The organism is Lysinibacillus sp. FN11 (genome assembly GCF_024628845.1).
Taxonomy (GTDB): domain Bacteria; phylum Bacillota; class Bacilli; order Bacillales_A; family Planococcaceae; genus Lysinibacillus; species Lysinibacillus capsici.
This window is the reverse complement of sequence record NZ_CP102383.1, coordinates 4,791,372-4,849,042: the sequence shown is the minus strand read 5'-3', so window position 1 is coordinate 4,849,042 and position 57,671 is coordinate 4,791,372. Positions and strand designations below refer to the sequence as shown.

The 57,671-nt window shown below is 37.0% G+C and carries 60 protein-coding genes, 2 riboswitches and 1 other annotated feature (2 of these 63 cut by a window edge); of the genes, 24 read left to right on the top strand and 36 right to left on the bottom strand.

Annotation, left to right across the window (positions count from 1 at the left end; translation table 11 throughout):
• On the bottom strand, positions 1–86 hold the start of the coding sequence (locus tag NP781_RS25215) for a uracil-DNA glycosylase (protein WP_004227613.1). Its footprint begins 592 nt before the window's first position; 86 of the gene's 678 nt are visible here — the first part of the coding sequence; it begins with the start codon at positions 84–86; its stop codon lies beyond the left edge, outside the window.
• A 175-nt stretch (positions 87–261) separates the two neighbouring features.
• On the opposite strand from NP781_RS25215, the gene thiD reads away from it, so the two are divergent.
• Positions 262–1,092, top strand: a complete 831-nt coding sequence (gene thiD, locus NP781_RS25210) for a bifunctional hydroxymethylpyrimidine kinase/phosphomethylpyrimidine kinase (RefSeq protein WP_202342030.1) — start codon at positions 262–264, stop codon at positions 1,090–1,092.
• Positions 1,093–1,137: 45 nt separating this feature from the next.
• Here the strand turns inward: thiD and NP781_RS25205 are convergent, their stop codons facing one another.
• Positions 1,138–1,686, bottom strand: a complete 549-nt coding sequence (locus NP781_RS25205) for an acyl-CoA thioesterase (protein ID WP_004227610.1) — start codon at positions 1,684–1,686, stop codon at positions 1,138–1,140.
• A 196-nt stretch (positions 1,687–1,882) separates the two neighbouring features.
• Between NP781_RS25205 and NP781_RS25200 the strand changes: the two genes are divergently transcribed.
• The 3 genes from NP781_RS25200 (at position 1,883) to bshB2 (ending at position 3,779) form a co-directional block, all read left to right on the top strand.
• Positions 1,883–2,164, top strand: a complete 282-nt coding sequence (locus NP781_RS25200) for a hypothetical protein (protein WP_221679317.1) — start codon at positions 1,883–1,885, stop codon at positions 2,162–2,164.
• A gap of 561 nt (positions 2,165–2,725) precedes the next feature.
• Positions 2,726–3,076, top strand: a complete 351-nt coding sequence (locus NP781_RS25195; RefSeq protein ID WP_004225428.1) for a YojF family protein — start codon at positions 2,726–2,728, stop codon at positions 3,074–3,076.
• 13 nt (positions 3,077–3,089) lie between these two features.
• Positions 3,090–3,779 carry a bacillithiol biosynthesis deacetylase BshB2 gene (gene bshB2, locus NP781_RS25190; RefSeq protein WP_221679315.1) on the top strand — a complete coding sequence of 230 codons (690 nt, stop codon included), beginning with the start codon at positions 3,090–3,092 and terminating at the stop codon, positions 3,777–3,779.
• A gap of 42 nt (positions 3,780–3,821) precedes the next feature.
• Here bshB2 and NP781_RS25185 read toward each other — a convergent pair whose 3' ends face one another.
• A complete protein-coding gene (locus NP781_RS25185) occupies positions 3,822–4,565 on the bottom strand; it encodes a TerC family protein (protein WP_004225430.1) in 744 nt (247 codons plus the stop codon).
• A 289-nt stretch (positions 4,566–4,854) separates the two neighbouring features.
• Here NP781_RS25185 and ilvA point away from each other — a divergent pair, with 289 nt between their 5' ends.
• Positions 4,855–6,117, top strand: coding sequence for a threonine ammonia-lyase IlvA (gene ilvA / locus NP781_RS25180; protein WP_257521101.1), 1,263 nt, complete (start codon positions 4,855–4,857; stop codon positions 6,115–6,117).
• A gap of 478 nt (positions 6,118–6,595) precedes the next feature.
• Here ilvA and NP781_RS25175 read toward each other — a convergent pair whose 3' ends face one another.
• From NP781_RS25175 to NP781_RS25165, 3 genes are all read right to left on the bottom strand, one after another.
• Positions 6,596–7,390: an ABC transporter ATP-binding protein gene (locus NP781_RS25175; RefSeq protein WP_004225432.1), complete on the bottom strand. Its 795-nt coding sequence runs from the start codon at positions 7,388–7,390 to the stop codon at positions 6,596–6,598.
• Positions 7,383–8,411 (bottom strand): ABC transporter permease, encoded by a 1,029-nt coding sequence (locus tag NP781_RS25170; protein ID WP_009371612.1) that lies wholly within the window; start codon positions 8,409–8,411, stop codon positions 7,383–7,385. Before NP781_RS25170 ends, NP781_RS25175 begins: the two co-directional genes overlap by 8 nt.
• 84 nt (positions 8,412–8,495) lie before the next feature.
• Positions 8,496–9,518, bottom strand: coding sequence for an ABC transporter substrate-binding protein (locus NP781_RS25165; protein ID WP_257521100.1), 1,023 nt, complete (start codon positions 9,516–9,518; stop codon positions 8,496–8,498).
• Between the two features lie 321 nt (positions 9,519–9,839).
• Positions 9,840–9,884: riboswitch (PreQ1 riboswitch) on the top strand.
• A gap of 6 nt (positions 9,885–9,890) precedes the next feature.
• Between NP781_RS25165 and NP781_RS25160 the strand changes: the two genes are divergently transcribed.
• Both NP781_RS25160 and trpB read left to right on the top strand, forming a co-directional pair.
• On the top strand, positions 9,891–10,373 hold the full coding sequence (locus NP781_RS25160; RefSeq protein ID WP_048393417.1) for a QueT transporter family protein: 483 nt from the start codon (positions 9,891–9,893) through the stop codon (positions 10,371–10,373).
• 68 nt (positions 10,374–10,441) lie between these two features.
• Positions 10,442–10,641: a binding site (T-box leader), on the top strand.
• A 58-nt stretch (positions 10,642–10,699) separates the two neighbouring features.
• Positions 10,700–11,863 (top strand): tryptophan synthase subunit beta, encoded by a 1,164-nt coding sequence (gene trpB / locus NP781_RS25155; protein WP_221679245.1) that lies wholly within the window; start codon positions 10,700–10,702, stop codon positions 11,861–11,863.
• Positions 11,864–11,906: 43 nt separating this feature from the next.
• Here the strand turns inward: trpB and NP781_RS25150 are convergent, their stop codons facing one another.
• The 3 genes from NP781_RS25150 to NP781_RS25140 form a co-directional block, all read right to left on the bottom strand.
• Positions 11,907–13,526: a long-chain fatty acid--CoA ligase gene (locus tag NP781_RS25150; RefSeq protein ID WP_221679244.1), complete on the bottom strand. Its 1,620-nt coding sequence runs from the start codon at positions 13,524–13,526 to the stop codon at positions 11,907–11,909.
• Between the two features lie 190 nt (positions 13,527–13,716).
• Entirely contained in the window at positions 13,717–14,670 is a 954-nt protein-coding gene (locus NP781_RS25145) for an L-threonine 3-dehydrogenase (protein ID WP_004225462.1), read from the bottom strand.
• A 351-nt stretch (positions 14,671–15,021) separates the two neighbouring features.
• Entirely contained in the window at positions 15,022–16,692 is a 1,671-nt protein-coding gene (locus NP781_RS25140) for a methyl-accepting chemotaxis protein (protein ID WP_257521099.1), read from the bottom strand.
• A 243-nt stretch (positions 16,693–16,935) separates the two neighbouring features.
• Between NP781_RS25140 and NP781_RS25135 the strand changes: the two genes are divergently transcribed.
• Positions 16,936–18,102, top strand: a complete 1,167-nt coding sequence (locus NP781_RS25135) for an FtsW/RodA/SpoVE family cell cycle protein (RefSeq protein ID WP_257521098.1) — start codon at positions 16,936–16,938, stop codon at positions 18,100–18,102.
• Between the two features lie 58 nt (positions 18,103–18,160).
• Here NP781_RS25135 and NP781_RS25130 read toward each other — a convergent pair whose 3' ends face one another.
• The 14 genes from NP781_RS25130 to NP781_RS25065 form a co-directional block, all read right to left on the bottom strand.
• Positions 18,161–19,141, bottom strand: a complete 981-nt coding sequence (locus NP781_RS25130; RefSeq protein WP_221679238.1) for an N-acetylglucosamine kinase — start codon at positions 19,139–19,141, stop codon at positions 18,161–18,163.
• A gap of 12 nt (positions 19,142–19,153) precedes the next feature.
• Complete coding sequence (locus NP781_RS25125; RefSeq protein WP_221679236.1) at positions 19,154–20,155, bottom strand: asparaginase; 1,002 nt, start codon at positions 20,153–20,155, stop codon at positions 19,154–19,156.
• Positions 20,156–20,173: 18 nt separating this feature from the next.
• Complete coding sequence (locus tag NP781_RS25120; protein WP_221679234.1) at positions 20,174–21,325, bottom strand: ROK family transcriptional regulator; 1,152 nt, start codon at positions 21,323–21,325, stop codon at positions 20,174–20,176.
• Between the two features lie 14 nt (positions 21,326–21,339).
• Positions 21,340–22,221 carry a sugar phosphate isomerase/epimerase family protein gene (locus NP781_RS25115; protein ID WP_221679232.1) on the bottom strand — a complete coding sequence of 294 codons (882 nt, stop codon included), beginning with the start codon at positions 22,219–22,221 and terminating at the stop codon, positions 21,340–21,342.
• A gap of 1 nt (position 22,222) precedes the next feature.
• Complete coding sequence (locus NP781_RS25110; RefSeq protein WP_004225482.1) at positions 22,223–23,281, bottom strand: Gfo/Idh/MocA family protein; 1,059 nt, start codon at positions 23,279–23,281, stop codon at positions 22,223–22,225.
• A 13-nt stretch (positions 23,282–23,294) separates the two neighbouring features.
• Positions 23,295–24,173, bottom strand: coding sequence for a sugar phosphate isomerase/epimerase family protein (locus NP781_RS25105; RefSeq protein WP_257521097.1), 879 nt, complete (start codon positions 24,171–24,173; stop codon positions 23,295–23,297).
• An 18-nt stretch (positions 24,174–24,191) separates the two neighbouring features.
• Positions 24,192–25,157, bottom strand: a complete 966-nt coding sequence (locus tag NP781_RS25100) for an ABC transporter ATP-binding protein (protein ID WP_221679228.1) — start codon at positions 25,155–25,157, stop codon at positions 24,192–24,194.
• Complete coding sequence (locus NP781_RS25095; protein WP_221679226.1) at positions 25,150–26,142, bottom strand: ABC transporter ATP-binding protein; 993 nt, start codon at positions 26,140–26,142, stop codon at positions 25,150–25,152. The genes NP781_RS25100 and NP781_RS25095 overlap by 8 nt, the downstream gene beginning before the upstream one ends.
• A gap of 11 nt (positions 26,143–26,153) precedes the next feature.
• Entirely contained in the window at positions 26,154–27,050 is an 897-nt protein-coding gene (locus NP781_RS25090) for an ABC transporter permease (RefSeq protein ID WP_221679224.1), read from the bottom strand.
• A 13-nt stretch (positions 27,051–27,063) separates the two neighbouring features.
• Positions 27,064–27,987, bottom strand: coding sequence for a nickel ABC transporter permease (nikB, locus tag NP781_RS25085; protein ID WP_221679222.1), 924 nt, complete (start codon positions 27,985–27,987; stop codon positions 27,064–27,066).
• A 66-nt stretch (positions 27,988–28,053) separates the two neighbouring features.
• Entirely contained in the window at positions 28,054–29,637 is a 1,584-nt protein-coding gene (locus NP781_RS25080; RefSeq protein ID WP_221679220.1) for a glutathione ABC transporter substrate-binding protein, read from the bottom strand.
• A gap of 482 nt (positions 29,638–30,119) precedes the next feature.
• The gene (locus NP781_RS25075; protein WP_257521096.1) at positions 30,120–31,472 is read right to left on the bottom strand and encodes an aspartate aminotransferase family protein; all 1,353 of its coding nucleotides are present in this window, start codon (positions 31,470–31,472) and stop codon (positions 30,120–30,122) included.
• Between the two features lie 24 nt (positions 31,473–31,496).
• On the bottom strand, positions 31,497–33,026 hold the full coding sequence (locus NP781_RS25070) for a CoA-acylating methylmalonate-semialdehyde dehydrogenase (RefSeq protein WP_257521095.1): 1,530 nt from the start codon (positions 33,024–33,026) through the stop codon (positions 31,497–31,499).
• 22 nt (positions 33,027–33,048) lie between these two features.
• On the bottom strand, positions 33,049–34,461 hold the full coding sequence (locus tag NP781_RS25065; protein WP_221679214.1) for an amino acid permease: 1,413 nt from the start codon (positions 34,459–34,461) through the stop codon (positions 33,049–33,051).
• A 233-nt stretch (positions 34,462–34,694) separates the two neighbouring features.
• On the opposite strand from NP781_RS25065, the gene NP781_RS25060 reads away from it, so the two are divergent.
• Complete coding sequence (locus tag NP781_RS25060) at positions 34,695–36,263, top strand: PucR family transcriptional regulator (protein WP_257521094.1); 1,569 nt, start codon at positions 34,695–34,697, stop codon at positions 36,261–36,263.
• Positions 36,264–36,316: 53 nt separating this feature from the next.
• Here NP781_RS25060 and NP781_RS25055 read toward each other — a convergent pair whose 3' ends face one another.
• Positions 36,317–37,111 (bottom strand): carbon-nitrogen family hydrolase, encoded by a 795-nt coding sequence (locus tag NP781_RS25055; RefSeq protein ID WP_257521093.1) that lies wholly within the window; start codon positions 37,109–37,111, stop codon positions 36,317–36,319.
• A 508-nt stretch (positions 37,112–37,619) separates the two neighbouring features.
• Between NP781_RS25055 and NP781_RS25050 the strand changes: the two genes are divergently transcribed.
• The gene (locus tag NP781_RS25050) at positions 37,620–38,354 is read left to right on the top strand and encodes a zeta toxin family protein (protein ID WP_257521092.1); all 735 of its coding nucleotides are present in this window, start codon (positions 37,620–37,622) and stop codon (positions 38,352–38,354) included.
• A 126-nt stretch (positions 38,355–38,480) separates the two neighbouring features.
• Positions 38,481–38,660, top strand: a complete 180-nt coding sequence (locus NP781_RS25045; RefSeq protein WP_257521091.1) for a hypothetical protein — start codon at positions 38,481–38,483, stop codon at positions 38,658–38,660.
• A 312-nt stretch (positions 38,661–38,972) separates the two neighbouring features.
• On the opposite strand, the gene NP781_RS25040 is transcribed toward NP781_RS25045, so the two are convergent.
• Complete coding sequence (locus NP781_RS25040) at positions 38,973–39,860, bottom strand: helix-turn-helix domain-containing protein (protein ID WP_257521090.1); 888 nt, start codon at positions 39,858–39,860, stop codon at positions 38,973–38,975.
• A 92-nt stretch (positions 39,861–39,952) separates the two neighbouring features.
• Positions 39,953–40,252: a hypothetical protein gene (locus NP781_RS25035; RefSeq protein WP_257521089.1), complete on the bottom strand. Its 300-nt coding sequence runs from the start codon at positions 40,250–40,252 to the stop codon at positions 39,953–39,955.
• 168 nt (positions 40,253–40,420) lie between these two features.
• On the opposite strand from NP781_RS25035, the gene NP781_RS25030 reads away from it, so the two are divergent.
• Both NP781_RS25030 and NP781_RS25025 read left to right on the top strand, forming a co-directional pair.
• The gene (locus NP781_RS25030; RefSeq protein ID WP_257521088.1) at positions 40,421–40,663 is read left to right on the top strand and encodes a helix-turn-helix domain-containing protein; all 243 of its coding nucleotides are present in this window, start codon (positions 40,421–40,423) and stop codon (positions 40,661–40,663) included.
• A 73-nt stretch (positions 40,664–40,736) separates the two neighbouring features.
• A complete protein-coding gene (locus NP781_RS25025; RefSeq protein WP_257521087.1) occupies positions 40,737–41,315 on the top strand; it encodes a hypothetical protein in 579 nt (192 codons plus the stop codon).
• Positions 41,316–41,414: 99 nt separating this feature from the next.
• Here the strand turns inward: NP781_RS25025 and NP781_RS25020 are convergent, their stop codons facing one another.
• A complete protein-coding gene (locus tag NP781_RS25020) occupies positions 41,415–41,612 on the bottom strand; it encodes a DUF7167 family protein (protein ID WP_257521086.1) in 198 nt (65 codons plus the stop codon).
• Between the two features lie 150 nt (positions 41,613–41,762).
• Between NP781_RS25020 and NP781_RS25015 the strand changes: the two genes are divergently transcribed.
• From NP781_RS25015 to NP781_RS25005, 3 genes are all read left to right on the top strand, one after another.
• Positions 41,763–41,909: an SHOCT domain-containing protein gene (locus NP781_RS25015; protein ID WP_257521085.1), complete on the top strand. Its 147-nt coding sequence runs from the start codon at positions 41,763–41,765 to the stop codon at positions 41,907–41,909.
• Between the two features lies 1 nt (position 41,910).
• The gene (locus NP781_RS25010) at positions 41,911–42,096 is read left to right on the top strand and encodes a hypothetical protein (RefSeq protein ID WP_257521084.1); all 186 of its coding nucleotides are present in this window, start codon (positions 41,911–41,913) and stop codon (positions 42,094–42,096) included.
• Between the two features lie 351 nt (positions 42,097–42,447).
• Complete coding sequence (locus NP781_RS25005; RefSeq protein WP_257521083.1) at positions 42,448–42,909, top strand: hypothetical protein; 462 nt, start codon at positions 42,448–42,450, stop codon at positions 42,907–42,909.
• Positions 42,910–42,947: 38 nt separating this feature from the next.
• On the opposite strand, the gene NP781_RS25000 is transcribed toward NP781_RS25005, so the two are convergent.
• From NP781_RS25000 to NP781_RS24970, 7 genes are all read right to left on the bottom strand, one after another.
• Positions 42,948–43,415 carry a hypothetical protein gene (locus tag NP781_RS25000; RefSeq protein WP_257521082.1) on the bottom strand — a complete coding sequence of 156 codons (468 nt, stop codon included), beginning with the start codon at positions 43,413–43,415 and terminating at the stop codon, positions 42,948–42,950.
• A gap of 379 nt (positions 43,416–43,794) precedes the next feature.
• The gene (locus NP781_RS24995) at positions 43,795–44,511 is read right to left on the bottom strand and encodes a peptidoglycan recognition protein family protein (protein WP_257521081.1); all 717 of its coding nucleotides are present in this window, start codon (positions 44,509–44,511) and stop codon (positions 43,795–43,797) included.
• Entirely contained in the window at positions 44,508–44,912 is a 405-nt protein-coding gene (locus NP781_RS24990) for a phage holin family protein (RefSeq protein WP_197224486.1), read from the bottom strand. Before NP781_RS24990 ends, NP781_RS24995 begins: the two co-directional genes overlap by 4 nt.
• A 55-nt stretch (positions 44,913–44,967) precedes the next feature.
• The gene (locus NP781_RS24985) at positions 44,968–45,210 is read right to left on the bottom strand and encodes a hypothetical protein (RefSeq protein WP_257521080.1); all 243 of its coding nucleotides are present in this window, start codon (positions 45,208–45,210) and stop codon (positions 44,968–44,970) included.
• A 114-nt stretch (positions 45,211–45,324) separates the two neighbouring features.
• Positions 45,325–45,474 (bottom strand): XkdX family protein, encoded by a 150-nt coding sequence (locus tag NP781_RS24980; protein WP_257521079.1) that lies wholly within the window; start codon positions 45,472–45,474, stop codon positions 45,325–45,327.
• On the bottom strand, positions 45,474–45,695 hold the full coding sequence (locus NP781_RS24975) for an XkdW family protein (RefSeq protein ID WP_257521078.1): 222 nt from the start codon (positions 45,693–45,695) through the stop codon (positions 45,474–45,476). Before NP781_RS24975 ends, NP781_RS24980 begins: the two co-directional genes overlap by 1 nt.
• Positions 45,695–47,950, bottom strand: coding sequence for a hypothetical protein (locus tag NP781_RS24970; RefSeq protein ID WP_257521077.1), 2,256 nt, complete (start codon positions 47,948–47,950; stop codon positions 45,695–45,697). The genes NP781_RS24975 and NP781_RS24970 overlap by 1 nt, the downstream gene beginning before the upstream one ends.
• A 55-nt stretch (positions 47,951–48,005) precedes the next feature.
• Here NP781_RS24970 and NP781_RS24965 point away from each other — a divergent pair, with 55 nt between their 5' ends.
• On the top strand, positions 48,006–49,133 hold the full coding sequence (locus tag NP781_RS24965) for a tyrosine-type recombinase/integrase (RefSeq protein ID WP_257521076.1): 1,128 nt from the start codon (positions 48,006–48,008) through the stop codon (positions 49,131–49,133).
• A gap of 146 nt (positions 49,134–49,279) precedes the next feature.
• Entirely contained in the window at positions 49,280–50,449 is a 1,170-nt protein-coding gene (locus tag NP781_RS24960; protein ID WP_221679125.1) for a pyridoxal phosphate-dependent aminotransferase, read from the top strand.
• A 42-nt stretch (positions 50,450–50,491) separates the two neighbouring features.
• On the opposite strand, the gene NP781_RS24955 is transcribed toward NP781_RS24960, so the two are convergent.
• A complete protein-coding gene (locus NP781_RS24955) occupies positions 50,492–50,998 on the bottom strand; it encodes a PPC domain-containing DNA-binding protein (RefSeq protein WP_257521075.1) in 507 nt (168 codons plus the stop codon).
• Between the two features lie 122 nt (positions 50,999–51,120).
• Positions 51,121–51,226, top strand: a riboswitch (SAM riboswitch).
• 88 nt (positions 51,227–51,314) lie between these two features.
• Here NP781_RS24955 and NP781_RS24950 point away from each other — a divergent pair.
• The 6 genes from NP781_RS24950 (at position 51,315) to NP781_RS24925 (ending at position 57,103) form a co-directional block, all read left to right on the top strand.
• Complete coding sequence (locus tag NP781_RS24950; protein ID WP_221679123.1) at positions 51,315–52,145, top strand: MetQ/NlpA family ABC transporter substrate-binding protein; 831 nt, start codon at positions 51,315–51,317, stop codon at positions 52,143–52,145.
• A gap of 107 nt (positions 52,146–52,252) precedes the next feature.
• A complete protein-coding gene (locus tag NP781_RS24945) occupies positions 52,253–53,278 on the top strand; it encodes a methionine ABC transporter ATP-binding protein (protein ID WP_221679122.1) in 1,026 nt (341 codons plus the stop codon).
• Positions 53,271–53,942, top strand: coding sequence for a methionine ABC transporter permease (locus NP781_RS24940; RefSeq protein ID WP_004225517.1), 672 nt, complete (start codon positions 53,271–53,273; stop codon positions 53,940–53,942). Before NP781_RS24945 ends, NP781_RS24940 begins: the two co-directional genes overlap by 8 nt.
• Positions 53,943–53,955: 13 nt before the next feature.
• The gene (locus NP781_RS24935) at positions 53,956–54,735 is read left to right on the top strand and encodes an enoyl-CoA hydratase/isomerase family protein (RefSeq protein ID WP_257521074.1); all 780 of its coding nucleotides are present in this window, start codon (positions 53,956–53,958) and stop codon (positions 54,733–54,735) included.
• 14 nt (positions 54,736–54,749) lie between these two features.
• Positions 54,750–55,910: an alpha-hydroxy acid oxidase gene (locus NP781_RS24930; RefSeq protein WP_221679119.1), complete on the top strand. Its 1,161-nt coding sequence runs from the start codon at positions 54,750–54,752 to the stop codon at positions 55,908–55,910.
• Positions 55,907–57,103, top strand: a complete 1,197-nt coding sequence (locus NP781_RS24925; RefSeq protein WP_257521073.1) for a CaiB/BaiF CoA transferase family protein — start codon at positions 55,907–55,909, stop codon at positions 57,101–57,103. Before NP781_RS24930 ends, NP781_RS24925 begins: the two co-directional genes overlap by 4 nt.
• 136 nt (positions 57,104–57,239) lie before the next feature.
• On the opposite strand, the gene NP781_RS24920 is transcribed toward NP781_RS24925, so the two are convergent.
• Positions 57,240–57,671, bottom strand: partial view of a glycine C-acetyltransferase gene (locus tag NP781_RS24920; RefSeq protein WP_257521072.1) — the end only. It continues 768 nt past the right edge of the window; the window shows 432 of its 1,200 coding nt (coding positions 769–1,200); its start codon lies off the right edge, out of view; it ends in the stop codon at positions 57,240–57,242.

Sequence of the window (57,671 nt, the reverse complement as noted above, 5' to 3'; positions counted from 1 at the left end):
ACAAATTGACGTAGGTGTTGATAATATGGTTTTTCTAATTCTTCTTTGAGTACTGCTTGCCAATCATTCGGGAATACTTGTTTCATCGTTCTTTAAGCCCCTTTCTCTTCTTACAACGGTACAAAAAATTAAAGATGAATTCAAGCTTCAGTTGAAACTGACCATATAAAAATATAGTATTCTGGCTATTTTTATAGAATCAGAATCGGACTATACTAGATGTTAATTTTATAACTCTTAACGATAAAGGAGATCCTTTACATGACTCTAAAAAAAACATTAACAATTGCTGGTTCAGATACATCAGGCGGTGCAGGAATGCAAGCTGACCTTAAAACATTCCAAGAGCACGGTACATATGGTATGGTGGCATTAACAGTTGTCGTAACAATGGACCCTAATGGCTGGACACATAACGTCACGCCTTTGCCAACTGATTTACTACAAAAACAAATTGACACAGCACTTTCCACAGGAATTGATGCCATTAAGACAGGAATGCTCTCAACAGAAGAAATTATTCGTATTGCTGGAAAGGCTATAGCAAATTCAGGGACTTCAAATGTTGTCATCGACCCTGTTATGGTATGTAAAGGGGACGATGAAGTACTGAATCCCGGTAACACAGATGCCATGATTCAGCATCTTTTACCACTAGCAGCGGTAACAACACCAAACCTTTTTGAAGCTGGACAATTAGCTGGCACAGGTACACCAAAAAACATTGACGACATGAAGATTGCCGCTCGTAAAATCCATGAACTAGGAGCTAAAGCTGTTGTCATTAAAGGTGGAAAAGCACTGGCTACTGAAAAAGCAACAGACTTATTCTTTGATGGTGAAACATTCTACTTATTAGAATCTGAAAAAGTCGCATCTACAAATAACCACGGTGCAGGCTGTACATTTGCTGCTTCTGTGACAGCCAATCTTGCAAATGGTCTTACTATTAAAGATTCTGTCATTGAAGCAAAAGAGTTTGTATCCGCAGCTATTGCACATGGCTGGGCGTTAAATGAATATGTAGGTCCTGTCATGCATGGAGCGAAATCTCGCTTTGGTGCTCCACACGTAACAGTAACAGAGATATAAGGATGAAAGGGATGTCTCAAAGTCATTTGAGACATCCCTCTTTTTTTACATATAATTCTCCATCATTTCTAGCCGATAATCCCATGGATCATTCATAGATATAAATTGTGCTAATGCTTTACTTTCCTTTTTACGTTCAGCACGCGCCTTCGCTCGTTCTGAAGCTGTTTCATGCAATTTTGTCTCTTCTACTGTTTCAGGAATTACTCGTGGGACCAGTGCTGGTTTGTTATTTTCATCCAATGCCACGAAAGTTAATAATGCAGTCGCTGCCACCTTCCTCTCCCCAGTTTTCAAGTTTTCAGAAATAACTTTGACAAAAACCTCCATAGAGGATCTTCCCGTCCAAGTTACATAGGATTCGAAATAAACCGAATCTGTTGGGCGAATGGGATGTAGGAAATCGACTGAATCAGTTGAGGCTGTAACACAATCTCTTCTGCTATGCTTTGCAGCTGAAATGGAAGCAACTTGATCAATATCGCTCATCAACCGTCCGCCAAATAATGTATTATGATTATTCACATCGTTTGGAAATACACGACTTGTACGCATCACTCTTGATTCCTTACAATATTTAAAGTCCTTATTCACACCTATTCCCCCTCTAAACGTCTTGTTTATTCCTACTATAATGCTATATTTAAATGGAAAAATCAATATAATTATTAGAAAATTACAAACATTAAACAATTCGTTAATGATGAGTATTTATCCAATAAAGATTAAAATAGGACAAGATACCTTAATGCCTCATACCCCATATATTAGCTGTATGGGAGGGGAAAAAATGAAAAAAAACAAGGTAGAAGACTTAACGGAAGAATCAGGTTTACTAGCTGGAGAAATCACCTCTTCAAAAGTTGAAGTAATTGCCTCCATCATATTAACACTTGGTTATTCATTATCCACCCTTGCCACAATATTAGCTCTGCAGGAGGAGGAAGAATTGGCACAAGCCAAAACCACTGAAACCCAAGATCAAAACCTTTATTTGAAGCAAATGTTTAAACAATTACAAAATGTTAATAATCGTTTAGATACAATTGAACGAAAACTTAATCGATACTAACAAATACATAGCCTACACGAATGTACAAAAAAACCGCGACTCCCTGTCATAAAAGAGAGTCGCGGTTTTTATTATACTATGATAATGAGCTTCATTTTTCTTCCCTTTTTCACAGCTACCTTGCATAACCTGTTCAAGGAACGTCATCTATTGTACCAAGATAGAATTCATTATTTCTGAAATAATACTACCTTTAACAGGTGGAGCTGTCTAACACACACGAAATTAGGAAGAAGTCATGGTTGCAATATCTTTTCAGATGTGAAAACGGATACAATGTGAAACGACACAGTTTGTACATATTTATTTTCACACTCCCTATATTGATACATTACAATAATTTTTTCAAGAATATTGCTTAAGAACTTGTCATAGATTTAGAGATGGTGATTTATTTCCTTGGATGCTAGGATTCATTTTCACACTCTCAAATAAATTTGGACCAAAATGCGGTAAGGTTTATAAATATAAATCATCACTTTTTTTATCAAAGCAATCAATTTCCCTTTGCGAATTTTTTTTACTATACTTAAAGGAGAAATGATCGAGAGGAGTGTTAAGATGCAAGAAGTACAAGTAGAGACGTTGCAAAAATTGCTGAATTCTTTCGCCAACAAAGACGTTTATATTCATCTTGAGACGACAAACGGATCTTATGCAGCACACTATGATGAACAGTTTTTTAATGCAGGTGCTTTTATTCGCAATGCTAAAATTAACTATGAGCTTGCTAAGGTTGTAGATAATGCACCTCATCGTGTGGGTTTAAAATTACCTCATGGCTGGGTTTATGCTCAAGGCATTACACATTTTGAATTAGATGATTTAGGCCGTTTATTAATGGCTGGACTAGACTACTCTGGAAAATTGGCGATTGCGCTTGAAATTAGTGAAACGCCATTTACTTACTAAGGGGGACGACTATTTGAATTTACAACCACAACGTCATATTTTAATTGTGTACCCTCACCCAGATGACGAGGCTTTCTCAGTTGCGGGGACCATTGCCTACTATACGAAGAAAATGAATACACCTGTTACATATGCCTGTTTAACATTAGGCGAAATGGGACGTAATTTAGGTAATCCACCCTTTGCTACACGCGAGTCTTTACCTGAAATCCGTCGTAAGGAATTGGTTGCAGCAGCAGAGGCAATGGGTATTCAAGATTTACGTATGCTTGGTCTACGGGATAAAACAATTGAATTTGAAGATGATGAGAAAATGGTAAAACTAGTGGAAGGGCTAATTGAAGAACTAATGCCTTCTTTAATTTTCACATTCTTACCTGGCTTTGCTGTCCACCCAGACCATGAAGCAACAGCACGTGCTGTTGTTGAAGCTGTACGTCGTATGCCAAAGGCTGCTCGTCCACAAATATTCGGTTGTGCCTTCGCCAATGATACGATTGAAAAAAATGGTGAACCACATGTGGTCCATGATATTCATGAAATGCGAATGGACAAATTAAAAGCATTACAAGCCCATGCATCTCAGACTGGTTGGATGATGCAGGAGACTGAAAAACGTATTGATGACGGGGAACCAATGAGCGAGAGTTGGCTTAATGTTGAAAAATTCTATATTGTTGATCCAGATAAATATGTAAAATAAATAAAAGTACTGTTCTCATTTTTGGAGAACAGTACTTTTTAATTAAGCAGCTCTTACTCTCTTCATCATATGCACAATAATTGTAATAGAAAAAGCAATCACTAAGAAAAGGAAGAATAAATAATGAGGGATGTGGATATTGAAAACACTCACTAACATTTTTAAGCCGATGACGCCTATAATAATGAAGGCTGTTGCTTCAAGCTCTGGTATTTTTTCAATGATGATTAAAAAAACACCTGCAATCGTCCTCATCATTAATATTCCTAACATCCCTCCGATTAAAAGCACCCAGACTTGATCTGATATCGCAAAGGCGGCAAAGATTGAGTCAATTGAAAAAGCAATATCCATTAGCTCAACAGAAATGACAGTTGCCCAAAACGTGCCGAAAAGACGCACCATCCATCCTGACCTTTTTACCTCTTTTACACTATCCTCATTCCCTATGTGAAGGAAATGAGCAACACAAAGCCAACCTAAATACAAAGCACCTAATACTTTAATAAACCAAAATTCTACTAGATAAACACCTATGCCAATAAATAAAAATCTAAAAAAATAGGCACCTAGCATACCATACATTAATGCCCGCTTGCGCTGTTTATCTGGTAAATGTTTCACTAGTACTGCTAATACCAATGCATTATCTGCCGACAGCAAACCTTCTATAATAATTAATGAGGATATTAGTCCCCAGGAGACAGGGTCCATTAGTACTTCTTGCCACATCGCCAAATCAAAAAACTTCCAATATGTTGATAAAATCCCTTGAATGATTTCCACTACATACCCTCCTACTTGTCCTAAGCTAATCTAGTATATGCTTGACCATTTTTGTTATGAGAGTAGTATTTTTTAGATTTGAGACAACAGATTTTCTCCACTTAAATTGAGGTAATTCTAGGTCTGACACATTGCTTTTTTATAAAAGAATTAGCTATATCAAGATAAAACGCTTACATCTCAAAATAGACACGGAAAATTTAGAATTTACTAAAAATTAATCACAAAAAGCAAATAAAGTGTGCTATCATAGATAAATGTTTTAAACGTATAACGGAGGATGAATACTATGGAAGTTGCTGATACTAGAACCGTGCAAGTGGAGAATGTCCTGATTGCACATCATTTTTTAAAAGATGTAGTTGTGCACACACCACTACAAAAAAACGACTATTTATCCGAGAAATACGGAGCTAATATTTATATTAAACGCGAAGATTTACAGCATGTACGCTCATTCAAGCTTCGTGGTGCCTATTATAAAATTAAAAAAATCGAGGATGAAGCGCGCAATGCTGGGGTTGTCTGTGCAAGTGCAGGCAATCATGCCCAAGGTGTAGCATATGCCTGTGCCCAATTAAAAATTCAAGCAAGCATTTTTATGCCACAAACAACGCCGAAGCAAAAAATAGACCAAGTACGTATGTTTGGACGTGAATATGTGGAAATTATTTTAGCAGGAGATACATTCGATGACTCTGCTGAAAGCGCGTTGAGCTATTGTGAAGAGCATGATAAAATCTTCATTCATCCATTTGATGATTTCGATGTCATTGCTGGCCAAGGTACAGTAGCGGTAGAAATTATGAATGATATGGAGGAACCAATCGACTACGTATTCGGTAGTATTGGTGGTGGTGGCTTAATGTCAGGCGTGTCTGCCTACATTAAAAATCTCTCTCCTACTAGCAAAATTATTGGTGTGGAGCCAGCAGGTGCTGGTAGTATGAAGGTTGCCTTTGCTGAAGGTGGCGCAGTTGCCCTTGATTGGATTGATAAATTCGTTGATGGTGCTGCAGTAAAATGCGTTGGTCACCACACTTATGATGTTTGTCGTCGCTATTTAGACGATATTGTTCTGGTACCTGAAGGCAAGGTATGTACGACCATTCTAGATCTATATAATAAACATGCGATTATTGCTGAGCCTGCTGGAGCATTATCAGTAGCAGCCCTTGATTTTTATAAAGAAGAAATTAAAGGTAAGTCAGTCGTTGTCATCATCAGTGGTGGGAATAATGACATTGGAAGGATGCAGGAGATTAAAGAAAAGTCACTTATTCATGAAGGCTTACTTTACTATTTCATCGTCAGCTTCCCTCAGCGTGCCGGAGCATTACGTCAATTCCTTACTAGTGTACTTGGACCAAACGATGATATTACTACCTTTGAATATACTAAGAAAAACAATAAAGAAAGTGGCCCTGCACTAGTCGGCATTGAGCTAGGTGATCGTGCTGAATATGAAGGACTACTTGCCCGAATGGATGAATTCGGCTTCAAATACAAAGAAGTAAACAACGATATTCAACTATTTGGCTTACTCGTTTAAAATGAAGAGTCTCACTTCTCTGAAAGTGAGGCTTTTTTTATGTAATAAAGTTTATCGATCCTTTAATATCCCCAAATAAAAATTATTCAAACTAGTGCATAAGCGTTTTATATGAAGTTGAAAAAATAATATCGTCTGCGGAAAGAAACATTCTGGCAAGACGAGGGTTGACCTCCGTTCCGCCAGCGTTCAGGGGGCGTCTGATGAGCCGCTAAATCCCCTAGGAGTGAGGCTGGCTCCTCTTCAATCAACCATTTTGAAAATATGTCTTTTCATTTTCTTTCATACTAGCAGTAGAGAACAATGTGGAAAAACGATGTGTGACAACGCCTCTCCCATAGGATAGATCGGCACCCCCTACACATGGATTTAGGGAACCTGCAACAGACATTCATTTTCACCATTCATAAAAAACACTATTGAAGAAATTTTTTAGCACTATAAAAAACGCCCATACAAGTGTATGAGCGTTTCGATATTAACCTAATAGAGCACGGTCTGAATTCATTTTTTCCCCACGAATACGTTCAAACTCAGACATTAAATCAGGGATTGTTAATTCATGTTTTCGATCTTCACCAACTTCTAAAATGATTTGGCCTTTATCCATCATAATCAGACGATTCCCTAAATCTAATGCTTGCTGCATATTGTGCGTTACCATTAATGTGGTTAAATTATCTTTTTCCACTAAGTACTTCGTAATACGAGTAATTAATTCTGCACGTGATGGATCTAGTGCAGCTGTATGCTCATCCAGCAATAAAATAGATGGCTTTGTGAAGGTAGCCATTAAGAGCGACAAAGCTTGACGTTCCCCACCTGAAAGTAAACCTACCTTAGCAGAAAGACGATTCTCAAGATTTAAACCAAGCATCTCTAGCGATTCTTTAAAAAATTCACGACGCTTTTTGTCCACACCATTGCGTAGCCCTCTATGCTTATTTCGAGAGTATGCTAATGCTAGATTTTCTTCAATTGTCATCGTAGGTGCCGTTCCTGCCATTGGGTCCTGGAAGACACGACCAATGTATTGAGAGCGTTTATATTCAGGCAAACTTGTCACATCATTACCATCAATCAATACTGTACCGAAATCGGGTGTTAAAGCACCTGAAATCATATTCATCATCGTTGATTTACCTGCACCATTACTACCTATAATTGTCACAAAATCACCTGGCTTTAAATGTAGGTTTATCTCCGCAAGTGCAATCTTCTCATCAGGTGTTCCTTCATTAAATACCTTATTAATACCATGTAATTTAAGCAAGGCCATTTCCTCCCTGCTCTACTTTTTTTACTTGTGAAAGTTCTGCAGCTCGTTTAGCTTTACGTTTACGTTCTTTACTCTTATTGATAAATTGAGGTAAGATCAGTGCCAAAATAACGATGATCGCCGTAATTAATTTCATGTCCCCTGAATCAAGGAAATCTACACGTAATGCTAAAGCTAATATAATTCGATAAATGATGGCTCCTGCAATGACTGCAAACGTTGTACGGATAATGGTTTTAGTCCCAAAAATAGCTTCACCAATAATAACGGATGCGAGACCGATCACAATCATACCAATCCCCATACTAACATCAGAGAACTTCGAGTATTGTGCGATTAAAGCTCCAGAAAATGCGACAAGCGCATTGGAAAGTCCTAGCCCCAAAATGATAAGTGTATCTGTATTTGCAGAGAAGCTGCGAATCATTCGTTTATTATCACCAGTTGCTCGGATAGCTAGCCCAACCTCTGTCTTTAAGAACCAGTCTGCTATTAACTTAATTAAAATCGTGATGATTAATACAACAATCAGCACACTCCATGTACCTGGTACATGCTGAAAGCCTATGCTTTTTAATAGGTTATTGATAGCATCATCGATCCCTAAATTACTCCAGAAAGATTGAAACTTTGAAAAGATTGTTTCAGAGTTTAGTAGTGGAATATTCGGGCGACCTATCGTATTTTCTGCAGTTAACCCCATGATACGTAGATTAATCGAGTATAAAGCAATCATCATTAAAATTCCTGATAAAAGCGGATTAATCTTTCCTTTCGTGTGAAGAATTCCTGTCATACATCCAGCAATAAATCCAGCAACAATTGCCACTAAAGTCGCTAAGATTGGGTGGTAGCCAAGCAAAACCATTGTTGCTGCAGTTGCCGCCCCTGTTACAAAGCTTCCATCAACCGTTAAATCCGGAAAATCTAACACCCGAAATGTTAAATATACACCAAGTGCCATAATTGCATAGATGATTCCTTGCTCCACTGCGCCAAATAATGCTAAAAACATCGTTGAATCATCTCCTAAATCTCTTTATTATTTATATCGCTTGTAAAATGAAGATAAAGCGGGGATAGTTCACCCCGCTTCGTTTTACTGTTCTAGAATTTCGGCACCCCAAGAATCTTTAATTTCGATTCCTAAATCATCTGCAACTTTTTTATTGATTAATAATTTCAGATTTTGTGGGTATTGTGCAGGTGTATCGGCAGGTGTCGCTTCACCTTTTAAAATTTTCACAGCCATTTGACCTGCTTCATAACCGATATCGAAATATTCAAACCCATAAGCAGCTAAACCGCCACGTGCTACAGAATCTAGTTCTCCTACGATTAATGGTAATTTATTCGTATTGGCAACATCAATTACCGACTCTAATGCAGAAACTACTGTGTTATCAGTAATAATATAGAAAGCGTCTACTTTACCAATTAGAGATTCTGTCGCTTGTTTTACATCTGCTGAAGTAGATGCTGATGCTTCTACCACCACTAAACCTTGTTCGTCCATAACCTTTTTCACTTCTGAAACTTGTGCAACTGAGTTTTGCTCACCGGCATTGTAGACCATCCCTACTTTTTTCGCGCCAAGTTCTTTTAGGAATGCTACAGTTTTAGAAATCGTTTCAGGATGTAAATCGATTGTGCCTGTAATATTTTTCCCTGGCTTCTCCATTGAGTCAATTAACTGTGCACCAACAGCATCTGTAACAGATGTAAAAATAATTGGAATATCACTTGTTGCTGTTGCAGCGGCTTGAGCAGAAGGTGTAGAGTTTGCAAAAATCAAATCTACGTTTGCACTTACTAGATTGTTAGCAATTGTTGTGTTAAGGCTATTATCTCCCTGTGCAATTTGTGAATCGTATTCAACTTTTAAGTCAGCATCTTCAATTGCTTTTTTAAAGCCTTCCGTTGCTGCGTTTAACGATGGATGCTCAACAATTTGAGTAATCCCGATTTTATATGTTTTATCGTCTGCATTTCCGCTCTCACTAGCATTGTTTGTTTCATTTCCTTTTGAATCTGTTGTACCAGAGCCACCGCTACCACAAGCAGCAAGAAGCAACACTAATCCAAAAAGAAGGAATGACAACTTCTTTACATTGCTTTTCACAAATAATCCCCCCGATTATATTCTCGAATATCTATCGCACTTTATCCAAACAAAGTGTGAATGTATCGCTATATTATCGTTATTATCGAGCTCCGTCAACAACATTATGAATGTTCTGACTTTTAAAATTGGCAAAATATTTTAGTTTTTCATTTAATTTGGCGCTTTAAACCGCTAAACTACGCTGTTTTAGTTATTCTATTTCCTTTTTCACCATAGTAAAAAATATTTATGACAATTTTGCGGCGATAGGACATTATAGACAAAGTCTGACATTTGACTTCTACTAGATATCTATAATAGAATATTTACTTGTGTGAAAGCACCGTGGTTCGTAACCATCCCACGAAAAAAAACTAAGGAGAAATGAATATGAAGATAAAATTTTTAGCAGCAAGTGGTATCATTGCGGCTCTCTATATAGCTGTAACCATGCTTGTTGCACCATTTGGTTTTACAGAGGTTCAGTTCCGAGTATCTGAGATGTTTAACCATTTAGTGGCCTTTAATCCACGCTTTGCCGTAGGGATTATTATTGGAGTATTGATCTCTAATCTCTTTTCACCACTTGGCATTTACGATTTAGTGTTTGGTGTAGGTCATTCAATGATTACACTCGGCCTGTTTATTTTAATCTGTAAATTTGTCAAAAATATTTGGGCACGTTTAATTATTAATACATTGCTCTTTACATGTACTATGTTTATCATTGCCTTTGAGCTGAACTTGGCTTTAGAGTTGCCATTTTTCTGGACTTGGCTAACAGTCGCGGCGGGTGAATTTGTTGTATTAGCTGTAGGTGCACCGATTATGTATGTATTAAACAAACGCCTTCACTTTAAAAATTTGATTTAACTGACGGATCTTTTTAGATTCGTCTTTTTTCTTGACACTATTTTGAAAATACTCTACAATTCTTTCTAATAAATGCAAGGAAGAAGAGTAGTAGCAAGCATTGTTACTTTAAGAGAGCTGGTGGTTGGTGCAAACCAGTAGTACAGACTTGTGAATGGACTTCAGAGCAGCCTTATCAAATGTAAGGCCGATTCGCTCCCCGTTACCGGAGCAGGAAAGCGCGCAAAAATTGCGAATGAAGGTGGCACCACGGTTACTCGTCCTTTTTATGAGGGATTGGAGTGGCTTTTTTTTTGGAAAAATTAGCATAGAGGAGTCGAGTTAAGATGAGTACAGTAGTAGAAAAAAAGGGATATTTCGGTGAATTTGGTGGAAGCTTTGTTCCAAAGGAGCTTCAAAATGTTTTAAATAGACTAGATGAGAATTTTCAAAAGTATAAAGAGGATGATGATTTTAAGCAAGAATTAGATTACTATTTCCGTGAATATGTCGGGCGTAAATCCCCTCTTTATTTTGCAGAAAATTTAACACAGCAATTAGGTGGCGCAAAAATCTATTTAAAACGTGAAGACCTTAACCATACAGGCTCACATAAAATCAATAATGTATTAGGACAAATTTTACTAGCTAAACGTATGGGAGCAAATCGCGTAATTGCCGAAACAGGTGCAGGACAACATGGAGTAGCAACAGCTACAGCGTGTGCCATGTTTGGAATGGATTGCACGATTTATATGGGCTTGGAAGATACAAAACGTCAGGCATTGAACGTATTTCGCATGGAACTTCTCGGAGCGAAAGTTGTTGCTGTCGATAAAGGGCAAGGCCGCTTAAAGGATGCTGTAGATGAAGCATTCGCTGACTTAGTAGAAAACTATGAAACAACCTTCTATTTATTAGGCTCAGCAGTTGGACCACACCCCTTCCCATCAATGGTTAAACATTTTCAATCAGTGATTAGCCGTGAAAGTCGTGAACAGATTTTAAAAAAGGAAGGAAAGCTGCCAACAGCTGTTCTTGCCTGCGTAGGAGGCGGTAGTAATGCTATTGGGGCATTTGCTGACTATATTGCAGACGAGGATGTTCGTCTTATTGGAATAGAGCCAGACAAAGCTGCTACCTTAAACGAAGGAACACCAGGAGAGCTACACGGCTTCAAATGTTTAGTACTTCAGGACGCAGAAGGTAACCCACTCCCTACCTATTCAATAGCAGCTGGTTTAGATTATCCAGGTGCAGGGCCTGAGCATAGCCATTTGAAAACAATCGGTCGTGCTGAGTATGTGACCGTGACAAATGAAGAAGTTTTAGATGCCTTCCAAGTACTTTCTAAGGTCGAAGGTATTATTCCTGCTCTTGAAAGCTCACATGCAGTCGCACATGCTCTAAAATTAGCACCAACTTTATCACCTGAGGAAAGCATTATTATTAATATATCAGGTCGTGGCGATAAAGACGTTGAACAAGTCTTCCACATGTTAACTAAATAACTCAAAAAAGAGCGACTTCCGTTTATAGAAGTCGCTCTTTTACCTATACCAATGATTTAGGATAAATTTCTGCTACATTATCTCGCAGCTTCGCTTTCAGGAATTTTCCGACAGATGTCTTTGGAATTTCTTCTAGAAAGACGACTGCATCTGGTACCCACCACTTGGCAAATTGATTTTCTAAAAAAGCAAGAAGCTCTGGTTCAGTTACTGATTGTCCCTCTTTCAATACAACACAAGCTAATGGACGCTCCTGCCATTTTGCATGGGGCATGGCAATGACAGCCGCTTCTAAAACGGCATCATGCGTCATCAGTGCATTTTCCAAATCAACAGAGGAAATCCACTCCCCACCTGATTTAATAAGATCCTTCGTACGGTCTGTTATTTTAATAAAGCCATCTGCTGTTCGTACAGCAATATCACCAGTATATAACCAACCATCTCGATAGGCATCTGCTGTTCGCTCATCACGATAGTATTCGTTGGAAATCCATGGGCCTTTTAAACGTAATTCCCCCATTGTTTCGCCATCCCAAGGTACCTCACCCGCCTCATTAATAATACTAGATTCGATACCTGCCATTGTCATCCCTTGCATCGCTCGAGCTTCAATACGTTTTTCAATCGGCCAATCTTCCATCCATGACATATAGTTGGACAATGCCACGATTGGTGTAGTTTCCGTCATGCCGTAGACAACAATATAAGGAATACCATACTTTTCTTCAAATGTCCGAATGAGTCGAGTTGGTGAAGCCGATCCACCACAGCATATCGCTCTTAAAGAGCTAATATCTCGCTCTTTCTTTTCCTGCTCCTGTAAGGCGCCTATCCAAATGGTTGGTACACCAGCAGTTAATGTAACTTTTTCTTGCTCGATTAAATCCATTATTAATGCTGAAGTAAATTGCGGACCTGGTAGAACTTGTGTAGCACCCACATTGACACTAGCAAAAGGTAAGCCCCATGCATTTGCATGAAACATGGGTACAATCGGCATCACCACATCCCTTTCCGCAATCCCCATAGAGTCAGACATACTCAGCATGATACTGTGTAAAACTAAACCCCGATGGGAATAGACAACCCCCTTTGGATTCCCTGTCGTAGCACTTGTATAGCACATACCAGCAGGTGCTTCTTCGTCAATATCCTCTGGAAATTGAAAATTTTCATCAGCCGAAGCTAATATGTCCTCATAGGATAAAACATTTTGTAGTGTAGTCTTCGGCAAAGCTGGTTCATCCGTCATAATGATATAGTGTTTCACTGTCTTAAGTTTTGGCGCAATATTTTCAATGATCGGCAATAAATCTACATCGACCATTAAAATCTCATCTTCTGCATGATTAATAATATAGATTAAGTGTTCTTCTGATAACCGAATATTTACCATGTGCAAGATTGCTCCTGAGCAAGGCACAGCAAAATAAGCTTCTAAATGCCGATGCTGATTCCACGCAAAGGAGCCGACTTTTGTTCCTCTTGTCATCCCTAGCTTTGTAAGGGCATCTGCTAAACGACGCGTTCTTTTTGCCCACTCCCCATATGTTAAACGATGTATTTTGTGTGGGCTTGTCCGTGAAATAATTGATTTTCTTGCAAAATAGCTCTCTGCTCGCTTGAAAAAACTAGTTAAAACTAATGGTGCTTGCATCATAAAACCCATCATCCCTTCATTTGTGAATTTCCCCTTGTGAAATTGTTATAGCATTAATTAAACTGAATACTATTAATATTCCGAATATTATTATATTTTAATTTCATAATTTAATCTATATATTCCAATAATTTTCTTTTATATATAAAAAAAACGGATGAAGTTTAGATCTTCACCCGTTGCCCATCTTTTATGAAATGGCTTTTTTATGCAGTTTGATTTTCAATTTTTCTAACATATCTACTGTCATTTTAGCTAAATCATATTCTGCTTTGAAGCCCCACTCTTTTTGAGCCGCTTCAATATTTAAAGAGTTTGGCCAGCTATCTGCAATGGCCTGACGAACTGGATCTACCTGATAGCTCATTGTGAAATTTGGTAAGTGTTTCTTGATTTCAGCCGCGATTTGCGAAGGTTCGAAGCTCATGGCTGTAATATTAAAAGCATTGCGATGAACAAGCTTACTACCGTCTGCTTCCATTAAATCCACAATAGCTTGTAAGGCATCTGGCATGTACATCATATCCATAAATGTACCTTCCTGAATATACGATGTATATTTGCCTTGTTCGATGGCTTCATAGAAAATTTCTACTGCATAATCTGTTGTACCACCACCTGGAGGTGTTACATAAGAAATTAGTCCTGGGAAGCGTACGCCACGTGTATCAACACCAAAACGATTGAAGTAATAATCGCATAATAACTCACCCGCTACCTTATTTACCCCATACATAGTTGTTGGTCTTTGCAAAGTATCCTGTGGTGTATCTTCCTTAGGTGTAGACGGACCAAACGCACCAATTGAGCTTGGCGTGAAAAATTGCATATTTAACTCACGTGAAACCTCCAACGCATTCATTAATCCACCCATATTTAAATTCCAAGCTAACAATGGATTTCTTTCTGCTGTAGCTGATAATAATGCTGCTAAATGCATCATTGTATCTGCACCGAAGTCCTTTGCTAAATCATGCATTCTTTGTCCATCTGTCACGTCCAATATTTCAAATGGGCCCTTAGTATGTTCAAGCTTTCTAATGTCTGTAGCAAGTATATTGTCCTCTCCATAAATACCACGAAGTTTTTCTACAAGCTCAGAACCAATTTGACCAAGTGCTCCAGTAACAATAATCTTTTTCATTTCCCAAAACCTCCACATGTGAACAATTGTACTTTCTGAAAGTACAAAAATACATTAATAAACATTGATTTAATAACACTTTCAATGGAATTCATTATAATGTGTTCGTTTTGAAAATACAACAATTATATTAATAATATTCCTTACAAAGAACATACAATCCCTTATTAACAGTATATGAGAACATGAAAAATATTGTGCTACAAAAATATATAAAACACATTTGTACATCTCAAAAACACAAAAAATTTATACTTTCATAAGCTAGTTTTGTAACCATGCAAAAAAAGAATCTTCTTTGCTATTTTTTGCAAAGAAGACCCTTTTCGAATATTATTCTTTAATATTAAATTATATCGAAAAACGTTTGACAGCTATTTGCAAAACTTTTGATACTTTGCGCAATTCCTTTATATAATTATGGAACTGTTGCTGAGCTGTTAATTGATCAGCTGTTAACGTAGCAACATGCTTAGTAGACACGGCATTCGTATCGGATAAGGCTGTCAGCATACCTGCATCCTCACTTACCTTCTTCGTGTGATTGGCAATCTCTTGAATCGTAGCAGATACTTCCATCATATAAGGCTTAATAGTATGTACTTTTTCTAAAATTTGATCAAAACTTGATGCAGTTTGTCCTGTAACAGCTACACCTTTTTCAGTCGCCACTAAAACGCCTTCCATCATTTGTACCGCATAACTCGAATCTAAATGGATGTTCTGTACAATGGATGTAATCGTTTGTGTCGATTGAACAGTTTGCTCTGCAAGCTTACGAACCTCATTAGCCACTACTGCAAAACCTTTACCATGCTCTCCTGCTCTTGCGGCTTCAATTGACGCATTTAAAGCCAGTAAATTAGTTTGTGCTGTTATTCTTTCTATTACTTCAATCATTTGATCGATCGATGCAGCCCGCTCTACTAAATTAAAGATAGCTGTATTAGATTTTTCAACCGCCTGCTTAATAGCTTGCATTTGCGTTAAATTAGCCTGCACAATTTCAGTTCCACTTTCTGCATCTCTGGCCGTTTTTTGCGCAAAACTTTCTACAACCTGAACCTTTTCTAAAATAACCTGTACATCATTTAAAACCTCCTCTAAGGAAGCCGTATTCGAAGCTAATTTACTAGAAGAAGCAGACGTTGACTCTGAGATAGATTGTACATCCTTCGCTATTTTTAATGTCGTTGTTGATGATTGCTCAGAGGAGTTCTGCAATTTCCCTGTCATTTCTTCTACTTCATAGGCACTGTCTGTCACAGTATGGAGTAGTCGTTTCACCTCTGTTACCATTTGATTGTATGACAGTACTACTTCACCAAGCTCATCATGAGCTACATAACTTGCATTGGCAGTGAAATCACCTTGTTCTGCACGTTTTAATAATGACTTTAGTTGACGGGTTGGTATATTGACTGCCTTCGTTGCGATAAAGCCGATAAGGATAACAAGCAAGACAACCGCTAAGCATACACCACCTAGTAACCAGTAGCCGAATTGTACATCTTTCAGATAAGCATGCTGTTGGTCTTTTGCTCGTTGAACCAAATAATTTTGCGTGTCTTCTAATAATGCATGACTCTCCTGACTAATTGGTAAAAATGTTTGCACATAAAACTGATCTAGCTCACCATGGTTCAATTGCTTAAAGTTCTCGATGGCTTCTTCCTGCTTCTTAAGCAATGACTTATACTTCTTAATTTGATGACTCATCTTTTTATCAATTTCTTGGCTATCTAGATGCTCTAAAGGCTGTGCCATATTTTGTAAAATGGCTGTCATTTCTTTATCGTTGCCTTTCGAATCTACTATTAAATCTAATCGACGCTGTGATTCTTCTAGCTCATTTAGCCATCCAATTGGGACAAGTCCCTGTGTATAACTCTCACTTGCATGCCACGACATTTTCCTTAAGTAATCTACACTGAATATACCTAGCAATACATTCGATAATACACAAACAATCATGAGTACAAGTAACTTGTCCTTCACCTTAATGAAACGGAAAAAATGCATGATCCCTGGCTCCTCCTCCAACTCTTACCAATAATGATAGTATAGAGATATAAAGCCAGTGTTATATTTTTGTAAATTTTAATCGAAACATTAAGAATTTATACCCATCATTTAGTTTTATCTAGGTAATTTAACTCGCTAAATTAGCCGGATGATTGCTTCTTATTCATACTATTTTCAGAAAAACATCCGCAACCTTCCATACATTGTCAGCGTTCATAATAGAGAATGGAGGTGTTACATTTGACGCAATTCAAGAAGTTAGATTGGAGTTTAGTAATAAGTCTTCTTTTACTCGGCGCTATTAGTTGCCTTTTTGTCCATTCTAGTAGTGTAAATTTTGAACAGTATTCAAGCTCCTTTATTATCAAACAGTTTTTATTTTATATCATCGGATTAACCATCATGTTTGGAATATCTTTGCTTGATATTGAACAGTTGAAGAAGATTGGATGGCCATTTTACTTCCTAATAGTTGCTTTAACGGCTGGTCTTATTGTTGCACCTGAAAGCATTGCTCGAACGATCAATCAGGCAAAATCATGGTATCAAATCCCGTTTTTAGGCTCCCTCCAACCATCGGAATTTTTAAAATTCGCTTTTTTAATAGTTGTGAGTAAGGTCATTATTGCTCATCAAGAGAAAAATGCCCGCCCCTCTTATCTAGCAGATTTTTGGTTACTTATAAAAATCGGGCTAATTGTCATTCCTCCTACGCTACTTGTTTATAGACAACCCGATACAGGTATGGTCATGTTGTATATGGCAATGATTTTACCGATGATTTTCTTTTCAGGTATTCATAGAAAGCTTCTTGTTGTATTTACGGCCGTTCCTCTAGTTATCGTCAGTACGATGGTAGTGCTCTATGTCAGATTTAATGAATTTTTTACAGAGAAGGTTTTGGGCGCTCTATCAGGACATCAGATTTCTAGAATTTATGGATGGCTTCAGCCTTATGAATATACAGATTCTTCTTTTCAAGTACGCCAGGGCTTTATGGCTATCGGATCAGGAGAATTTGTGGGCAAGGGCTATCTACATAATAATGTCTATGTACCAGAAAAACATACCGACTTTATATTCTCTGCTATTGCAGAAGAGTTAGGTTTTATTGGAGGAGCATTTGTAATAGCGCTACTATTTTTTGTTATCTATCGTATTGTCGTTATCACGGTAGTAGCGCGAGACCCCTTTATGACTTTAATGGGGGCAGGTATTTCAAGCTTACTAGCCTTTCAAATTACTCAAAATATCGGTATGACCATTGGGCTTTTACCTGTCACAGGTGTCACCCTACCCTTTTTAAGCTATGGCGGAAGTTCATTATTATCCAATTTTATGCTTATCGGAATCGTCATGATTATTCATAATTCATATAAGGGGTATATGTTTAAAGTAGGAGACTAACAAAATACAAGTAGAGATACAGTACATACTATTCTCTACTTGCTAAGTTAAGGGGGGATTAATTCGTTAAAAACTTCTTCATACTTGCATCATATTGATCGATAAATAACTTTGCTTCATTATATGGTAAATTTAAAGCAGCTAAAGCGGCACCACCTACTGGTAAGCTATAAGCACCCACGAAGTCATACTGATTACTATTCTTTTTATCAATAGCGATTAATTTTTTAGTAAATAGCTCCAATTCATTAAAAACTCCACCAGCCAGCACTACTTTGACTTGCTTATCTGCAAACGGGTTTTTTTTGTAACAAGCATCTATACTTTGATAAAAAACATGACACACTTGATCAATAATTGTATTGGCTTCTCCATCACCACGTTTAGCGCATTCAATTGCAACCTTACTTAAAGGAGATATGGTATCCCGCGGATGTCCTTCACCATATACCACTTCAATTATCTCTGGAACGGAATGTAATCGAAAATATTCTAATACCGCTGTTGTTAGAAGCGTTTCAGGACCTCTTTTATCGAATGCTTTAAATACCGCTTTTAATGTGCGTATGCCAATATCATAGCCACTGCCCTCATCATCAAAAATATAACCCCATCCTGCTGTGCGCTCAATTCTTCCAGATGCATCTATACTGAGTGTAATCGCACCCGTACCAGAAATTTGTACAATGCCTGGCTGCCCCAAGGTCCCCGCATACAGCGCGTTCATTCCATCATTCGATAGTGATAGTTGACAGTCTTTCGGTAAAAGCGAGGTTAATAATGCATAGGTAATTTTCTCATTATTATTTTCTGTTACACCAGACAGGCCCGCATGGCACTTTGTAATGTGTTGAAATTCCTGAGGCTGTTGTCTTTTTAAATCATTTATTAATTCTGTTATCGTCTCTGTAAAATGCTCAAAGCTCATGGACGTGGGATTACTTTTGCCTGTTTCTGCTAGCGCCATAATTTGCCCATGACATGTTGAGATTGTTGCAATCGTTTTCGTTCCACCACCGTCTATTGCCAAAACATGCAAGTGCCTTCACCTCTAGACAATTTTAATTGTAGATACAATTTCTCCTACCTCTACCCCTGCATCATTACGCACAAATGTAGGAGACAATGCTTTAATACGCTCAATTGTTTCTTGATTTTTATACTGAATTTGTTCCAATACAGAAGCAATTACATTCGGCCATGGACTTTCTGAGCCATTCATTATTTTCAAGGCAAAACTTACTCCTTCATCTCTAAGAGCAAAACAGTATACACCCTGTGCTCCGCCCTTTGCCACAATATTAGGGTCCTTTAATAATGCCGTACAAATAAAGTTTTGTGCTGCAATGATATGATTCTCATGATTCATCACTGACGTAAGCTTGATTACTGCTTCACGAATTAGTTGATCATCAATTAATTCTGGTCGTGCTAACTTTAAATAGGCAATGGCCATGTTTTTTAACGGAATCGCAAAGACGGGCGCACCACAGCCATCAATCCCTGTACGAATTCTCTCTATCTCATATTCACTTAAATAAGCAATATATTTTTTTATCATCTGTTGCAGTGGATGTTCGGGATGACAATATTGCTTGACATCATAGCCATTTGCTAGACATGCAGTTAAAAATCCTAAATGCTTACCAGCGCAATTATGAAAGAGTTTCCTCTTTTCAAATCCCTGTTGAATATACTGTGTTTTAGGTTCCTCATTTAATGGATAGGATGCTGCACAAATTAATTCATTTTCATGAATTGGGAGTTTTTCCAGCAGAGAAACTAATGCCTCTTGATGGTAAACTTCGCCTCTTTGTGAAGCCAGAAATAGTGCGCTTTCTTTTGAAGTAATTTCGTACTTTTCTATAAAATCAGTCAGAAAAATAGGAATGGCTTGAAATGGTTTTGCTGCAGAACGAAAATATACAGGCTTATAATCTTGACCTACTGAGACGAATTCTTCCTTCGCTAGATTCACAGCACTCATTTGACCATAATGCACATTTTCCATTAATCCTGAACGATACTCCTTTAAAAATTCTGAGTAAGCCACGAATCAACCAACCTTTCTTTAAACAGACAGCAACTGCTTTTGTGCTTGTAATGCCGCTCCTTTAACAACCCCTTCTTTTAATTGATTGGAAAACTGCAAATCAAAGTAGGGTTGTAATTCCTTCCATATATACTGTTTACACTTATCACTAAGCAGTTTTTGAAATGTCACATTGTGCTCAATAATTTCTCCACTGACAATGACAGCCTCTGGCTCGTATAAGCAAACTAGATTATTGATGGCAATAGCTAGAAAAGTAGCTACATCGTGCTGAATATCGATCGCCCATTGCTCGCCTTGATCAACACAATGCAAAATCTCTTCTATTGATTGAATATTAAGATTTTTTGGTGTTCTTTTTAACAGCGTAACTTCAGAAACATACATGGATAGGCACCCTCTTTTACCACAGTGACACATCTCACCAAATGGATTAATTGTTATATGGCTTATCTCTCCAGCTTTATTTTGAATGCCACGATACACTTCTCCATTTAATAATATAGATGCTCCTATTCCTGTTCCAATACCGACTAAAATACAATTTGAATACAGTGGTGTGTAGATATCTCCAATTTCAGCAATGATTTGCATTTTTAATTCATTATCTACGATGACTTCACAACCAAAAATACCATTTAAATCTTCTCTTATATGGCAGTTTTCCCACTTCAATTGCTCAGAGGAAACGATTATCCCTTCCTCGTTATTGATTACTCCTGGAACGCCTATCCCAATGCCTAGTAATTTATCCGAAGCAATCTGATATTCTGTCATGATATTATCTATAGACTGTTTCAGTAGGTGTAGAGCTTCCTCATATTGGTGTCTAATGCTACATTTGACTTCCTGAAAGGCAATAAGCTTCCCTAAGAAATCTAATATACCTATTCGAATAGTAAAACAGTCAATTTCTATCCCAATCGTATATAAAGCATCTTCTCGCATATGAATTAACGTAGGACGTCTACCAATGGCTGTTTCTTCCGATACCCCTTCAAGAATAAAGCCTTCCGCTTCTAGCTCCTGCACAATACGAGTAATGGTCGTAGGGCTCATTTTTGTATATTTTGATAATTGAATTCTTGAAATTGGCGCCATCTGCCTTATTGCGTCAAGCACAATATATTTATTTTGTCTTCGCATTTGTACTTGATCTTGCTTTTTCAAATTAGATTCAACCCCTATTTAAACTTTTCTATGAATTGTACAGCTTCTTTGATGTCTTTTTCGGGATTTGATCTCACTTCTCGTTCAATAGTTAAATAGCCATTGTATCCGATTTCTTGTAAAGCTGAAAAATAAAGCTCGAAATTGACATCTCCATGACCTAATGGAAGTTCTCTGAAAAACTCTCCATTTTCCACCATTTCTTCTATTTTATCATGAGACGTTCCAGAATCGTATCCTAAGTACCCGTACACATCTTTAGGATTCGTTGACTGTAGTTGAATACCATCCTTTACATGTGTATGTACAATATACTTCTTTAATAGTTTGACTCCAGCTACAGGATCATCTTTTGTTACCATCACCATATTGGCAGGATCAAAATTAACCGATACACCATTCGTTGATAGCTTATCTAAAAACCCTTTTAATGTTTTACTCGTTTCTGGTCCTGTTTCAATCGCAAAGTAAGCGTCTAATGATGTAGCATATTGTCCTAATTCTTCACAAGCTTCCAGCATTGTTTGATAGATTGGGTCATTTTCATCTTCAGGAATAATGCCAATATGGGTTGTAACAATGGATGTTCCTAGGTCCTTGGCTAATTGCAGTATGTCTTTCGATTTCTTTATTTTCCAGGCATTTTCTGCTTTATCTTGGAAGCCATGTCCTCCTAAATCTCCACATAATGCAGAGATTTCTAGACCTAACCCTAAGATATACGCCTTCAATTCTGCTCTCTGTTCAGCACTTAGGTTATCGGGGTCCAATTCTCCTGAAACGGCATACATTTGTACCCCCTGTGCACCAACTTCTTTCGCCTTTAACAAACCTTCAACAATAGGTAAACGAAAGCTGTCTACTATCACACCGATTTTATTATCCAATTTCACCATTTTAATAAACAACCTCCTTTCCTTCAGTTGCAGAAATATAAATACCTTCTAAGATTTTCATAATTTCTACCCCATCTTCCACAGGTGCAACTGATTCATAATGATGAAGGCAACAATCAACAAATGAATTGATTTCATTTTGAAAGGCAGTCGCAAAATCAAATGTTAGATCGTTAATTTGAGGATGAATATTTAAAATCGTATTATGCTCTTCACTTACAATTTTTAATTCAGGCTCTAGCTCTGCTCCACCGTTCGTGCCATATAGCTTAATACTTATTTCTTCTTTTATAGCATGTAGTGTATAGGAAACGTCTACCATTAGCGAAGCCCCATTCTCAAATGTAATGAGGGCATTTGCTAAGTCTTCTACTGTGTTTTTAGTAGCATCATAGTCTGCAGCCTTGTAAAAGGATAAATTTTCAATATGATTTCGATTTCCTAATTGATTGTAAGTATGACCTGTTATACGCTTCACCTTTGGTCTACCCATTAAATACCAACATATATCAATTACATGTACCCCTAGATCAATTAAAGGTCCGCCACCAGACTTATCAATTTCTGCAAACCAGCCTCCTGGATTCCCTAATCTTCTTAGGCAGGAAGCTTTGGCATAATAAATATCGCCCAATTTGTTATCGTCAATGAAGCTTTTCAGTACTTTGGTATTTGTTGCAAACCGTCTTACATAGCCCACTTGAAATACTTTCTGATGCTTTTCTGCAACCTTTTGGATATTTAGAGCCTCTGCATAAGTCATAGATAGCGGCTTTTCTATTAGAACATGTAAGTCATTTTCCAAAGCAAGAATCGCCAATTCTGCATGCGTATTATTCCATGTACAAATACTGACAGCATCCACATTTTTATCTGCGAATAGCTCTTCTTTCGTAGAAAAAACATGCGTTGCTCCAAATTGGGCTGCTTTCGCTTTGCCTCGTTCAATAGAAGCATCATACACGCCATATAATTCAACGAATGGATTATTCGTATAGGAACCTAAGTGAAAATCTGAAATAGAACCTGTGCCAATGACACAAACTTTTAATTTGTTCATGTACTTTCCCCCTTTAGAGCTTGCATTCGTCCCATAAACGACGTACATTATCCATTCCTATTTTTGAACCAACTTGACAATCTTCCATTCCTTCAAACTCAATAGTAAGATAACCATCATATCCACTGCCTTTTACGAGCTTAATAATTTCTCGAATATTTATATCGCCATGTCCGACAATAGCACCTCTGATGTAGTTGTTATGAACTGTACGGAACCACTCGCCCTCACCTGGATTTTCATAATAAGGACGAATATAAAAATCTTTAAAATGTACCGTAGCAGCATAAGGAATGTTTTTCATAACACCAATGAGAGGTTCTTCATCAATACATAAAAAATTACCGATATCTAAAGTTGTTTTAAAGTTGTCTCTGTTTACCGCATGAATTAATTGTTGTACACGATCACTTGTTTGAACATTAAAGCCATGATTTTCAATCGTTGTCGTAATATTAAATTGTTTCGCGTAATCTGCAATTAGCTGACAGCCTCTAACCATTTCTTCAAAGTGCTCGTTGTAATAATGAATGGATGTTTGCTCCTTTGGTAAGGTAAAAAGAGTAACGTCATGGCGCATAATCTGAATACCCATATGATGTACTACATCAATATGTTTCTTTAAACGTTCAACTTCTTCTAAAAAAGCTTCTTCTGTATCCTGAATAAAGTTAGCTGGTAAAGAATAGGCGGATAACTTTAATCCTAGCTCTGCTGCTTTATCTTTAATTTCAGTTGCAAGTTCATAGTTATCTACAACCGTAAATTCGTAGGGCACTAATTCTACATGCTGACCACCGTTGTCTGCTACCCATTGTAAAACATCCAGAACATCCATCTCTCCCTGTCTCATTTTTTTAACCATGCTGTATGTGCTTAACCCTATTTTCATTTATAAACATCCTCTCCATTAGTTAACAAAGTGACATGCAACACTTTGCTCTTCGTTAATTTTCTTCATTTCTGGTATAGCTTGCTTACATATATCTGATGCAAAGGGGCACCTTGTGTGGAAGGTACAACCACTTGGCGGATTTTTAGGATTTGGAATATCACCAGTTAAAACGATCTTCTTTTTTCGTAATGTTGGGTCTGCAATTGGTACGGAAGCAATAAGCGCTTGTGTATATGGATGCTTTGGTTCATTAAATATGGTTTCTTTACGCCCAATTTCTACAATGGATCCTAAATACATAACCCCAATATAATGGCTAATATGCTCTACAACACTTAAATCGTGAGAAATAAAGAGATACGATATTTTATATTCTTGCTGTAATTGCTTTAATAGATTCAATATTTGCGATTGTATAGATACATCCAACGCAGACACAGGCTCATCAGCAATAATTAATTTTGGCTTTGTTATTAAAGCACGTGCAATACCTAAACGCTGTCTTTGTCCACCACTGAACTCATGTGCATAGCGATCGGCATGTTCAGCATTTAATCCAACGACTTCCAGCATTTCAAGCACTAGTTTTTCACGCTCTGCTTTCGAAAGTTTTGTATGAATTTCTAAAGGTTCCCCAACAAGCTCCTTGACCTTCATTCTTGGATTCAATGAGGCATAGGGGTCCTGAAAAATCATTTGAACAGTTTGCCTTAAGTGCCTTAATTCAGATGGCTTTGCAGTAGTTACTTCTTTCCCATCCACAACGATACTTCCATTCGTTGGTGCTATTAATCTAGTAATTAATCTGCCTGTAGTAGATTTCCCACAACCACTTTCTCCAACTAGACTGAATGTCGTACCTTCCTCTATTTCAAAGGAAACATCTATAACCGCGTTAACATATTGCTTTTTTTGAAATAACCCTCCGGCTATTTGAAAGCTCTTTTTTAAATTCTCCACTTTTAATATACTGTTAGGCATTTACTTCCACATCCTTTTTCACATATAGCCAGCAGCTACATTGGCGTGTAGCTGAAATTTTTACTGTCGGTGGACTCTCCTGATGGCATATAGACATCGCTTGATTACAACGTGGAGCAAATTTACAACCATTCGGCATATTTTGTGGGGATGGTACTTGACCATTGATAGAATCTAATACTTCTTTGTTATCACCAATTTTCGGTACAGATGCAATTAAACCTTTTGTATAGGGATGCTTGGGGCTAGCAAATAATTCAAAGACATCTGCTTCCTCTACAACCTGCCCTGCATACATTACCACTACCCTATCGCACATTTCCGCAACAACACCTAAATCATGTGTAATTAATAAAATAGCTGTCTCATTTTCTTCTTTTAGCTTTTTCATTAATTCTAAAATTTGAGCTTGTATCGTGACATCAAGCGCAGTGGTTGGTTCGTCAGCAATAAGTAAATTAGGGTGGCAGGCCATAGCCATTGCAATCATTACACGCTGGCGCATTCCTCCTGAGAGCTGATGTGGATATTCATAAATGATTTCCTCGGCCCTTCCTATGCCCACGCTTTTTAACATTTGGATTGCATGATGCTTACTTTCGTTCTTCGGCAGTTTCAAATGCATCTCAATTGCTTCCATTAACTGCTTGCCTATTTTTAAGACAGGATTTAAAGAAGTCATGGGCTCTTGAAAAATCATGGCCATTTGCTTGCCACGAATCTTCCGAATTTCTGATTCGGACATTTTCGTCAAGTCATGCCCATTAAAATGTATAGAGCCATTGACGATTTTGCCTGTAGTACCGTGAAATAATTGCATGATGGATAACGATGTTAAGCTTTTTCCACTGCCCGATTCTCCCACTAAGCCTAATATCTCTCCTTTACCGATGGAAAAATTGACACCTCTTAAAATCTTGATTTCCTTATTATCACGCGTAAAGGACGTTTCTAAGTCACTTACTCGCAATACATGTTCTGGCATAGGCATTCTCCTTAATTATTCTTTATTTTTGGATCTAACACATCTCGTAATCCATCACCTATTAAGTTAAATGCTAGTACGGTTAAAAATATGGCAATGCCTGGCATGATGACTACGTGCGAAGATGTTCCTAAATAGTCACGCCCACTACTTAGCATTACTCCCCACTCAGGCATTTCAGGGCTTGCACCTAAGCCTAAAAAGCTTAAACCAGAAGCTGCTAAAATGGCTGTCCCTATACGCATTGTGACAAAAATGATTAACTCACTAATCGTTTCAGGGAAAATATGTTTCCACAGCACTCTAACATGCGAAGCCCCCATTGATTGTGCTGCCTCTACGTAGACATTCTCCTTCGCATTCAATGTAGCACCTCTGACTAAACGGGCAAAAGATGGCACACTAAAGATCATCACAGCAATGATGACATTATTAATACCAGGGCCCAATAAGGCTACAATGGCAATCGCTAATAATAAATCAGGGAATGAAAACAACACATCACAGCTGCGCATGATGATTTTGTCAATCCACCCACCAAAGTAACCGCTAATTAAACCTAAAATAGTTCCTAGTATTAAGCCTAAAAATACGGCACTAAAACTCACCATTAAGGATATCTTTGCGCCTACTATTAAACGACTAAATATATCTCGACCATACTCGTCCGTTCCTGCCAAATGACTTGCACTTGGTCCCTCTAATAAAGCATCATAATTCGGTTCAAAAGGATCGTAAGGTGCGATATAAGGACCAATAATGGCGACTACAATTAACAATCCTATAAAGATACTTGCTACCAAAGCAGCCTTTTGTTTTTTAAAAGACTTCCAAAATTCTTTAAGAGGAGAGTATTTTCTTTGTGTATTTTGCACTTGGCTATTTTGCATAGTAGTTGGTGAAGTCATTTTGTTCCCTCCCTTAAGAATTTAATTGGATTTTTGGATTTAACACGGTATAAAGCACATCAACAATTAAATTGACTAAAATAAATTCAAATGCAAATAACAGCAAGGCAGACTGAATGACTGGATAATCTCGAAAGGCAATCGAATCAATTAAAAGTCGTCCCATTCCTGGAAAACTAAAGACTGTCTCCACTACCACCGATCCTCCTAAGAGAAATCCGAATTGCAGACCTGCTACTGTTACCACAGAAATCAAGGAATTTCTTAAAGCATGGGTCACAATAACGGAGTGTTCTTTCAATCCTTTTGCTCTCCCTGTTCTTATAAAATCTGCTTGTAACGTTTCTAGCATGGAAGAACGAGTAAATCGAGCAATCATTGACATAATGCCAGCCCCTAAGGTCAAGGAGGGCAAAATATAACTAGTAAAGCCATCTAATCCACCTGTCGGAAATAGCCCTAGCTGCACTGAAAATAATTGAATCAATAATAAGCCCAACCAAAATCCTGGAATTGAGATGCCAGAAACAGCCGTTACCATACCAAAATAATCAGGCCATTTGTTTTTATTGATGGCAGAAAGAACACCAATCACCAAACCCATTAATGTAGCCCAAAACATGGAAAGGAAAGTAAGATGAAGAGAAGGCATAAACCTTGTTTTAAACATATCTATGACAGGTAGTCCGGTTGTTAAGGATGTTCCAAGCTCACCCGTCACAAGATTTTTCATATAATCCATGTATTGTTTAAGAATGGGTTTATCTAAACCTAACTCATGGCGTACATTTTCAACATCTTCTAGCGTGGCATCCTTACCAGCTACTAATCGTGCAGGGTCACCTGGTATGAAATGAATAAATAAGAATGTTAATATGGAAATGACAATTAATATCGGTATCATTTCAACAGTTCTTCTTGCTATATACTTCCACATGTTGCCTTCCTCCTTTCTATTTTTGTAGAAAAGGAATTGACGAGTATCAATTCCTTTTACTGTTCATTACTCCACTTTGGCATTCTTCACATCAAGTCCACCTGTAGGGTTTACTAGCACACCGCTTACATTTGAACGTACACCATATACAACCTCATCTACCCCTAAGAAAATCCAAGGTGTATCTTGATAAACGATTTCCTGTAATTTTTCATATAGTTCAGCTTGGCGATCTACATCTGAAATGGAATTAGCTTCATCCATTAATTGATCTGCCTCCGTATTATGATAATAAGCTGTATTTGCACCATTCGGTGGGAATGATACGCTATGGAAAAGAGGCTTTGTTGCATTCGTTATATCCGAAGCATACGCTGACCAACTCACATACCACATTTGTAATTTCGCATCATCTGGTGTTTGTGCACCATAGATTTCGTCTGATAAAGTTCCTTCTTCCATTGATTTAATTTCTACTTTTACACCGATTTGACCTAACTGTTGTTGAATAAACTGCATACCCTTCATCGTATCTGAGTTTGTGTTCCCCCAGATTTCAATATCGAAGCCATCTGGATAGCCTGCCTCAGCCAATAATTCTTTTGCCTTTTCAATATTGTGTTCATACATTTTTTGCTGCTTATAATAAACGGTTTTAGAAGGAATAATGGAGTCTAATGGTAAACCCAGCCCTGCATTCACCACTTTTAAATAAGCATCCTTGTCCACCGCATAGTTAAAGGCTTGTCGAACTTTAATATCATCCAAAGGCTTTTTATAGGTATTTAATGAAACATAATGTGCAATTGTAGAAGGAACCTTATTCACCTCTACATCTTTACTATTAGAAAGCTCATCAATATTTTGTGCTGGCACTGGATAGATAACCTGAGCATCACCTGCTTTTAGCATCGCTACGCGCGACCCATTTTCTGGCACTGGTTTATAGGTGATTTTAGCAACACGTTCTCCACCATCCCAATAGCCATCAAAGTTTTCAATTGTTAAATGGTCTCCTTGTACCCATTCAACAAATTTATATGGTCCTGTACCAACAGGTTTTTTAGGTATATCTGCTGAATTTTCTTTAATCATTTTTGGACTAATCATTTTGGCAACGCCGAATCGCGTAATCATTGGTCCATAAGGTTCTTTTAAAGTAACTTTAATTTCATAGTCACCTAGAATTTCAACATTGCTGATTAAGCTAAAACCACGAGAATATAAACGTAAGCTTTCATCATTCATGATCCGTTCAATGTTGACCTTTACAGCTTCAGCATTAAACTGTTCCCCGTCATGGAAAGTAACCCCTTCTTTAAGTTTGAACGTATAGACTAGAGCGTCTTCACTAATTGAATAGTCATCTGCTAGAACCTTAATAATTTGACCATCTGCATTAAAGCCTAACAATCCTTCTAGCATTGTCTCCTGAACAGAACTCGAATTCGTATCCCCTGTGTTATGCGGATCCATTGAAATAAAGTTTTCATTTACAGCGATAACAAGTTCATTTTTTGAACTAGCTGTACTTGAATCTGTAGTAGACTTGTCCCCAATATTTGATGCGTTAGAATTGTCTTTCTCTGCGCATGCCGCTAAAAGCAACGTACATAGAATTACAAAAACCAATTTTTTAACATAATTCATCTCATCTACTCCCTTTGTAAAAATATATAAAAATATTTCTTATAACTTAAATTAAGAAATATAATTACCAAAAAGCATTTATTTTCTCCACTGATGAAAATAATTAAGCAAAAAATAAACTATATTTTCTTACGATTAGACAATTCAATTCAGGAAAAATTTATCCCTCAACTATCACAATTGCTTTTAATCAGAAAGTATAGTTCAACATACAAGATGTATTTATTCCACTGCTGAAAATAAGTGATTAAAAAAATATTCCCTCTTAGGACATTTTTATTATCAGAAAATTAATTATTTTTTAACAACTATAAACTATGAAATCTAATATTTCCACTATTTTTTTGATAAATTTCAGAATTTTATAATTATTTTTATTGAACTATAATAATTATTCCTAGAATTTTTGTTGCCCCAAAGGCCAATAATAAAAGTTCTAAAAGCCCTTATTACGCGGCTTTTAGAACCTACATGAATAGTTGCTATAGCGTATTTATACTATTCACAACCACATTTAGTATGCGGTCAAGATCTTCTTGTGCAATATTAAGTGGTGGTGATAACGTTAAGACGTTATTAAACCCTGCTACAGTGGCTCCATTTTTCCCAATGATGACCCCTTGCCCTTTACATGCTGCAATGACAGCATTCACTTTCTCCACAGGTAAAGGTTCTTTCGAAACTTTATCTACCACTAATTCAATTCCAATCAATAAGCCTTTGCCTCGTACATCTCCTACATTTGGGTGATGCTGTAATTCTTGTTGCAGTGTTTTTAGTGTTGCTGGACCAATTTCCTTGGAACGGTCAAATAATGCCTCTTGTTCAAGAATCTCAATATTTTTTAATGCGACTGCACATGCCACCGGCGAGCCACCGAATGTATTAACATGGCGGAAATAGCCGTATGCATCTGATCCAGTAAACGCCTCATATATTTCACGCTTTACCGCTGTAGCTGATAATGGTAAATAGGCACTTGTAATTCCTTTAGCCATTGTAATAATATCAGGCTTTACACCATAATTCATAAATCCAAATGGCTTCCCTGTACGACCAAAGCCACAAATAACCTCATCTACAATCATTAAAGCGCCGTGTTTTTTACATACTTCTTCAATACCTTTTAAATAGTTTTCTGGAGGCATAATGACACCTCCACCTGTAATAATAGGCTCTAAGATCATCGCTGCAATGGTGTCGCTCAGCTCCCATGTCATCGTTTTGTCTACAGCCTTTACACTCGCTAAATCTAATGACGCAATTGTATCACTTTCATGCTCGCGATATTGATCAGGTGGTGCAACATGGATAAAGCCAGGTGATAGAGGCTCATATTTATATTTACGCTCCGCCTGCCCTGTTGCCGCTAATGCACCGAATGAATTCCCATGATAAGCACGGTAGCGAGAGACAATTTTATAGCGCGAGCTTTGTCCTTTTTGCTGGTGGTATTGTCGCGCTATTTTAAAAGCTGTTTCATTCGCCTCTGAACCACTGTTAGAGAAGAAAATAACATAATCTCCACCAAGCATTTCATTAAGTTTTTCGGCTAGTTCGACTGCTGGCAAATGTCCCTGAGATAAAGGTGCATAAGCATTTTTCATCATTTGTTCATGTGCTGCATCCGCTAATTCTTTACGACCATAGCCAACATTGACACACCATAGCCCAGCCATCGCATCAATATATTCCGCACCATCTGTATCAGTAATTCTTGCGCCATCAGATTTCTCTACTACATACGTGGCTTGTGGATTATAGGGTTTCATCGAATGCCATACATATTGCTCATCCTTTGCTAATACATCACTTTTAAGATTGATCTGCGTCATCGCCAAACACCCCTCATTATTATTTTAGTTTTTCGCATCGTTATTACTTGGAAACGCAAAGGAGCTTGCTGTATCCTCTGTCTCATCGGGCCAACGTTCAGAAATCGTTTTTGCCTTTGTAAAGAACCTCGCCTGATCTGGGCCAAACATATGCCCTTCACCAAACTTAGAGCGTTTCCACCCACCAAAGTTATGATAGCCAACTGGGATTGGGATGGGCACATTTACCCCTACCATGCCCACCTCTATTTCTTCTTGGAATTTACGCGCCGCCGCGCCACTGCTTGTAAACATTGTGACACCATTGCCAAGCTCATGACCATTTATTAAATCAATAGCCTCTTGTAGTGAATCAACCCCTACTACAATACGTGCTGGACCAAAGACCTCCTCTTTGAAGATCGTCATTTCTGGTGTGACATGATTAAGTAAAGTGGGACCAAGATAAAAACCATTTGACGTTTCACATACTTTTGGATTTCTTCCGTCGATGACAATATTGGCTCCTTCACTTATGGCCCCATCGATATAACGTATAATCGTTTCCTTTGATTGTTTAGTGATGACAGGACCAAAATCGACGCCTTGCTCTGTATAAGGCCCTACTTTTAGTTGGGAAATTTTATTTTTCAATATTTCTGTAAATCGTTGCTCTGTATCCTTCCCTACAACGAGTGCACCAGAAATAGCCATGCAACGCTGAGATGCTGCGCCATATGCTGCTCCTAAAAAGGCATTTGCTGTCTGTTCTAAATTGGCATCTGGCATAACAATCATGAAATTCTTCCCACCACCAAATGCAGCGACACGTTTATTGTGCTTTGTCCCAGTTTGATAGATATATTCAGCAACAGGCGTTGAGCCAACAAATGAAATTGCTTGAATCTCTTTGTTTTCTAATAGTTCATCGACTGCCTCTTTATCTCCATTCACCACTGTCCAAATACCGTCTGGTAGTCCTGCCTCTTTCCATAATTGGCTCAAATATAATGCTGAAATAGGTACACGTTCAGATGGCTTTAGAATAACAGTATTTCCTACCGCAACAGCCATACTTGTAATAGCCAGTGGTACCATAACAGGAAAATTAAATGGTGCAATGGTTGCTACTACACCAAGTGGCGATTTGGCAGAAAAAGCATTAATATTTCCACCTACATTGACGGAATACTCTCCTTTTAGCATTTGTGGGGCACTGATCGCCATATCCACAGATTCAATCCCACGAACAATTTCACCTTTTGCATCTTCCTTAGTTTTTCCACTTTCTTGGCAAATCAAATTGATAAGTTCTTCCTGTCTTTCTACTAACAGCTGACGGAAACGATGTAGCACTTCTACCCGCTTCCCAATTGATGTTTTTTTCCATGCTGGAAAGGCTTCCTTAGCAAGCTGAATAGCATGCTTTACCTCGGCTCTTGAAGCAAGGGGCACTCTTGCAATAACCTCACCTGTTGATGGATTATATACTTCAGAGAATCTGTTACTTGTACCTGCTACCTCTTCTCCTTTGATAAAATGTGTTAGCGTTTTCATTTCTTGTTGAACTGTCATACTGGACCACTCCTTTTTCGTCTTATTGTTCAAAATCAAACTCGTCTTTTGTGAAAAGGGAACTTGATTCATCGGCTTGTTTGATCACCTTTTTCTTTTGAGTCAGCATATAGAAAATCATCACAATGGCCACAATAACGCATGTAAATAATATTTGTGAGCGCATAGACTCTATAAAGAACATCGCAATGAGTAATGCTGTTGTTGCTACTATTGTTAAATATGTTAAATATGGAAATAGCCACATTTTCACCTTTAATAGCTCTGGATTTTCTTGCTCAATCTTCCGGCGCATTCTTAACTGTGAAAAGGCAATGATTAAATAAAGGATCAACGTAATAGCACTACAAGAACTTAATAAAAACATAAATACTTTATCTGGGGACACATAGTTCATAATGACCGCAATATATGAGAAAAATGTTGCGGCAAGTATGGCATTGACAGGTGCACCATTTTTGTTTAATTTTAAAAATGCCCTTGGTGCTTCTCCTTTTTCTGCTAAAGAAAATACCATTCTTGATGTAGCATAAAGTGCTGAATTTAGGCATGATAATACAGCAGTTAAAACAACAAAATTCATAATTTGTGCGGCTGCAGGAATACCAATATAATCAAGTACAGCTACATAAGGACTTGTTAAAATATCTGAGGAATGCCAAGGCAATAGCGTCACTACAACTGCAATAGAGCCTACATAGAAAATTAAAATACGCCAAGTAATAGAATTGGTAGCTTTTGTGACAGCGGCTAACGGTTCATCCGATTCACCAGCAGCAATCGCAACGATTTCTGTCCCCATAAATGAAAAAATAACTATAACGACACCCATTAGAACAGCGCCAAAACCATTTGGTAAAAAACCACCCTGCTCAACTAAGTTGGTCATACCAACAGCATTAAAGTTTGGAGCAATACCAAAGATAATAAAGGCACCAAGACCTAGAAAAACGACTATACTTGCAACCTTAATAAGAGAGAACCAATACTCAAACTCACCAAAAGCTTTGACAGAAAGAACATTTGTTAATGTAAGTGCTACAGTTAATAACAGACTTAATAGCCATAAAGGAATCCCATCATACCAATATTGAATAATGGCAGCTGCTGCTGTTGCCTCTAAAGCAATGGCAATCACCCAGAAAAACCAGTACAACCATCCAATCATAAAACCTGCCCACGGACCAATGGCTTCATGTGCATAGTGAGCAAACGATCCACTCGTTGGATTGACTGCCGCCATCTCACCTAGCATACGCATAACTAATACAACGATAATTCCTGCAAATATATACGATAAAATTGCCCCTGGACCAGCTAGGTTAATGACCGAGCCACTCCCCATAAATAGTCCAGCACCGATTACACCGGCAATCGCAATCATCGTCATATGCCGCTTCTTTAATCCTCTTTGTAAATGCGTTTGTTGCCCCATATCTGTCACCTCTTTTAGTAGATTGCTTGATCGCTTACAAAAATCTTACATCTTTCATAACGTTGAAGTAATAGACAAACTGTAAAATTCTATACTTTTGTTTTATACATAATGTAAAATAGACTAAATATTCTTAAAATAATTTTTAAACGATTTTATGAGTAAATTTATAGCACTAAGCAGAAATTATTGAATATCAATCACAGAGATGCATGTCAAAAGGAGGGGCAAAAATGAGCTCATTTCAACTAAAAGTACTAGACGTTTTACAGAATAAATATTTTCAAAATGCAGAGGTAGTTGCAGGTCATGAGGGACTAACAAGGAGCGTTAAATGGGTACATGTACTAGAAATCATACATGTTGATAATTTTTTAGTTGGTGAAGAGTTAGTATTAACTACAGGGCTTAGTCTTCAACATAGTATTGAGGACTTTGTATCCTTTATAGAAGCCATCATTCAAAAAAATTGTGCTGCACTTTGTATTGAATATGGCACCTCTATTCAAACAGTACCTGAAGCGATTTTAACGCTTGCCAACCGCCACCAGTTTCCTATTATTGTTTTCCATGAAGCAGTTCCTTTCGTTCGTATTACACAGGATTTACATAGCCAAATTATCAATCAGCAATATCTATTGATTTCTTCACTAGAAGCTTACTCACAAACATTGAACAAAAATGCACTATTGGGACAAAACACGGATGATATTTTACAAAATATGTATAATGAATTGAAAATACAAATTATGTTTTCCATTAAGGGAAGAGAGCCTATCTTTTTCCCCAATATGGCTCATAAAAAGCGGCAGCAATTCCTAACATTGAATATATCGACTCAGCAATTTAAACATGAGCCTATTTTTCTATTTGATCAACATTATGCTGATTTATCAATTTATCGAGAAGATGGGCTTTTCTCCGAATTTGAATTATTAATATTAGATCGCACGGCAACAGCGTTGGCACAGCTTTTAATGCGAGAGTTTTATATTGAGGAAAAAAAGAATATTGAGGATGCTTCGATTTTAGCTGATTGGATTGATCAAAAACTGTCTAAGGAGGAAATTTATAAATTTATCGTTACACATTATGCTAACTATACACAATCTAGTGGCACTGTCTTTATTTTGGCTTCTCCTAATACATTGACAAAGGCACAGGAGGATGTTGTCTATAGTAAGCTTTATTACCGTAATCTGTTTGAGCAACATGGCTTTATTCCATTTTTATTTGAAAGAAAAAGCTATGTTATTTTTATTTTACTGCATACAAAAGATAGTAAAGCCATTCGTGATATGTTGAACAACATGTTTTCCTCCTTGGCCAAAACTGAATTTTATAAAAAGCAGCAAGCACAAGGTTATCAGATAGCTATTGGGAAGGTTGTTTGTGATGTAGATGAAATTCCTAAAAGCTATCAAACTGCACTAGAAACCTTATATATTTGTCGAAAAGTACAAACGTCCTCGTTCTTTTACGATGATCTGCATTTATATCATTTAATCTATAAATTACAAATGCAAGTGGATTTACAGGAAGTGATTTACGACTATTTACAGCCAGTTATTGAATACGATAAAAAATATAATAGTAAGCTTCTCGAAACATTGCAGGTGTATTTACAAACAAATGGCTCTAAACAGCAAACAGCGAATCAATTGTTTATTGTTCGTCAAACACTCTATCACCGCTTAAAAAAGCTTGAAAGTTTACTAGGTAAAAATTTTATGAATGGGCATAACCGCATTACACTTGAATTTATGCTACTAGCCAATTCATTGATCGAGGATAAGAGCTAGAAAAAAGTTGGCACGCTCAAAAGGCTATCTACCTTCCTAAGCGTGCCCCTTAATTACCCTTTCACAACTACATCCTGATACAGTTCAGGTCTGCGATCATCGTAAACAGGGATTCTTCCACGTACTTCATCGACAATAGAAAAGTCTACATCGATCACCGCTATTTCCTCGTCCTCAGCACCAACCCAAAGTACTTCTCCCCAAGGCTGAATAATCATGGATTGCCCATTAAAATTTTCTACCTTTTTTGAAATACGATTAACGGCTATGACAAAGCATTGATTTTCAATTGCCCGAGCCTGTAGCAATGTTTTCCAATGGTCAATCCTTGGAGTTGGCCACTGCGCTGGTACAAATAATACCTTTGCTCCTTGTAATGCATGGGCTCGTAACCATTCTGGGAAGCGAATATCATAGCAAATAACACCAGCAGCTTCAATGTCACCTAGAGCAAAACGATTCATTTCATTCCCTGCCTCTAAGTAAAGATGCTCGTCCATTAAACGGAAAAGATGTGCCTTGCTATATTCCCCAACAAGTTCTCCATTACGATCAAAGGTATACATTGTATTATAAAATTTGTCGCCTTTCTTTGTTGAAACAGAGCCCCCTACAATATGTACATCAAGTTCCTTAGCAAGTTTAGCCAAAAAGGCCTTTGTCCGCTCACCATTGATATCTGCTAGCTCAGACAGTTTTTCCAAAGCATATCCTGTATTCCACATTTCAGGTAACACAATAATTTCTGCCCCTTGTTTTGCAGCTTCACGAATCTTCTCCTCAGCACGCGCAAAATTTTCTTCAACTTTGCCAAAGCCAACATTTAATTGAATACATCCGATTTTCATATCCATTCCTCCTCTAGACAATTAACAGAAAAAGTAATACCTTTTAAATCACATGTGCCGCAATGTCTTTAATACTCTTGAAGTGTATGATTTACTACATTTTCGCCTTATTATTTTCCATTATACTATAATTTAGAATAGTAATATTTATATTTATCCAGTCGCTTAGTCGCTTTTTGGTCGCCTTTTTTATTTTACTTATGCACAATATACACTCTCATACGCGGCTTTTCACTTAAATATTGTTATATCAAGGTTTATACAGCATCTTAGCCAAATCGGTTAAGATGCTTTTTTCATCCCAGAATAGCCAATGGGGTTAAATTTTTTTTTGCAATTAATGATAAATAATAATAAACCGTTTTTAGGGAGAAGTTCTAGTAATTATTTGCTAGATGTTTTAAACGAATGGATTTTTTGTATTTTTGTTTCCTAACATTCCATGATTTGCATGGTATAATCAAATATTATAAATATTCGAGCGAACATGGAGGTTAATATATATACTATGAATTTTATTCCGACGGCAGTGCAATACCAAAAACAATCAGAATATGTTCAAGAAAGAAAGGTACTTCACTCCTTAATAATTGATAGAAACACAATCAATCGAATATCCAAAACTCCTGCATCTGCAGTATTAACAGCTGGAGGGTCAGGATCAGGAAAGTCTTTTTTTGTAAATGAGTTTTTCTTGAATTCAACCGAAGAAAACTATGTATTAATTGATTCAGATAATATTAAAGAAGAGTTACCCGAATATGTTGAGGCTGTTAAGAATAAGAATTTGGATGCTGCTGATATTGTTCATAAAGAAAGTGGACATATTGCTGATTCACTTCTACAATTTTGCATCTCAAATAGCTATTCTTTTATATATGATGGCACAATGTCAAACTATGAGAAATATGACACACTAATTACCAACTTAAAGAAGTCACAATTTAACATCAGTGCTTTGTATGTTGATATAGATGTTGATGTTGCTTTAGGAAGGGCATTAACCCGCGCTCAGGTTACTGGACGAGCTGTTCCAGAGCATGTAATCAAAGAAACAAACTTAATGTCAGCAAAAACTTTCCATAAATTATTCTCACGTTTTGATGAAGCCATTTTATTCAACAATTCAAAAACTATTGGTTCAAATGATTCCATGAGTCCATTTGCAATAAAAGAGCATAGAAAAATAAAACCTGTTAATTTCGAAGAATATCAATTATTTTTACAAAAAGTAAATTCTTAGATTCTTAACATACCCAAACCATTTTTTGTTAATAATCCGTGAAAAGATGTCTTTTTTCTAAAAATGATGTCTTTTTTTTGATTTTATGGGTATATTAATATTAACTATATCCAAGGGGGAGATTATATGGTCAATGTATTCGGTAATATGGTTAAGAAACTGAAAGATGAACGATTCATCAAAAACGTTTCTGAGAGTATGCCACCTAAACCTGAGATCAATCCTGAATTTATGGAGTCATACAATCAATATCAACAAAGAGCGGCTGAACGTAAAAAAAAAGATAAAGAATTGCAACTCACATAAAATTAAGATACAAGTATTGGCATACTAATAAAATACACACGATTAGAAGCGAGGATGTTGATTAACAGCATTCTTGTTTTTTTGTATGAAGTTAACGATACTATTATTTCTTATGCACCATTACGCATTTGTCCCTTCGATTAGCATTTTCTTCAACTGTATACGATACACCCTCTTATACGAGGCTCTTTAAGTTTCTTCTCAGCAAGTTTATCAACAACCTTATTAACATCTGTGGGAAGCTTTTAATCGGTTGTTCTAAAAAATCATATATGGTCATTTGTTTTTTGTTTCACTTCTTATAATCCCCTTTCACCATTCAAGCCAGTTTTCTAAGTTTGGTCTATTACATATTTCTGTTCGACTATCTCTATCCTCTAGCCAGTTATAGAAAGGTACTGGACGCTCTCTATCAACCGTTTCTTCTATAGATGATAATTTATGTTGCTTCATACTAGAACGCTCTACAGCCTTATTAAACGCTCCTACAAATACGGATCTTAATGTGCTTGTAACTGTTAAAATACCTTCTTTAATATCCATAGCAATTTTAAATAGTACGTTCTTAGCTTTTATAAATTCATCCACAGAATTTACTTGCGAAGCTAATACAACCTTGTGCAATTCATCTTTCAAGTTGTCTGTTAATGGCAAGCTATTCATGAAATCAAATAGCATGACTTGGTACTCGTTCATGTACGCCTTTTTCTTTTCAGCTTGCAAAGCTAATTCATTGCCAAGACTCATAATATTATTTGCTTGTTTAGAACTTAAAAGATTAAAAGATTTAGATGATTGGTTTTCTGTAAAAGTCTCAGAAACCGCGTCATTACTGATGGCCCGAGCTGTTTCTCGTTGGGACACGCTCGATGGGACATAAGGTAAAATGCGATAAATACTAGCCCCTTTAATGCCGTTTAATTTAGTGCTTGGTACTTTCTCGATGATGCCTAAATCCTCTAACTTTTTAACGCTACGATAAACTGTCTTAGTGCTGATCTCCAATGCTGCAGCAATTGTGGCAGCTTTCAAATGACAGGCTCCTGGATGTTCTAATGCATGACTAGCAAATTTGAAAACGATGGCACGTTCTGATTCCGTTAAATCATAGTAATGATCTGCCATGTGGTTCTCTACAGCTGTGTCCATGTCTGTTACTGATTCAAATGTTTTATATGTTGCTAAATATTCAAATGCCATCGTTTTCACCTCACTTTCTTTTTTACTTTGAGTAATTAAAAACTCAATGAGCAGCACATAGTTTGTACATGCTGCCTGTTCAGTTTTTAAATCTAAGCACGATATTTTAAATCCGAAGTACGATAGTGGGATTCAATTCTTGCAGCCACTGGATCCGTGATTTCTACTTTCAATGAATAGTCTATTTCCTCAATCAAACTCACTTCTGCTCCGTTTGCTACAGCCCATTTTTCAATTTTCTTCAAAGCTGAATATGCACTTTTCAGTTTTCCTCCGACTGCATTAACTCCATGAATAACGAATACATAAGGTTCTGTTTGAGATACTTCAACACGTTTCTCAATAGTTTCAAAGATTAAATTGCTAACTTCTAACCCAGCTAAATTTTTCATTTCAATTCCGCCTTTCGTATCCAGTTTTCTAAATTCATATTTTAACTATGTTTTGTATAACTTAATTACATGATAAATAAAACAGATTGATAAGTCAATTACAAATTGCGTAATTGATTAATTTGATTTATAATTGTGTTATGAGATGCATATAATGGAGGTGTTTTTTTGGCTAGAAAAGAATTGAAATTACGATTACGTGTACTCCTTGCAGAACGTGATTGGGAACAAAAAGATTTAGTGGAACGTACAAATTTAACAAATCGTGCTGTAAGCGAAATGGTAAATGGTAAACAAAAAAGCTATCCCAAGGCGTCACTTAACGAATTGATCAACGCTTTCGAGATAACCGATATGAACGAATTATTTAAAATTGTAGAAGTGGAAGATAATGAGGAAACAGATAACTAAATAAGGTTGTCTGTTTTTTGTATACTTTCTTTGCTTTATTTCCTAAAATGGTAATATCAAGGGAGGTTTATGTATGAAGAAGTTATTTTACATCGGAGCAATGTCAGCATTTTTACTTGCTGCTTGTGGTGAGGAAGAGGTAAAGCCAAAAGAAGAAGCTCCAACTGAAGAAAAGGAAGTTAAAGAGGAACCAGCTAAAGAAAAACCTGTTACTGCACAAACAGAAACAACTGAAGCTAGTCCATCAAAAGCTCAAAATGCTACAATTGAAGCTTTTAAATCAAATGATTTTATGAAATTCGCTGATGCATTTTATGGATTAAGCGCTTCTGAACGTTCGGATGTTTATCGTTCAACAGTTGAAGGTGCAATGGTAACATGGACTGGGATAATTACAGATTTAGAAACAGTAAAGGATAGCATTATTGTTATGGGTAAAACCGATGCATATAATGGTGCTGATTGGATTACTTTAGAGAATGATAATGCTGATTTAGTACCTTATGTAATTATCGTAGAGATGAATGATCCATCAGTTAAAACAGGTCTAAAAAAGGGCGATTCAATCACATTAAAAGGTGAAGTTGGCGCTCGTGGAGATATGGACATGAAATTTAACTGGAAATTATATAAAGGCGAGATTGTAAAATAATTAATTAAGGTCACTCAAATGAGTGGCTTTTTTACACAAAAAAACAGGCACTTTATTTCAAGTACCTGTCACTTGTAATTGCTAATATGATTGCTCTCGTTAACCCTCATCTATAACTATACTATAGGAAATATTCAGTTTATTCCAAACCCAAGCTTGAAAAAGTTCATCTATTACTTTTTTTACTGCTTTTTCATCCATATACTCGTCAATACCTAATTTTTCAAACGTGAATATTTCTTCCACCCTAGAATCTTCATATTTTGTACTAAATGAAAAAGTTACTGTTTTACCCATTACTTATCCCTCCCCCTGCTTCATTAGTTTAATAATACCTTATACCAATTTTATACGGATAACTTTTTCCATTCTCCATTATACATTTGTCTTTTTACACTCGCGCACATTGCGCTTGAAATTAAGAGTGGGATTGAGAACCTTAAAACAATGGCTAAAACGTCAACTGCAGGTAAACAGGAAAAGGATATGTATGATGTTGCTGATGAAATTCGGGAATTGAAAGATTTACTAGATGATGGGATTTTAACGCAAGATGAATTTGACGCGAAGAAAAAGCAATTACTAGGAATCTGACATGAGATTTATTGAAGGTGCAGTTGGATTGGTATTCATTATGTTTGGCAGTCTATTAATGAATATAACTGTTGAAGATGCAATGACTAAAAATATAACTTTAAGGATAGTTGGTGGTATCGCGATGTTTATTGGTATCATTATTTTGAATAGGGCAATAAACAAGGGCAGAAATAAAACTTCTTAATTATCTAGGTATATAAAAAAGCCCAGGTACTCACTGTTAAAATGAGCACCTGTTTTTTTGTCGAAAGTGAATCTTACTAAACAAGCTTAGTTTTTTGATTCACATATTTAACGAATAAACTATATAGAGGTTTCTTTTTTTAAACAGCCAATGCCATATACATATTTTTTTAATTTATAACCTAGTTATTTATTTTGGTATTTTAAAGCAATAAAGAGTATTCTGTATTTTAAACCATTACCCTTTTTGTTGGAAATAATAGGTTTTAATGTTATATTAGTTTGTAATTAATACCTTTCTATTTCTATAAAGTAAATTTCATATAATTCTCAAACAAGAGGTGTTTCTTAGATGACAAGAGAAGTTTTTCATATTGATAAAAGGATTGGATTGGGTTTTGATTCTCACAAAGATATGGAAGAATGGACTGATAAGGAATGGGATGCATTCCATAAGTTTACGGAGGACCCTGAAGCAGGACAAATATTATTGTTAGATGACGAAAGATTATATTTAAAGGTGAAAAAGATAAGTCCTAGTATTAATAGTAATAAAATGAGAATAGAATTTGAAATTGAAAATAAAAGTGATAACGATAAACTAATTATATTTAAAAAATGGATAATTAATAAAGATTCAATTGAATTGTTTGACACTCTTCCGATACAAATAAAAAGTAAAGAATGCAAAAAAGACTCTATACATTGGGCAAAAAATGTTGAGATTGGCAAAGAGTTCGAACTTATTTTTGAAATTAGAGACCTTGCAAGTTCAAAGTTAGAAAGTGAATTGTACTTTAAAATTGTGTGGTAAAAGACCAGGGTATATTCCCTGGTCTTTTATCATCCATATTATTTTGGATACATAGTTATTACAGAGTTTCTTGTCTGGCCATCCACTTTCTTTTTAACAAAAATAACAGTTATATATTGATTAAGGTAAATATCATAACCGTCAGCTCTATATTTACCATTACCTACGAATGTTATATTATCTTGCTTATAAATCTTACCCGCTAAATCTGCCATTTCTTGTTCAACTAAGTGTCTTGCAAATTGTGATTTCAAATCTCCATCAACTTTCACTTTTCCTTTACCTGGTGAATCCATATGATAATAACTTATATGACATGCTCCATATTTTATATTTCCTTCTTCCACTACTATGTTATTATCTTTATCATAGTGGTTCCCACTGAAAAAGTCACAATAATGCATAACTACAGCTGCATCAGCTGTTTGAGCTTTTGTAGTTAATCCAATAGATAATAGTAGAGTAAATGCTATCAAAATTGAAATCTTTTTAATTAATCTGTTCATATAAATCTCCTATTTTCCTCTATAGCTATAGTTTCTTGTATTTCCCTCGGGTTACTATTAGCCTATCATTGAAAACATTTCAGCTTCAATAGTAGAATCACGCCATTTTCTGTCGTGGTTTTTACATTTAGTTTACATTAAACGTCAGATTCCGCCATGTTCACCGCCAAAAAATGGCGTTCTATTTAAGGTTCGTTCACACTAAAGTAACTTTTTCTTTGATTTTGCTGTTTATTGTTTGACATTTTACTTAAAAGTTTATTTTATCTAAATTTACAAACATTTAATAATTAGTTCCAGTATTTTCATTGACAAATTATTTAATTATATGTATTCAAGGAAATAGACCAGTTACCTAAACAGTAACTGGCCTTTGTTTTTAAGCACTACGTTGCTCAATAATAATCTTCAAACCTTCAAAATCCCCACTTGTCATAGTACCAGCATTGAATTTATCAAGCCAAGACTTATCAATCTTGCCTTTATCTACAGCTTGTTTAATGTAATCACGAACTGCTGCTTTAGTTGTCTCATTTGAGAATTGCATTTTATCATCATCCTTTTCTGTTGGTTTTCCTATCTCCATCGGATTCATTGCTTCTTCAATTCGTTTCAAAAAACTATTCCAACGATTTTCTGTCAATATACGGTGGGGACAATACTTGCTATTCCAATCCTGGTGCTTTTTCACTCGCTCAATACCCCATCCGAACTGTTTTAATAATTTTGCAATGTACTGAACTGCATTTTCTTCAGCCATTCCATAACGAACACCACCACTTTTGCTGTAACAGATTTCGATGCCAATAGAAAGGCGATTCCCTTTCTTTAAAGCGTTAGGATCGGTACTACCTCCACCGTCCCCACAATGCCAAGCGTTTCTATCAAAAGGTATTGCTTGAATAACCTCTTTATCATCTACCGCAACGTGATAAGAAACCTGATTATTATTGCCAATCATGTAGGAAATTTCGTTAGCTGCAGGTGCGTCATTGGCTGTATTGTGTACGGTTATGAATTGCGGAAACATAATGAATGGTGCCTTAATTGAATATTTTGTTGAAGGTAATAAGATTTGTCTGAAAGTGTAACTCATTTAACCTCACCCTCTCCTGTTTTATCCTTTACGATTGCTAAAATATTTTTTACAAAGTCAGGCATTGGCAAGCCCATTTTAGTACCGTTCTCAGTGATTGAAATAAATTCTAGGACACAAAATGCAATGGCTGCTCCATCCCCTGCATACTCGATGCCAGGTATTACAACAGACAATAAATATACTGAACCAACCAACATTAAATAATAGATTTTTCGAATGATACCGTTAAAGCCTGTACGACTGTTTAAATTTTGATTTACAATACCTCCCATAATTCCAGTTAGGTAGTCAATGGCCATAAATCCAATTAAAACAGTAACGGCCATTCCTAGACCATCCACTGAATATGAAACGATTGTGCCTATTGTTCCACTTACTACAGCAATCCATTTTTCCATCTGAACACTTCCCTATTCCAAAAATAAAATCCCTCCACTTTGTGGAAGGACTTTTTTATTTCTTTTTATATTTGTTTCTTATTGTAAGGTAATTATCTAACGCTTCTAATATCGCTAAATGAAATGTGAACTGTAGTGTTCTTTTGTCTAACAAAAATTGCAATTCACCGCTGTTATGTGTAACTTTTATATTCGGTATAAAACTAAATATTGTTTCAACTCCATATATATTACACGCTAAAATGATAGCTAACCATCCATAAATAATAGTTTTGGCGATTCTAACTAGATATTGCATTTGCATCCCTCCTAATCTGTTGTTGTTCCATCATCATATACAGATTACGAGTTTTTCACTACCTAATTCATGCTCTACCAATCCTTACCCTATTTTTTACCAATAACGCTAAACCTATGCTTGCGTCACAAAATCTTTTCCTGTAATCTCTTTATACTGTTTAGGCGTGATTTCTCCAAAAGGATTTTCTTCTGTTTTAACTGCTAATTTTAATTGCTCTGCAGTCACCCATTTATACATAAAAGCGATTTGCCAGAATTGCATTATAGGTCACCCCCTTTCATGGCCAACATTTCTAGTTTCAATTGTGTAACTGTTTGACCAAGGCTATTAATAAGAAGGTCTTTTTGAATACCCTTTATCTTTTCCTGGGCTAATTGTGCACCAAGTGACGACACTTGTTCATCTATGCTCAATCCAGTTCCAACCTTTACAGGCTGCCCTATAGAGCCATCAGATTCACGTTGTTTATATTCAAAAGCCATTACTCAACCGCCCCCGATATTAAGTGAATTTTATGATTTACCGTTGCATCTGGCCGCGTTGTAGAGATTTTCAAAATGATGTTATCTTTTGGCTCAGTCGTCTCAAAATAAAAAGTATCTTCAACTATGCCGTTTGTATTAGGCATAGGAGCCGTGTTATCAGCTGTTAGCGTTTCATACTGCTCTTGTTCGCCAGCTAACGTCATGGAAAGCTCAACTTTAAGATCCATATCCTCATTACGTTCAATGAATAATAAAACGCCCTTTGCAGAACCAGCAGGAGGTGTAATCTTGTACCTCGCCACAGCATGCAAAATAGGCGTTTTAATTTCATTCTTTTTAAGTTTTATTGTTTTACTTGTCTTAGCACCATAGTTGTCTATTACTTCAATAACGATGGTGTTTTCACCTACTACAAGTTCAGCAAGTGATACATCAAACTCCCATGCACCACCTGGTCCACTATAGATTTCAACAGAGTTTTTAGCATTAACTTTTTTGGTTACTTTAACTGTTGAATTTGCATCTTGATCAGATGAAGTACCACTGATTTTAAATTTGTCTGAATCGATAACTCCTGTAGGTACAACCGCATCAACAGATAGTAAAGGAGCTCTGTTAGGCACGACATAAAATGTACGCTCAATAGTTGCAGATTGGCCATTTTCACTATCGACTGCCCAAACTTTTAAAATATGGGCTACACCTTCAGTAAGTGTTCCAGTAAGTACCGTTTCACCATCGTACAGTTTCCCATCTTTGAATGTTAATTGCTTAGATAAAGTAATCTGTGTCTGACTGACGTTCGTTGCTAAGACTTTTCTTTGCTCTCCATTTATTTGATAAAACACTGTTACTGATTGATCTTTGTCCGCATCGTAGGCATCGCCTGAGATGTTAATTGTGTCGTTTTCGTATAGTGTGAGATTGTTTTCTGGTGATAATAATGTAATTGATGGCGCTGTATTTGTTGAAACAGTTCCGACAAATTTGATGCCACTTGATGATCGATACATTGTCGGCGGTGTATCGCCGAAAGATAGCTTGAATGACGGATCATATAATGTGCTAGGATTACTCAATGTAACCCCTTCGTCCGCAATTTTAGTATCTATCCAATTTCCGCCACTCTGCTTTTTGAGTAATCTAATGTCTCTGTATGTTGTTTCTTGCGAATCTGTACCGGCGTACATGATGTATAGCGTATTGTTTTTGTCTGCTGTGATTGATGGCTCTACCGCTAACAAAAGTCCACTTACATTAGTTAATGCTGTGTACGAAGTCCATGTATAGCCTCCGTCTGCACTAGATATATAATGAATATTGTTTTTTACACTTGAAGGTGTTGGCCCATCCCATGTGACATGGATTACGCCATTTTTGTCTACTACTGCTGACGGAGCACTCTTTTTAAGCGCTACAGTAGTTGCATCTGTAGGTGACGCATTTTTGCTTAACCATTTTGAGCCATCCCAATAATGACAATGTATCTCGTATTGACTATTGACCGTGCTTTCTATATACGAAATAATTACCGGTTTCCCGTTGACCCATACAATAGATGGATATAGGTATCCTTGACCCGCTGTATTATATGATGTCAGTTTTTCTTGGGCTGACCATGTGATGCCTCCGTCAGTGGTTTTAGAATAAAACAGATTGTGAGAATTGTTATCCTTAATAGACCATGCAACGTACATAAAGTTTTGGTTTTGTGGATCAATGGCTATTGAAACGCCTTTGCATAATAAAGTTGCACTTGGATTGCCGCCATAAATAGGTGTTCGTTTTACAGTAACCCCATTTTCGGTAAAACGGATGAAATCTACCGTTTTATTATACTCTGCTTGAGCGACAATACCGAATTCATTACCTAACGCGACAATGCTCCAATACATATCGCTTGTATTACCACCGTTATTAAATCTGGAATAGATATTATTCAAAGATGTCCATGTGCGGCCTTCATCTGTGCTTTTGTATGCGAAAATATGTGTATTTCCTGCGTCGTATGTTTGAACCGTTGCGATTAACGTTCCGTTTGCTAACCGAATTAATCTACGTGATTCATTGCCGCGTAGATTATATTGTTTATTGATTATCACTCCCGGCCCTAACGGCCCAACTGCCTCACCTTTCACATACCAAAAACCGTCCGTATGGCGTCCATTTGCCGGATATGTGCCATCTTCTGCCGCAATGTTGGATTGCACTAGCGAACCCTTGGAATAGGTTGTGCTTATTTGTGTTTTCACAACTGAACCCCATGTTTCGTAAATTACATTGTCATGCGAACCGATGGTAAATTTAATGAGCGAACACTTGGTTATGATGAGGAAACAGGAAAAACGCATACGAAAGTACAAAACAGTTACTTTAAACAGTCTTACTGATCGATCAATAAAAAAGGCAATTACCGAATTTGAAATTAAAGTTTCTCAGATGGATATTGAGCAAATTACTGAAACTATTACTTTTGCAGAATTTCGTCAACGTTGGATGGACAATTATGTACGGCTTGATCTGTCCCCTGCTACAAAATCTCACTATTTACGAATTTTAAATACTGGAACATTTGATAGATTTGACAACATGAAGATGAAAAAAATAAAAAAAATTCATATAGTTGAATATTTCTCGGAGGAAAAAAAGGAAGGACGTAAAAATTTAAGTAATAAATTTAGTCTCTTAAAAAGTATCTTTGCAAAAGCTATTGAATGGGAAATTATTAATGAAAACCCTATGAACGGTATAAAAACACCTCGCGTAGAGCCTAGAAAAAAAGAACTACAATTTTATGATTCTAACCAATTATCTCAAATGTTAGAAGCGATAAACGTTCTTAATTTGAAATACCGTGTAATATACAAGCTTGCATGTTTGGTAGGGTTAAGAGAATCAGAAATAACAGCAATTCGATTAGAAAAGATTAACTTTGTAAATAATACAATTTTAATCGATCAAGCTTTGAAGTATGATACTGAGGGAAAATCCGAATTAGTTTTAGGACCAACCAAAAATAAAAAGCCTCGAATTGTTAATGTTCCTGAAAAGTTTATGAATGAAATTAAAGAACAAGTGCATGCTCAAAAGAAATTGAAAATTAAATCAGGACATGCATGGAAGCCAATGAAAGACGAGAGTGGAAAGGATATAGATTTTTTGGTTACATCGCAACTTGTTTTAGGCTACCCTATCCTACCTTCGTCACTTGGATCAACCTGGCATCGACATTCTAAAAAGCTTGGTCTTCCTAAATTAAACTTTCATGCATTACGACATTCATGTGCATCTTACCTATTGAGCAATGATGCGAATTTTAAAATTATACAAGAACAATTAGGACACAGTGACGTAGGATTGACAATGAATACTTATAGCCATCTGACTAAAGAAGATAAACAAACAGCTATCGAGTTATTTAATAAGATTCTGTAATTTAGTCGCTTTTTGGTCGCCTGTGGTTTTTTAGAGCATTTCAATCCTTTGTTTATAAAGGGTCTAGACAATTAACAGAAAAAGTAATACTATTTGCTTCATATTCTTCAATAATAATTATTATATTCTGAAAAAGGTGATCATGCATGGAATTCTCTAAAAAACTACAGCAACTACCCACTCAATTTTTTGCAGCACTCGTACAAAAAGTAAACTTGGCTCTAGAAGAAGGGCGTGATGTCATTAACCTTGGGCAAGGAAATCCCGATCAGCCAACGCCTACTCACATCATTCAAGCATTACAGGAAGCGGCTGAAAATCCTCAAAACCACAAATATTCACCATTTAGAGGTCTCGCTGAATTACGCCAAGCTGCTGCCGACTTTTATCAACGTGAATATCAGGTAGAACTAAATCCAGATACAGAGGTAGCGATTCTCGGTGGAACAAAAATTGGTCTAGTTGAGCTACCTTTAGCAGTGTTAAACCCTGGTGACACGATGCTCTTACCAGACCCTGGCTATCCAGATTACCTATCAGGTGTCGTACTAGGAGATGTCAATTTTGAAGTGATGCCACTTTTTGCCGAAAACGATTTCTTACCTGATTATGATGCATTACCTGATGAAGTGAAAGAAAAGGCAAAGCTTCTTTACTTAAATTACCCGAACAACCCTACAGGAGGTACAGCATCACTTGCGTTTTTTGAAGAGACTGTTCGCTTTGCGAAGGAACACAATATTATCGTATCACATGATTTTGCTTATGGGGCAATAGGATTTGACGGTAATAAACCAGTTAGCTTCCTTCAAGCAAAGGGTGCAAAAGAAGTAGGAGTTGAAATGTATACATTATCGAAAACCTATAATATGGCTGGCTGGCGTATAGGCTTCGCTGTAGGGAATGCCGAGATTATTGCTGCTATTAATCTTATTCAGGATCATCTGTTTTGTAGTCAATTCCCTGCCATTCAACAAGCCGCAGCAGTAGCACTGACAGCTTCCCAACAATGTTCGGATGAACTACGAGCTACTTATGAGCGTCGCCGCAATGTACTCATTGAAGAAGCTCGACGAATTGGCTGGCATGTTACGGCTCCAAAAGGCTCCTTCTTCGCATGGCTTCCTGTACCACTAGGCTATACAAGTGAACAGTTTGCTGATCTTTTGCTCGAAAAAGCTGATATCGCTGTAGCAGCAGGTAATGGCTTCGGTCAATATGGTGAAGGCTATGTACGCGTAGGGTTGCTAGTTAGTGAGGAGCGCTTACGTGAAGCAATCCATAGAATCGAGCAATTACAATTGTTTAATAGATAATGATGAGGGCGTATCCTGTAGCTATCCCTAGCTACAGGATCATTAATATTTTTCAATTTTCCTTGGTTGCCCTAAATCATTTTCTAATGGATAAAATTGAGCATGACCTGTTTCATCATCCCATTTTCGAATATGTTGAATACCTTGTACCTCTGCCAACACGATGTCAACAGTAATAACAGGGTTTCCCCCTTTTATTAAATGCCCACCCGATACAACACCCCATTGATCGCTCATAGAGCCATGGAAATGTGTCTCATATCCACCATCTCGTTTACACACCACACCTGAACCTTGAATAAATTCTAATGGTCCCTCTTTTTCCATCACATCACTAAAACGAACTTGAATTTGAGCTGTTGCATCTGGCACTAAATAAACAAAGCTACTTTTTTGAAAGCTGCCAATACAGCTTACAATTGTGGCTGACTCTATATTATTCTCTTCGCAAAGCGCTTCAATCCCTTCAATGATATCTGTTCCCGTTAGAAAACGAGCACTAATAACCTTACCAAATGAACCTATACCATAATTAACTCTTACAGACATTGTTATCCCTCTTTTGCGTCGAAATATTATAATTATATAAAAAATTTAAAAATTATTTATTGACTTACTATACCCTATAAATTATATTAGTTCTATCGGAATTACAAAAAAATATTATAAATCTCTTATCAAGAGTAGCTGAGGGACTGGCCCTATGAAGCTCGGCAACCTCCTTTTTTAAAGGAAGGTGCTAAATCCTGCAAACGAACTTCGTTTGATAGATAAGAGAGGACATCTTTTCATGAGCCTCTCTTAATTTGTAAGAGAGTTTTTTTATTTTCAAAAAACCGATAAAAACAATCTTGGAGGTATTTTCATGAAAAAGAAAAATAAATTTTTAGTAGGTTTAGCAAGTCTAACATTAGTAGCAGCTTTAGCAGGCTGTGGCTCTAAAGAAGATAGTAAAAGCCAAGCTGAAGGAATTGATGAAAAGAAAATCGTTGTAGGCGTCACTTCTGGTCCACACGAACAAATTGCAGAAGTAGCCGCTAAAGTAGCAAAAGAAAACGGGCTAGAAGTAGAGCTAAAATCATTTTCTGACTATGTTTTACCTAATACATCCTTAGCTGAAGGTGATCTTGATGCGAACAGCTATCAACACGAGCCTTTCCTGGATACATTTAATAAAGATCATGATACAGATTTAGTACCAGTGGGCAAAACGATTTTAAATCCAATGGGTATCTACTCTGAAAAATATAAATCCTTTGATGACATTCCTGACGGTGCAACGTTTGGCTTACCAAATGACCCAACGAATGGAGCGCGTGCCCTCTTTGTTTTACAGGAAGCTGGCTATATTCAGTTAAAAGATGGCGCAGACTTAACAGCCTCGATTCGTGATGTAGAAGAAAACAAAAAGAATTTAAAATTCATTGAATTAGAGGCAGCTCAAATTCCTAAACAACTTAGTGAAGTAGACGTAGCAGCTATTAATACAAACTTTGCATTAGAAGCTGGTATTAACCCTAAAGATGACTCTATTTTATTGGAATCTACTGATTCTCCATACGTGAACTATATTGTTGTACGTGCTGAAAATGAAAATGATCCAACAATTAAAAAATTCGTTGAGGCTTACCAATCTGATGAAGTACGTCAATTCATCGAAGAAGAATTCAAAGGTTCAGTAATCCCTAGTTGGTAATACATTCAGGAAGCTTCTATAAAGCCGAAGAATCTGTCGAAATTCCTCTATAGGAAAACGAGCAGATTCTTGCTTTTTAGAAGGTGGAGAAAGGAGCAAACAGTCGCATGATTCAATTACAAAATATCTCAAAAGAATTCAAGTCGAAAAAAGGCATCATAAAAGCTGTGGATGGCATCAATCTTCACGTAAAAAAGGGACAAATTCATGGTGTAATCGGCTATAGTGGTGCTGGTAAAAGTACACTCATTCGTTGCGTTAATCTACTCGAACGTCCTACAGCAGGAAAAGTAGTGATAGACAATGTAGACATTACGACCCTTTCTCTTCAAGAATTACGTCAAACACGCCAAAAAATCGGGATGATCTTCCAGCACTTTAATCTATTAAAAACAGCAACAGTTTACAATAATATTGCAGTTCCATTAAAGCTTCTAGGCTATAAAGAGGCAGAAGTAAAAAAACGAGTAGCTAAGTATGCTGAAATTGTCGGTTTAACAGATAAACTAGATAGTTACCCAAATCAACTTTCAGGTGGTCAAAAACAGCGTGTGGCTATTGCACGTGCCTTAGCACAGGAACCAGAGATTTTACTTAGTGACGAAGCAACAAGTGCACTTGATCCTGAGACAACGGAAGCCATTCTTGAATTGTTGTTAAAAATTAATCGTGAATTAGGCATTACGATTCTGCTCATCACACATGAAATGAATGTAATTCAAAAAATTTGTGATGAGGTTTCTGTTCTAGAATCAGGGAAAGTTGTGGAATTTGGCACAGCGATTGAACTTTTTGCGAAACCGAAGCACCCTACAACGCGAAAGTTTTTAAATACAATTTCACAACGTAATTTATCCCCCTCTCTTATTGAGCAATTAAATGTTTCAGGAAGTGTAATCCGTTTAACATTCCTTGGTGAAAGTACTGGTAAGCCATTATTAGCAGAAGTCACTAAGGTATACGATGTGCAACCAAATATTTTAACAGCTAATATTATTGAATTAAAAAACGGTATTGTCGGCAATATTGTGGTGCATTTACATGGCGAAACGCAGATTGTCCAAAAGGCGTTAACGTATTTTTCAGAAAATGGCGTGGCAGTGGAAGAATTAGGAGGTGCGTTCAATGAGTAGTATCCAAAGTTTCTTTACAGATTGGTCAGATGTAATTGGCAAAGCAATTATCGAAACATTTCAAATGGTCGGAATTTCATTGTTGTTCTCCATTCTGATTGGTATTCCATTAGGGCTATTAATCGTTTTAACACGACCAGGACAATCCTTTGAAAATAAATTTTTCTATCAGTTTTTTAATCTATTTATCAATATTGTTCGCTCTGTTCCATTTATCATTTTATTATTCTTCATCTTACCTTTTACCAAGTTAATTGTAGGTACAACAATTGGTGTTAAAGGTGTAATCGTTCCGCTAGTTGTTTACACAGCTCCTTATATTGCACGACTGATGGAATCTGCGCTATTAGAAGTGGATTCAGGAGTAGTAGAAGCCTACACAGCCATGGGTATTAAACGTCGCCATATCATTTGGCATGTCCTATTACGTGAAGCTCGACCATCTATTATATTAGGCTTAACGATTGCCACAATAGGATTAATTGGTGCAACAGCAATGGCAGGAATGGTTGGTGCTGGCGGTTTAGGTGACCTTGCCTATCGTTATGGTCATTTACGCTATGAGGTTGATGTGATGTATGCAACTGTCTTTATCTTAATCATCCTTGTGCAGAGCATTCAATCCATCGGTAACCGCTTCGCCGCGAAGTTGAAAAAAGACTAATAGGAGAATGAAGATGACAAACGAAATTTATGTAGAGAAGTATGGCTATATTGCAACGTTAGTATTAAATCGCCCGGAAAAACGGAATTCTTTATCAAGGGCAATGTTTCAAGCCATAGTAGACCAACTAGAGCTGCTCAGTGTAGATTCTTCCATCAAACTTTTAATTGTTCGCGGTGTCAATGAAGTAGCCTTTTCTTCCGGTGCAGATATTACCGAGTTTTTAGATGTTCGTTATGCTACAGACAATGCCAAAGCCTATAATGAATTGGCTCTAAAGGCGATCGATGCTCTCTATAAATTTCCACACCCGACAATTGCTATGATTCAGGGCTTAGCAATTGGTGGTGGCTTAGAGTTAGCAAACGCTTGTGACTTTAGAATAGCAACACCTAAGAGTAAGCTAGGCATCACCGCTGCAAACATAGGTATTGTCTATAATTTAGAAAGTACAAAACGTCTCATCAATATTGTTGGTGTCGCTAAGGCAAAGGAAATTTTGTACACAGCTACTATTTTTACAGCTGAAGAAGGAAAAAATATTGGTTTAATCACGGCCCTCCACGAACCAGAGGATATTGATGAGGCGACATTGCAATTCGCTGAACATTTATTAAGTAAATCATCCATTGCAAACACAGGCATCAAAAAAATTATCCAGGCAATTGTTGATGGTGAAAATGAAGAAAATGATGCGTTGGCACAGTTAGTTTTGGATTCATTTAGTTCAGACGATTATAACGAAGGTATTCAAGCCTTTTTAAATAAAAGAAAGCCTATTTTCAATAAATAAGTGAGGTTGTAACGATGACAAACATAACTGATGGCGATCTACTCTTAAAAAATATAACTGCACAAGCCCCCTTCCCCATTTGCTTTGCAGATTTAGAAAAGGCCGTAGCGGAAAAAATCGAAGCTGGACCTTATGGCTATATCCGTTCAGGTGCTGGCGGTGAACAAACACTGCGCAATAATCGAGCAGCTTTTGAGAAGTATTCCATTGTTCCCCGTTTTTTAAATGATGTGTCAAACGTTGATACATCCGTTCATTTGTTTGGTAAAACATACCCAACTCCTTTGCTTTTTGCTCCTGTGGGCATGAACGGAATGGTTCACGATGAAGGAGAACTTGCCGTTGCACGTGCTGCCCAGTTTTTAAATATCCCTTATATACAAAGCACTGTTTCCACTTTTGCTCTTGAAGAAGTTGCTCAAGCTGCGCCTTCTGCAACAAAATGGTTTCAATTATATTGGTCTACTAATGAAGAAATTGCTTTTAGTATGGCTGCACGTGCGGAGGAAGCTGGATTTGAAGCGATCGTTTTAACTGTCGACACCGTAATGCTTGGCTGGCGTGAAGAAGATGTACGCAATCAGTTTTCACCATTGAAGTTAGGCTATGCAAGAGGAAATTATATGAATGATCCCGTTTTTACAGCCTCTTTACCTGATGATTCATTCGAGTCCTATGTACAAGGTGTCTTGCAAAATGTCTTCCACCCAAAACTTAATTGGGAGCATGTTCGAGAGTTAAAAAAACGTACAAATCTTCCTATATTATTGAAGGGAATTTTACATCCTGAAGATGCAAAGCTAGCTATTGACAATGGTATTAATGGCATTATTGTATCAAACCATGGTGGCCGTCAATTAGATGGCGTGATTGGTTCACTGGAGGCCCTTCCCGCTATTGCGAAAGTTGTGAATGGACAAATTCCTATTATATTAGATAGTGGTGTATATCGTGGCATGGATGCCTTAAAAGCACTTTCTTTAGGAGCGGATGCCGTTGCAATAGGACGTCCTTTCGTCTATGGACTAGCCCTTGAAGGACAACAAGGCGTCGAAAAGGTGATGACCAATCTTTATGATGAATTAAAGGTTTCTATCGCATTAGCCGGTGCCACCTCTGTCAAAGGATTACGCAACATCACATTAGTCAAACAGGATGGGACTGAGGGTAAATGAAACAAGCATTACAAGGATTAAAGGTTGTCGATTTATCACAAGTCTTAGCTGGTCCCTATTGCACCATGGTATTAGCAGATATGGGTGCAGAAGTTATCAAAATTGAAAAATACCCAAATGGAGACGATACCCGTACAATGGGTCCATTCGTTAATGAAGAAAGTCATATGTATATGATGGTTAATCGTAATAAAAAAGGTGTCTGCATCAATTTAAAAACTACTGAGGGACTGGCTTTATTTAAAGAATTGATTCAATCTGTTGATGTACTTGTGGAAAATTATCGACCAGGTGTCACGAAAAAGCTTGGTATCGATTATGATACATTAAAAGCCATCAATCCAGGCCTAATTTACTGCTCTATTTCTGGTTATGGTCAAACAGGTCCATATAGTCAAAAGGGTGGCTATGATATTATGGCTCAGGGTCTGAGTGGCTTAATGCATATGACAGGTGAAGCAGATGGCCGACCTGTAAAAGTTGGCTTTGCGGTGAATGATATTGCTGCTGCACAAACAGCCTTACAATCCATTTTAATGGCCTATATTTATAAGCTTCGTAGTGGCGAAGGTCAATATATTGATGTGTCCTTAGTGGAGTCAGGTCTTGCGTGGACTGTTTGGGAGGCCGCTGCTTACTTCGGAAAGGGTGAGTTACCTGAGCGAACTGGAACCGCCCATCGTGTGTCAGCGCCCTATCAAGGTTTCAAAACACAGGATGACTATATTCTAGTAGGTGCTGGCAATCAAAAGCTATGGGAGATTTTTGCCGTAAAAGTTGTCAATCGACCTGATTGGTTAGACAATCCTCTCTTTGCTACCAACTATTCACGTGCCCAACATGTGAGGGAGCTGGAAGCAGAAATTGAAAGCGAGCTAATCAAGCATAAGGCTTTCTACTGGCTCGAACTATTGGATAAGCACGGTGTACCATCTAGTCCAATCTATTCCTATGACCAAACATTAAATGACCCTCATATACTAGAGCGTGACATGGTACTGTCCTATGAGCACCCGATTGCTGGACCAATGAGAACATTGGGCTTCCCAGCTAAGTTTTCACAAACGCCTGGACAGCTAACAAGTGCAGCACCTACATTAGGTCAACATAATGAAGAAATTTTACAGGCATTAAATATTTCTGATCAAGCTATTCAACAGCTCAAGGCAGGAAAAATAATTGGGTCAAAATAAAGAAATTGTCTATTTTTAGATAAGATCGCTATCAGTTAGATTTAAGCTTCTATCGGTCACTTTTTTGGTTCTATCCTTCACTTTTTCTTTTCTATCATGCAAAAAAGGCTTCCCCATCCATGAGGAAGCCTTTTTCTTATTGAATAACGCCTAATTCACGACCAACCTTCTCGTAAGTCGCAATTGCATCATCAAGCATTTCTTTTGTATGTGCCGCTGTTGGCATATTCCGAACGCGACCTGTACCTTTTGGAACTGTTGGGAAGACAATCGATTTTGCATAAACGCCTTCTTCAAATAAACGTTTTGAAAATTCCTGTGTTAACTTTTCATCCCCAATGATGCATGGTGTAATTGGTGTTTCAGACGCACCAATATTAAAGCCAAGCTTCTCAAGCCCCGCTTTTAAATAATTACCATTATCCCACAGCTTATCGTGTAGCTCTGTTGAATCAATCAGCATTTGCACGGCTGCTGTAATAGCGGCTACATCACCTGGTGGTAATGCTGTTGAAAATAGGAATGGGCGTGAGCGAACTTTTAGCCAATCAATTAAATTTTTCTTACC

Bases quoted from the DNA above. Each gene is read 5' to 3' on its own strand.
- NP781_RS25045 (WP_257521091.1), top strand. From the start codon at position 38,481: ATGGTCAATGTATTCGGTAATATGGTTAAGAAACTGAAAGATGAACGA.
- NP781_RS24925 (WP_257521073.1), top strand. From the start codon at position 55,907: ATGAAACAAGCATTACAAGGATTAAAGGTTGTCGATTTATCACAAGTC.
- NP781_RS25105 (WP_257521097.1), bottom strand. From the start codon at position 24,173: ATGAAAATAGGGTTAAGCACATACAGCATGGTTAAAAAAATGAGACAG.
- NP781_RS25110 (WP_004225482.1), bottom strand. From the start codon at position 23,281: ATGAACAAATTAAAAGTTTGTGTCATTGGCACAGGTTCTATTTCAGAT.
- NP781_RS25090 (WP_221679224.1), bottom strand. From the start codon at position 27,050: ATGACTTCACCAACTACTATGCAAAATAGCCAAGTGCAAAATACACAA.
- NP781_RS25005 (WP_257521083.1), top strand. From the start codon at position 42,448: ATGACAAGAGAAGTTTTTCATATTGATAAAAGGATTGGATTGGGTTTT.
- trpB (WP_221679245.1), top strand. From the start codon at position 10,700: ATGAGTACAGTAGTAGAAAAAAAGGGATATTTCGGTGAATTTGGTGGA.
- NP781_RS25065 (WP_221679214.1), bottom strand. From the start codon at position 34,461: ATGGGGCAACAAACGCATTTACAAAGAGGATTAAAGAAGCGGCATATG.
- NP781_RS25100 (WP_221679228.1), bottom strand. From the start codon at position 25,157: ATGCCTAACAGTATATTAAAAGTGGAGAATTTAAAAAAGAGCTTTCAA.
- NP781_RS25010 (WP_257521084.1), top strand. From the start codon at position 41,911: ATGAGATTTATTGAAGGTGCAGTTGGATTGGTATTCATTATGTTTGGC.
- NP781_RS24980 (WP_257521079.1), bottom strand. From the start codon at position 45,474: ATGCAATTCTGGCAAATCGCTTTTATGTATAAATGGGTGACTGCAGAG.
- NP781_RS24985 (WP_257521080.1), bottom strand. From the start codon at position 45,210: ATGCAATATCTAGTTAGAATCGCCAAAACTATTATTTATGGATGGTTA.
- NP781_RS24965 (WP_257521076.1), top strand. From the start codon at position 48,006: ATGAGCGAACACTTGGTTATGATGAGGAAACAGGAAAAACGCATACGA.
- NP781_RS24945 (WP_221679122.1), top strand. From the start codon at position 52,253: ATGATTCAATTACAAAATATCTCAAAAGAATTCAAGTCGAAAAAAGGC.
- NP781_RS24975 (WP_257521078.1), bottom strand. From the start codon at position 45,695: ATGGCTTTTGAATATAAACAACGTGAATCTGATGGCTCTATAGGGCAG.
- NP781_RS25080 (WP_221679220.1), bottom strand. From the start codon at position 29,637: ATGAATTATGTTAAAAAATTGGTTTTTGTAATTCTATGTACGTTGCTT.
- NP781_RS24955 (WP_257521075.1), bottom strand. From the start codon at position 50,998: ATGTCTGTAAGAGTTAATTATGGTATAGGTTCATTTGGTAAGGTTATT.
- NP781_RS24935 (WP_257521074.1), top strand. From the start codon at position 53,956: ATGACAAACGAAATTTATGTAGAGAAGTATGGCTATATTGCAACGTTA.
- NP781_RS25170 (WP_009371612.1), bottom strand. From the start codon at position 8,411: ATGTTTTTAGCATTATTTGGCGCAGTGGAGCAAGGAATCATCTATGCA.
- NP781_RS25055 (WP_257521093.1), bottom strand. From the start codon at position 37,111: ATGAAAATCGGATGTATTCAATTAAATGTTGGCTTTGGCAAAGTTGAA.
- NP781_RS25025 (WP_257521087.1), top strand. From the start codon at position 40,737: ATGAAGAAGTTATTTTACATCGGAGCAATGTCAGCATTTTTACTTGCT.
- NP781_RS25140 (WP_257521099.1), bottom strand. From the start codon at position 16,692: ATGCATTTTTTCCGTTTCATTAAGGTGAAGGACAAGTTACTTGTACTC.
- NP781_RS24995 (WP_257521081.1), bottom strand. From the start codon at position 44,511: ATGAGTTACACTTTCAGACAAATCTTATTACCTTCAACAAAATATTCA.
- NP781_RS25075 (WP_257521096.1), bottom strand. From the start codon at position 31,472: ATGACGCAGATCAATCTTAAAAGTGATGTATTAGCAAAGGATGAGCAA.
- NP781_RS25070 (WP_257521095.1), bottom strand. From the start codon at position 33,026: ATGACAGTTCAACAAGAAATGAAAACGCTAACACATTTTATCAAAGGA.
- ilvA (WP_257521101.1), top strand. From the start codon at position 4,855: ATGGAAGTTGCTGATACTAGAACCGTGCAAGTGGAGAATGTCCTGATT.
- NP781_RS25060 (WP_257521094.1), top strand. From the start codon at position 34,695: ATGAGCTCATTTCAACTAAAAGTACTAGACGTTTTACAGAATAAATAT.
- NP781_RS25020 (WP_257521086.1), bottom strand. From the start codon at position 41,612: ATGGGTAAAACAGTAACTTTTTCATTTAGTACAAAATATGAAGATTCT.
- NP781_RS25000 (WP_257521082.1), bottom strand. From the start codon at position 43,415: ATGAACAGATTAATTAAAAAGATTTCAATTTTGATAGCATTTACTCTA.
- NP781_RS25015 (WP_257521085.1), top strand. From the start codon at position 41,763: ATGGCTAAAACGTCAACTGCAGGTAAACAGGAAAAGGATATGTATGAT.
- NP781_RS25150 (WP_221679244.1), bottom strand. From the start codon at position 13,526: ATGATGCAAGCACCATTAGTTTTAACTAGTTTTTTCAAGCGAGCAGAG.
- NP781_RS24930 (WP_221679119.1), top strand. From the start codon at position 54,750: ATGACAAACATAACTGATGGCGATCTACTCTTAAAAAATATAACTGCA.
- NP781_RS25145 (WP_004225462.1), bottom strand. From the start codon at position 14,670: ATGAAAAAGATTATTGTTACTGGAGCACTTGGTCAAATTGGTTCTGAG.
- NP781_RS24990 (WP_197224486.1), bottom strand. From the start codon at position 44,912: ATGGAAAAATGGATTGCTGTAGTAAGTGGAACAATAGGCACAATCGTT.
- NP781_RS25040 (WP_257521090.1), bottom strand. From the start codon at position 39,860: ATGGCATTTGAATATTTAGCAACATATAAAACATTTGAATCAGTAACA.
- thiD (WP_202342030.1), top strand. From the start codon at position 262: ATGACTCTAAAAAAAACATTAACAATTGCTGGTTCAGATACATCAGGC.
- NP781_RS25035 (WP_257521089.1), bottom strand. From the start codon at position 40,252: ATGAAAAATTTAGCTGGGTTAGAAGTTAGCAATTTAATCTTTGAAACT.
- NP781_RS24960 (WP_221679125.1), top strand. From the start codon at position 49,280: ATGGAATTCTCTAAAAAACTACAGCAACTACCCACTCAATTTTTTGCA.
- NP781_RS25095 (WP_221679226.1), bottom strand. From the start codon at position 26,142: ATGCCAGAACATGTATTGCGAGTAAGTGACTTAGAAACGTCCTTTACG.
- nikB (WP_221679222.1), bottom strand. From the start codon at position 27,987: ATGTGGAAGTATATAGCAAGAAGAACTGTTGAAATGATACCGATATTA.
- NP781_RS25195 (WP_004225428.1), top strand. From the start codon at position 2,726: ATGCAAGAAGTACAAGTAGAGACGTTGCAAAAATTGCTGAATTCTTTC.
- NP781_RS25200 (WP_221679317.1), top strand. From the start codon at position 1,883: ATGAAAAAAAACAAGGTAGAAGACTTAACGGAAGAATCAGGTTTACTA.
- NP781_RS24950 (WP_221679123.1), top strand. From the start codon at position 51,315: ATGAAAAAGAAAAATAAATTTTTAGTAGGTTTAGCAAGTCTAACATTA.
- NP781_RS25050 (WP_257521092.1), top strand. From the start codon at position 37,620: ATGAATTTTATTCCGACGGCAGTGCAATACCAAAAACAATCAGAATAT.
- NP781_RS24940 (WP_004225517.1), top strand. From the start codon at position 53,271: ATGAGTAGTATCCAAAGTTTCTTTACAGATTGGTCAGATGTAATTGGC.
- NP781_RS25115 (WP_221679232.1), bottom strand. From the start codon at position 22,221: ATGGTGAAATTGGATAATAAAATCGGTGTGATAGTAGACAGCTTTCGT.
- NP781_RS25160 (WP_048393417.1), top strand. From the start codon at position 9,891: ATGAAGATAAAATTTTTAGCAGCAAGTGGTATCATTGCGGCTCTCTAT.